The organism is Bartonella tribocorum, from assembly GCF_002777915.1.
GTDB classification, from domain to species: Bacteria; Pseudomonadota; Alphaproteobacteria; order Rhizobiales; family Rhizobiaceae; genus Bartonella; species Bartonella tribocorum_A.
In genome coordinates, this window is sequence record NZ_NJGE01000007.1 from 1 (window position 1) to 56,451 (window position 56,451).

Genomic DNA, 56,451 nt, shown 5'->3' on the forward strand with positions numbered 1-56,451 from the left:
CATTGCCTTGGACATTGACCTTTTCTTGATCGACGTGCCTTGCAAGCGGCTGCTTTAAAAGCATGGGCTGGCAAAGATGAGAATATTGCTGTTGCACAAAAGGCATTTCATCACCGTGCTCGGATGAACCATCTTGCGGCTTTAGGACAATGGACTAAAGAGCAGGAACAGGTGAGTGCTTGAATTGCCATAGACTTGGGTTTCCATAAGGGAGTACGGTGATTGTCCTTGATGCAAACGTTTTGCTTTAGAAGGAAGAGCAATCAAATGCATAAGTTTTCGCATGAGCCATGCTCCTTTATAAAGAATACAGATTTTTGGATTTAACAATTTCAAGATTGGATTGTACTCATTGTGGAGCCGGAAGTGCTGATGGATGGGCCGTCGTGTCAGCATTCCATTGCGCGTTGCTTCGAGGTGACACATGCTGTTTTACAGACTGTCTTTAAAGAATTGTTTGAAGCTCGTGTTGTTTTAGAGGGGATGATTTTAAAGCCCAATATGGTGATTGATGGAAAAGATGCGCGCAAGGCTGGTATTGAAGAAGTCGCTGAAAAGACTGTCCGTGTGCTTAAACAAACTGTACCTTCTGCTGTTCYAGGAATTGCTTTTCTTGTCTTCCGGTCAATCAGATCAGGAAGCAACGGCGCATTTATCGGCCATGAATTCTTTGGGCRCATTGCCTTGGACATTGACCTTTTCTTGATCGACGTGCCTTGCAAGCGGCTGCTTTAAAAGCATGGGCTGGCAAAGATGAGAATATTGCTGTTGCACAAAAGGCATTTCATCACCGTGCTCGGATGAACCATCTTGCGGCTTTAGGACAATGGACTAAAGAGCAGGAACAGGTGAGCGCTTGAAGCACAAGCTCTATACCTAAATGCAGGAGATTTTGCCTGTTTCTGCGTAATTTTGGATGTCTTCATCGTGATAAAAATAGCGAGGACCCTTTAGGTTTTAAAGCTTTCTCAGAGCGTTTTTTCTTTGGATATTTTAAAAGTCTTTATGAATTGCATCGAGAGATAAGATTGCGAGAGAGGTGCGATTGTAGGAAGGGGAGAAGGTACTTTAAAGGAAATTTATGAATGCGCAGTATCTTCGTTGTTATGGTTTGTGAGGTGGACTCTTGTTTTTTGAAGTGAAAATCATAAAGTTGGTACTATCTTAAGAAGAGTTTGATATTGTGATATTCCTTCTTTTTCATGTTATTATTGCTTGTCATCAGCACAATCCATTTGAGTGCAATCTCAAAAGTTGGGTAAGCGGGTCGATTGAAGAGCTGTGATTTCTGATGGGATTAGACATACAGCTTATGAAGCTTTTTTGCATCAGGATAGCTTTCTCTATCAATGGGGGTGTCTTTTTATTAATGAGCGGATTTAGTTGCTTTTGCTAACAAAAATGGATTTGCATCTCAATAAAATGCATGTTTTTTTGTTAAAATGAATAAATTTTTCTTGTATTTGTGATGCTATAATGGAAAATGACGCATTCTTATAAGACTTACAGTAGCGCGGCTGAAGAATAGAGGGGGGAGTCGTGAACAGCATATCTGCTAACAAGAGCAATATCCAAGAAAAAAATCCAGATGCAAAAAAGGGTATTCCTTCAATTATAATACGTAAAGTATTCAATATAATACGTATAATATTAGCTGGGATATTTAGACTGTTTATTTTTACAATTTTTCTTATCATGTTCCAAATGCGTGGACTGGTTCATACCGCACTAAGCTTCATTGCGGGTGCGAGTGGATTAGCGTGCTTTTTCTTTTTTTTCGGATACCTCTTACAACGCCACGAAGCAACAGCCGATGAAGCTGGGATATCGCTCACATTACTCTTAGCAATTGGTGAAGGGGTTTTTTCTGTTTGCTCTCTGTATGCTATGTGGGGGTACGACGCTCTCTTATACCGTTTAGCACCTGAAGGGTATGAACTTATTCTCTTTGAATAAATAGAGCGCACTTTGTTTGTACACAAATCAAAATGGGAGGCGGATAGCTTCTCAAATTCTTAATAATCGCTCTCCAAAACATGACATCAGATTTGCATTTAATGAAGGAATTAATAAGCTTTTATTCTTAAGATCAAGACAATCCTTACGGGACGCCTAACGGTGTCTTTACCCTAAGATACAAAAACGGCTTGTTTTGTCTTTTTCACGTGGCTTTGAAATCATGATATAAGGGGAAAGCTTTGTGCTTTTCTTAAAATCGCCCATGCAATACCAATGCGCTGCTTTTGCCTCCCAGAAAGCATAGGCCCACGTTCTTTTCCTCGTGTCTCCAAACCACTCAGGTAAAGCTTGAATCAATTCAAGTGCATTTGTTGCTTTGCCTGCGGTAAGAATTTCTTCTTCCATAGCATTGTCAGTTCAAAAAAGATGAGCTGTTTGCAATCATTTTATTTGAAATCTTTATCTCTCACGAGAAGGGGGCTTATGCTGATTTTTCAAAATGATCTTTGAATTTAAAAAACGCAGCCATCACAATTTATAGGTGTTTCAGACCTATCTATTTTTGTTGGATGCGTTTTTGAATCACTCTTTAGAATGTACTCTCTACAGCACAAAAAAGCCTCATCGCTTCACGAGGCAAAAAATCCTTGTGCCTCACGAGGATGAGGTTTTTACATACCAATATTGCCAAAACGATTTTTGAACTTAGAAAGGCGACCGCCACGGTCTACGAGTGTCTGGGACCCACCTGTCCATGCTGGATGCGTTCTTGGATCAATATCTAGATTAAGGGTATCCCCTTCTTTTCCCCAAGTGGAGCGCGTTGTATATTGAGTTCCATCCGTCATAACAACGGTAATTTTGTGATAGTTAGGATGAATATTCGCTTTCATGCGTCAAACCTTTTGCGTTTATAGAATGAAAGAACACTTACTCGATTTTTTAAGTGCGCTTCCTTTGTCTTTTTGATACATTGATTAAAGTATTTATTCCTATAGCTGAGCACGCATTAAAAAACAAGTGTTCAAGATGCATCATTGTGCCACGTGTTATAAATCATTCAATATAGTGAGCGAAGTTTTATGAAATTATATCGTCATTCAGAACAATCTGCAAAGTCTTCCCTTAAAAAATCTTCCTTCTCTTCGCTTGCCATTTTTGTTCCTTATCTTTTGCGCTATCGTTGGCTGTTTATCTTTGCCTTTGTTGCTTTGTCTGTTGCGGCTCTTGTCACATTGGCTTTGCCCATCGCGATCCGTCAAATGTTTGATCATGGATTTTCTTCTTCAAGCCATGGGCATATCAATTTTTACTTCGGAATTTTGTTTGCATTAGCCTTGGTTCTCGCCTTTTCTTCAGCGTGCCGTTATTATTGTGTCATCACCTTGGGAGAACGAATTGTTGCTGATTTACGGCGGGATGTGTTTGTCCATATTATGAAACTTTCTCCTGCTTTTTTTGATCGGTCGCATTCAGGTGAGATTGTTTCAAGACTTCTAACAGATACGACACAAATAAAATTGGCTGTTGGCTCGACTGCCTCTACCGCTTTGCGTCAGTTGATTATCGTGATTGGGGCTGTCGTGATGATGGTGATCACCAATGCTAAATTGTCTTTGCTGGTTCTGGCTGCTATTCCTGTTGTGGCAATTCCTTTGGTGGCTTTTGGGCGTAAAGTTCGTTCACGTACGCGGGCGGCACAAGATCGCCTCGCCGATGCTAATGCTGTTGCAACAGAACAGGTTAGCGCTATTCGCACGGTGCAAGCTTTTACTGCTGAAAAACTTGTTGCGACACGTTTTTCACAGTTGGTAGAACGCGCCTTTCAAACAGCACGGGCTTCTGTCATTTTGCGTTCCTTTTTTACTGGTTTTGCAATTTTTTTGGTTTTTAGCAGTGTGGTTGCTGTTTTGTGGATTGGATCGCGGGATGTTTTGAATGGAACGATGACAGGGGGGACATTAGGGCAATTTGTCCTTTATGCCGTTTTTGGAGCCTCAACCTTTGCGCAATTATCAGAACTTGGGGCAGAACTCATTCAAGCTGCAGGTGCGGCTGAACGATTGGCCGAATTGTTGCAAGAACAGCCTATGATTTTAGCGCCAAAAAATCCTGTTTCTTTGGCAAAACCTGTTCGAGGCGAACTTGTTTTTGATCATGTTGATTTTACCTATCCTTCTCGACCACAAGAGAAAATTTTACACTCGCTTTCCTTTTCTATCAAAGCCGGTGAAACAGTTGCTTTTGTTGGTGCTTCAGGGGCAGGAAAAAGCACACTTTTTTCTTTAATCCTGCGTTTTTATGATCCAACAAGTGGAAAAATTCGGCTGGATGGCATGGAAATTGATCGTCTTTCTTTGCAAGATTTACGTGGTGCAATCTCTTATGTTCCGCAAGATGTTGCTATTTTTGATGGTACATTGCGTGATAATATTGTTTTTGGGACTGAAAATGCTGTGGAAGAGGAAATTCTTGCGGCCGCTAAAGCAGCCAATGCACTTGAATTTATTGAAACTTTGCCAAACGGTTTGGATACGCAAGTTGGAGAACGTGGAACCATGCTTTCTGGGGGGCAAAAACAGCGTATCGGTATTGCTCGGGCGATTTTAAGAAATGCACCGCTCTTGCTGCTGGATGAAGCAACATCTGCTTTAGATGCAAACAGTGAAAAACTCGTGCAAAAAGCTTTAGAAGGCTTGATGCAAAACCGTACAACATTGGTGATCGCGCACCGTTTGGCAACAATTTTAAAAGCGGATCGTATTCTTGTGATGGATAAAGGCGCCCTTGTGGAAGAAGGAACCCATGCCGAACTTGTGGCAAAAAATGGTGTTTATGCTTATCTGGCAAAATTGCAATTTTCACCCGAATAAGGGCTCTTGAGATAAGAGCAGTAATTTTAAGGGCATAAATACCCCTCTTTACAGCCATGCTTATCAGTTTTAAGGGCTGGCTTTTCTTTAAAGTGCATCAATCTCCAGAGCTGTTTAATTAAATACAAATTGTTGTATTGCAGCAATAAAAAATATCTATATTTTGTATATTATATCCATTAAAATGTAATATATAGATAATTGCGAATCGTATATACACATAATGATACAATATCGAGGTGTTGATGAGAAGGTTGCATAAACGATTAGCTAAAAAAGAGGGAAATAATGGATGAAGAAATACAACAGGTAATTGATAATCCTGTAAAAGAAGAAACTAATAATTCCCGAATAATAGTTAACATTAAGTTCATTTTGAAGTGGGTGAGGAAATTTGGGTATCTAGGATTTAGCGTGATGGGTTTAACCCTCTTGAAAGAGTTTTTGGTTTCTTTGGGATACTCAACGAACGTGTTGTTAGGCTTTGCAATGGGAATAGTGTTTTGTGTGGTAGGCATAATGCTGGTAGCCAAAATTTATCATAACAAACAATTGACTGAACAACTTAAGCAAAAAGATCGAGAATATCAGATATATAAAAAGATTGTTGAAGAAGGAGAACAAAGGCTTTTTGAAAAAACGCAAAAAATATCAAAGGAGTGGGTTGAGAAATGGGATGAGGGAATAAGGCAATGGGAAAGGGATATACTAGGGATAAAAAATCCTAGAGCAGGCATGAAAGTTCACGGGAACAGACCTTCATTGGTAAAGAATATTTGTGCGCAAGGGGAGAGAGAATTGCCTTTATTGTATAAAGAGGCACTCGCAACAGAACTGACTGATGAGCAGATTGCAAAAATATATCATCTTTTGAATGAAACACTTTTTGAGGAACATTATGTAAAAGCAGGGAAATTCATGGAAGAGAATGGAATTTCTCTGCAAGGATTTGTTAATACTCATACGAATAAAGAACATTATAAACCTACAACGTTATTGCTTCATTGGTTGTTGTATGTTCTTGATGATGTGATTATAGCTGAATGCAAAAAGCAAAAAGAAAAACTATCTAAAAAGAAGAATGAAAAGCAAAAATTTGCAGATACTTTGTGGGACAACATATCTATACCTACTACAGAATATGAAGAGATAGAGAAAATGTTCAATGACAGGAATTCTTTGTCTAATCAATGTGCACTGTTACTATATTGTAAAAAGGATGTGCTGTCGTTATTGTATGATATTTCCAGTGATTATAAAACGGCGAGAGAGACTTTTATTTACTATAAGAAGCTCATTAAAACAGTCAAAAAGGGCTATATGGCTTTTGATAAGGGGTGCTCTTATACCATAGTTAAAGATACAATCAATACGTGTAAAAATAATGATGCAAGTATGGAACAAGATTCTTCCATTGTTGAAGGGACTCTAACATTAAAAAAAGCTTACGCATCAGGTGCTAGAGGATGGTTGAGATCCTCAAATGAGAAATGTGATGATCGGTTGATTTTTTGGGAGAAGCTTGTTGGAATAAGCAATTCACAAAAAAAATTAAAAATTATTTTCGGTGAAAAGCAGCTAAAGAAACTGGAAGAGGCTGTTGAAAAGGAGCGAGAACAGGTTAAGAGAGAAATGCGGGAAGCGATTTTTGAAAAAAAGGATTTTTGTTACTACAGATCTCGTGCACATTTCATAGGCTGTTTACAAGACGATTAAATGAAGGGGGAGGGTGGAGTGCAGTGGATTTGCTGAAATCTTTGTCACTGTGAGGGGTGAAAACTCTTGAGAGGCATATGTGACGGTTCTTAACAGAGAAGAGAGGCGGTTGGAGGCAAGCTTTTKGCGACACGTGTAGGGGKTATTTTTAAGAGAAGAAGGAGGCTTGTTTCTGGTGTGCTTGTTGCTTCTTGAAGCGTTTTGTTGTGATGGTGTTTTGTGTTTTCTAGTTTGTTTGTAGAGGAATTGAGGGGGACAACAGTGTCAATAATATTGGCTAGGCTGTCATTGTATTTTTAGGTTTTTTGGGGTGCTTGATCGTTGGTGATGGTTTTGTGAACTATTTGTATGCGGGGTGTTCTATTGCAAATTTGCAGGTTTTCTTTCCAAAAGCTCTCGGCTCGACTAGCGGATAAGCTAAATCAAGAGCAGCAGTGTCAAGACAAGCGAAGTTCTGTAGGCTTTCTCATCACAATTTTCCGAATTTTTTCATCATTTTCATCATATTGTGTGATTTGTTGAGATAGGTTGCGTGATGAGGAGTATTCAGAGGGGGCGTGTTCGTATTGCCTTTTAAAAAGACGTCCTTTTGAGCGCTTAATGTGAGGGCTAAATGCCTTTTTTGAGGGTTTTTTCTAACTTGGTGCGAATGTGTTCATTGCCGGCGATGATGTTCTTTTTGCGGAAGATATCATCACCACCTTCTTTATCGGTGACAAAACCTCCAGCTTCGCGAACCATCAATATTCCAGCAGCCATATCCCAAATTTGCAGGTTGTCTTCCCAATAGCCATCAGTTCGACCAGCAGCAACATAGGCTAAATCAAGAGAAGCAGCGCCAAAACGGCGAAGTCCAGCAACTTCCATCATCACATTGCGCAATTCAATAAGATAGGTTCCATGACCAGGGCGACCAAAATGAGGCATGCCGGTGGCAATGACACAATCTTCTAGTCTTTTCCGTGCAGAAACGCGACAGCGCCGGTCGTTGAAAAAAGCACCACTGCCGCGTTCTGCGGTAAAGAGCTCATCATTTACGGGGTTGTAAATGACACCCGCAACAATTTTACCTTGGCTTTCTAAAGCAATGGAAACAGCAAAAAAAGGAATGCCATGGAGAAAATTTGTGGTACCATCTAAAGGGTCAACAATAAAACGATGTTGTGAATCTTCTCCAACGATTTCTTCAGACTCTTCCATCAGAAAACCAAATTTGGGGCGTGCTTTGCTTAATTCGTTGAAAATAATTTTTTCCGCTTTGCGATCGGCTTGGCTGACGTAATCGGCTGGCCCTTTTAAAGACACTTGCAAATTTTGTACTTCACCATAATCACGCACCAACGAGCGTCCTGCTTTCATGGCAGCTTGCACCATGACATTCATGATTGCAGAATGGGCCATTTTTTATTCCTTTATTTATCTTTTTCATTTGCACGACGCAAATAAATCAATTCGTTGGTGTCGACAATGATACGCTCACCAGCATTCATAAAAGGAGGTACAAGAATACGAATCCCGTTTTCAAGAATGGCAGGTTTATAAGAAGCGGTGACCGTTTGTCCTTTGAGAGCCGGATCGGCTTCCACAATCGTGACAGCAACTTGATCAGGAAGTGAGATGCCGATAGGCTTTTCTTGATAAAGTTCAACTGTGACAGTCATTCCATCTTGCAAGAAAGCAGCACGTTCACCCACAAAATCCTTTTGAAGTTCAAGTTGTTCATACGACTCTGAATCCATAAAGACCAAAGCATCTCCTTGTTGATAAAGAAAGGTAAAATCCTTTTGTTCAAGGCGAACGCGCTCAACCGTCTCAGCAGCACGAAAGCGTTCATTGAGTTTTGTCCCATCCAGTAAATTTTTTAGTTCAACTTGATTAAATGCACCACCTTTTCCAGGTTTAACGGCATTACATTTCACTGCAACCCACAAGCTTCCTTGATGCTCGATCACATTACCAGGACGAATTTCATTGCCATTAATTTTCATCGTTTCTATCCAATTCTATTTTTGCAAAAAGAGCTCTCGTGTTGCCTTTATGGCGCTTTTCTTTGCTGCCTTTAACAGTGAGCGCTTTTGTTATTTTGGGGCTCAAATTCCTTTGTTCGTCTTGCGACTTTCTCATGGTCCTCTGTGTGCTCTTTATTGTTCTTGCTCAAACTCCCTTTGCGTATGGTTTTTGCAAAGAGAAAAGCTTAAGGACAAAAGGACCTTGATGTATTTTTGCTTTTCAACTCTTTGCAAGACCATAAAAAGTGCCAAGACGCAAGCTTTTTAAAAATTTGTGCAAAATTTTTTGAGACTTTTGGGAAACTTTTTTGGGGTTTTGGGGAAATTTTATTCCATCATATCGTAAAATATTATTGAGATTAATGATAGAGGTTCTGTAAAACCATGAGGCATTTTTTATGAGAATGCGTGGTGAGAATGCATGGTGAATATGAGAAGGGGGAACTTGTCTGGATAATCTTGTGGAATAAACCCCATAAAATGGGAAGCTGAGTTTTGTTCTGAGAAGCCGGATTGCTGAGAAATTGGGTCGGGAAGGGGCTTTTGTCCTTTAAGGTGTATGAGGTCTGTTAAGAACAGAGCGTGTAGCACCTTATAGCGCGTATCGCGTTATAGAGAATGTGGTGCACTATCACATAAGGTTAGCTTGCGTTCTCATCAGCGATAAGCTGTAGAATGGCTCTTTGTTTTATCGAAGTGAGTGTTCTAAATCTTTTGAGCAACAGGTATTCTTCTGTGCTGAAGATGACTTCATCGTGAGAGGAGAGGGCATGTTGTTTTGTGATGACATCTGCATAAAAAAAGGAAACTGGAACATTAAGAATATCGGAAATTTCCTTTAACCGCCCTGCGCCGACACGGTTTAAGCCTTTTTCATATTTTTGAATTTGCTGAAAGCTTATTCCTAAAGCATGCCCTAAAGTTGTTTGAGACATCTTTAGCATTTGTCGTCTCAAGCGAATTTTCTTGCCAACAAAAAGATCAATATTAAGATTTTGAGATTGCATTGTTCCCCGCCAAGTGCGAGCGCCCTCGCATAAGTATTCCGGGAGTCAAAAATACTGAACTCAAATCAGCTTTTTTGCTTTTAGTGCTGGTAAGCACCTGGACATAGCAAAAACTCCCGGAATTCCGGGATACCCACAGAGTAGGGTAAATTCATGTTTGAGTTTTCGGGTTTTTGAATCCCTATTGGTCGTTGCGTATGCGACCAAAACACCTTTTAACTCATAAAGGAATTTCAGCAAATTGGCAATAAAAAACAGCTTTTTAATGAGAAGTGGTGTTTTTCTCATGAAAGAAATAAAATACTCCTAAATGGGGAGACTTTGAATAGAGCGTGTCGTTTAGCGTCTTATGAAGTGAATTGTATGAAATGGCGGCTCAAGAGGCGTTTTCAAAGGTTGGATTGTTTACAGATGACTGTTTAGTGGTGTGGATTAAGATCTTTGTTTTTTTGCAGTGTGGGAAAATCAGAACAGATATATTGATAGCAACGCGTGCACATCATTTCAAATCAAAAAGCATCGAGGAGGCTATTTTGTAAAATACGCGTGAATGTTTATGAACAGAGTGCGTTATCATATAATATTAGCTTGCGTTTTCATCCATGATAAGCTGTAGAATGGCTCTTTGTTTTATCGACGTGAGCGTTCTAAATCTTTTGAGCAACAGATATTCCTCTGTGTTGGAGATGACTTCATCGTGAGAGGAGAGGGCATGTTGTTTTGTGATGACATCTGCATAAAAAAAGGAAACTGGTACATTAAGAATATCGGAAATTTCCTTTAACCGCCCCGCGCTGACACGGTTTAAGCCTTTTTCATATTTTTGAACTTGTTGGAAGCTTATCCCTAAAGCGTGCCCTAAGGCTTTTTGAGACATCTTTAGCATTTGTCGTCTCAAGCGAATTTTCTTGCCAACAAAAAGATCAATATTAAGATTTTGAGAGTTGTATAAAATAGAAGAGCTTGTGTGAGGTTTTGAGCTTTTTGCGTTTTTTAAATTTCACACATTGTATGCCGTTTCAGCACCCTAAGGGCGGGGCGTTCCGATAGAGTAGGGAAGGTATGAGCATACGGTAGGATAAGAGTATTCTTAAGCTGTTTACGTTTTAAAGTTTACGATAAATCATAATTTTGGCAATATTTAGCTAAATATATGGAGTGCACTTACAACAGCTCGTTTAAGCCGAATAAGTGAGGGCCCTCATAGCAGATTTCCCATTTAAAATATTAGAAAATGCTCTACGAGACAGAGCAAGTTATTCAGTTGCTTCAATCACAGGTCAGTCAAGTTTTGCGATTACATCTTCGCGTAATCATTCGCTAGGGTGTGGAGCATTTTCCATTGTTTTTAAAGTCATCATTCTCGTGTCGTTATGAAATACAGAAAAAAATTATTTTTATGGTTAAAAACGAGGGTTTTTATAGAAGTGAAAATTTCTGCGTTTTTTGCAAGAACTTTTAAGTCTTTACGTTTAAAATATCAGAGAGTGTTCACATTCAATCGTGGATTCATTTAGGACGAGTACTGAGATAAGCACGTGGTTCTCCATCCACATTATATTGAAGTAAAGACACTATAACTCTATTATTTAATTGTATTCTATAACTCAAACTCACACCCATGTTTTGCTGTTTTTTGGGTTGATCTGTATAAATCACATTATATCGATTTTGTCGCAACATATTGATAAATAAAGGCGTAAAGTTGTCTGCTGTGTCATTTTTCTTTATAAGAAGTGTGGTTGTAGTTGGTGGTAAAGACCTTTTGATATTGCTAATAAAACTGTTAGCGACCAGTTTAGCCTGACGCTTCGTAAGATTTTGATCAACATAATTTGATGTATAACTGCTCACGGATACGCAACCAGCCACAAACACAACCGGTGACAAAAATAAATATTTTAACATCTTACTCCCCCCTGCTTTAATTCTATACTTTATTGTGAGTAATTTTACACCTTATAGGCTCTCTTGCGAAGCTTCTATTCCAGAAATAAGAGCAATTTCGCTTATAGCTATACTACAACATATTGGTTTCAAATCAAGTGGTAATTCATCAATGAATAATGACTCCGGCTTTAAGGTTGCTTCATGTGCTTCTTGCGGTGTCTATTTTAAATAAACGGTTGCTTTTGGTGACTGTGATAAAAAAGTAATCTTTTGCACTTGCATGTTCAGATCATGTTCTCTATCGTCATTATAAAATGATGTGTTAGGTACCGTTTTAGATTGACCAAATCAATTTTCAAACATTGCTTTTTGAGGGCTACCTTTTAAAAATATACATGAATGCTTATCCTGTTTGCTGTACAGTGCTATCGGTTGAGGTGTCACTGTAAGGCATAAAACTTTGCACATGTGATGTTTTTACGAGAATGCGTGGTGAATATGAGAAGGGGAAACTTGTCCGGATAATCTTGTGGAATAAACACCATAAAATGGGAAGCGCAATGAGTTGCGTTCTGGAGAGGCCAGCTTGTTTGCTAACAAGATCGGGAAGAGATTTCTTTCCAGTGAAGATGTGTAAGGCAAGTCAAGAACAGAACATGGTGCGTCCTATAGTATGATATTAGCTTGCGTTTTCATCCATGATGAGCTGTAGAATGGCTCTTTGTTTTATCGAAGTGAGCGTTCTAAATCTTTTGAGCAACAGGTATTCTTCTGTGCTGAAGATGACTTCATCATGAGGAGAGAGGGCGTGTTGTTTTGTGATGACATCTGCATAAAAAAAGGAAACTGGAACACTGAGGATATCGGAAATTTCCTTTAACCGCCCTGCGCTGACACGGTTTAAGCCTTTTTCATATTTTTGAATTTGTTGAAAGCTTACACCTAAAGCGTGCCCTAAGGCTTTTTGAGACATTTTTAGCATTTGTCGTCTCAAGCGAATTTTTTTGCCAACAAAAAGATCAATATTAAGATTTTGAGATTGCATTTTCCCCACCGGTTGCGAGCGCCCTCGCATAAGTATTCCGGGAGCTTGAAAATACTGAAACCTAATCAGCCTTTTTGCTTTTAGTGCTTAAAGCACCTGGACATAGCAAAAACTCCCGGAATTCCGAGATACCCACAAAGTGGGGTAAATTCATGCTTAGGTTTCGGGTTTTCAAGGCCCTATTGGTCGTTGCGTATGCGACCAAGACACTTTTCAAGTCATAAAGGAATTTCAGAAAATTTACAATAAAAAATAGTTTTTAGTGAGAAGTGGTGTTTTTCTCATGAAAGAAATAAAGCCTCTATATCGAGGGAGTATGGCTTTGAACAACGCGTATCGCTTTGTAGAGAGCATGGAGTGCACTATCATATAATATTAGCTTGCGTTCTCATCAGCGATGAGCTGTAGAATGGCTCTTTGCTTTATCGAAGTGAGTGTTCTAAATCTTTTGAGCAACATGTATTCCTCTATGCTGGAGATGACTTCATCATGAGGAGAGAGGGTATGTTGTTTTGTGATGACATCTGCATAAAAAAAGGAAACTGGAACACTGAGGATATCGGAAATTTCCTTTAACCGCCCTGCGCTGACACGATTGGCGCCTTTTTCGTATTTTTGAATTTGTTGAAAGCTTATTCCTAAAGCGTGCCCTAAAGTTGTTTGAGACATCTTTAGCATTTGTCGTCTCAAGCGAATTTTTTTGCCGACAAAAAGATCAATATTAAGATTTTGAGATTGCATTTTCCCCACCGGTTGCGAGCGCCCTCGCATAAGTATTCCGGGAGTCTGAAAACACTGAACCCTAGTCAGCATCTTGCTTTTAGTGCGGACAAGCACCTGGACATAGCAAAATCTCCCGGAATTCCGGGATACCCACAGAGTGGGTTTATTTTTACGCTAGGGTTTTAGGATTTTCAGTTCCCTCTTGGTCGTTGCGTATGCGACCAAGACACTTTTTAACTCATAAAGGAATTTCAGAAAATTTACAATAAAAAACAGCTTTTTTAATGAGGAGTGGTGTTTTTCTCATGAAAGAAACAAAGTACCCCCAAAATGGGGAGACTTTAAATAGAGAGGGTAGCTTAGTGTCTCATGAAGTGAATTGTATGAAATGGTTGCCTAAAAGGGCATTTTCAGAAGTTGGATTATTTACAGATGACTGTTTAGCGGTGTGAGGTTAAGGTCTTTTTTTTCGAAGTGTGGGGAGGCAAGCAAAATATTTAAAATTGATCATCGCTCTTTAAAATTCTTTCTTTTATTTAAGAGCGTGTGGAGGCAATTCTTTTACCATTGTGTTCTTTTTTCTCTTGAAATGTCTCATGGCAAAAAAGCATACACTGTTGAAAAAAATATTGTTAGCTGTGTGAAACAACATTTTTGTTATATTTTTCTCTGCGATTAACATGGCGTGGGAATATCACATGTTCTCCAATAAAAACAAAATTTGGATTGATAAAATACCAACCTTTGCGGATATGTTTGGCTATTATCTTAGCTTCTTCTAGCTCTGCCAAGCCACGTGAAAATGTTGATGATGATAGAGACGATGTATGTTTTTGAAGGGCGTGTTTTGGGGGTGCGTATTTTTTTTGATTGAGAAAATCACGCAAAACAAAAACATCTAAAGGTATGGGATCTTTACAGATCGTCTTATTTTTAAATATCCACGCTAATATTTCAAAAGCCTTTATACCCGATGAACCAAGCTTGTAAAATAACCCAATCTGAGAAACGTGTTGTTTTGTAAACTGTCTACACTCAAGATCTTCCTGAATCGTAGGAATGGTTTTTTCATCTGTTGAATAAGGGGATTTTTCTCTCAGTATGGATTCTCTTTTAATGGCAGGGTGCGCATCTCCAAATGGTTTTTGTCGTTCAAATGGATTTTTTACACACCTGATGGTTTGCTTTCTCTGTTTAGCTAATGTATGAATTGTCATTTAAATAATAATACAATTGTCAGTTTGGTAGCGAGTTTTAATGAGATGTAACATTTAACGAAATTTATGTCAATAATTTTCTTCTTTAGAAAGTAGAAAAAATATAGAAATTATTTCTTTTTGTATTTGATAGCTTGTTACAAGAGTGAAATTGCTGCCTAAAAATTCTTGGTGGACAGTTATAATGAACGATATTAATTTGCGAAAGTTAGAGTACTCGCCTATAAAAAATCCATTTCTGAATAAACATCAAATACGCATTTGTGGTAAAACTATTACAACAAATGTTGAATACCAAGAATTTAATAATCCCAATACACATGAAGCTGTGAGCATAATTTTGTCTCATATTGCTGAGGAAGAAGTTGAAGAAATTGTAAAAACAGATGAAAAATATTTTGTGGAAACATTTATTGAAAATGTTCGAAAAACTTTTAATCTAACCCGTACGGGATATCGTATTTTCATAGAGGTTTTTCAAATATATCAATCCACTCAATTAACAGATAGTATTACTTTAGCTTGGCTGAATGGTGGTTTAAATGGTGAAAAGTCTGATATGACTGACAGGACATTTCACAATGGCTTAAAAGAACTCATAGCTAAAGGTTTTTTAAAACCAAAATTGCGTAATCAGTATTGGGTTAATCCTGCGCTTTTCTTCAAAGGTGATCAATCTGTTGCATTCATACGAAAATACGAACTAAAATTATCTGCTTCTCATGAAAATCTTTCCAACAAAGGATAGCAAGTTAATCTCGTGGATTTTACAAAATAGGAAAGCTTAAGTGCAAAAGGACCTTTATGTATTTTTTGCTTTTCAGTTCTTTGCAAGACGATGAAAAGCGTTTAGACGCAAGCTTTTTAAAAAATTGCACAAAATTTTTTGGGATTTTTGGGAAATTTATTCCGTTGTGTCGTAAAATACCATCATTTAGAGCGATGATAGAAGCTCCCTAAAACCATGAGGTATTTTTATGAGAATGCATGGTGAATATTTGAGAGTGTAGCTTAGTGCCTCATGAAGTGAACCGTATGAAATGGTTGCCTAAAAGGGCATTTTCAGAAGTTGGATTATTTACAGATTATGGTTTAGCGGTGTGAGGTTAAGGTCTTTTTTTTTCGAAGTGTGGGGAGGCAAGCCAAATGTTTAGAATTGATCATCGCTCTTTAAAATTCTTTCTTTTCTTTAAGAGCGTGTAGAGGTAATTTCCTTGCCATTGTGCCCTTTTCGTCTCAGTATGGATTCTCTTTTAATAGAAGGGTGCGTATCTCCAAATGGTTTTCGTCGTTCAAATGGATTTTTTGCACACCTGATGGTTTGCTTTCTCTGTTTAGCTAATGTATGAATTGTCATTTAAATAATAATACAATTGCTAGTTTGGTAGTAATAATAAGATGCAACAGTTTAGAGAAAATATGTCAATAAATTTTTCTTATAAAAGAAGAAAAATTTCAAAAATATTCTTTTGTTGCTGTGATTACAATCTGAAAGCTGCCTATAAGCTTATGATGGGCAGTTAAATGAATGACCTTAATTTGAGAAAATTAGAATATTCACCTCTCGAAAATCCTTTTCTCAATAAATCCACAATATGCATTCGGGATAAAACTGTTACGACTTGTATTGGGTATCAAAAGTTAGTCGATTATAAGACGAATAAAATTTTAACTGTTCCTATTATTCATGTTAGAGATGAGAAAAATAATGAGGAACAGCTTTTACAAGCATTTGCAGACGGCATTCGAGAGGTTTTTAATTTATCCCTTACAGGGTATCGTGTTTTTGTCGAAGTTTTAAAAATATATCAATCTGTTCCGATAACAGATAGCATTACTTTAGCTTGGCTTAATGGTGGTTTAAATGGTGTGAAAGTGGATATGACAAATAGAACATTTCACAATGGCTTAAAAGAACTCATAGCCAAAGATTTTTTAAAACCAAAATTGCGTAATCAGTATTGGGTTAATCCTGCGCTTTTCTTCAAAGGTGATCAATCTGTTGCATTCATACGAAAACACGAACTAAAATTATCTGCTTCGCATGAAAATCTTCCAAACGATGAATAAAAAATGATTTTGAAAATTGTATAAAATAGAAAGGGATTCTGTGAGGTTTTGAGCTTTTTGCCTGCTTTAGCAGGTATAGAGCATGGTGTTGTTCTTGTGTCTGCTGCCTTCTGGGTCTTGAAGCATCTTTTGTTTATTCTTTTGATAAAGCCTTTCTAAGAGAAATTTGTGTCACGCAAAATTTAAGTTTGTTAAGGTGTTTTTAAAAAATAGGAAGGAGCTTTATGGCTTCTTTCTGCGCCTTTTCTCGTTGTGTGTTGTCCATCCCTTGGAGCATTATTTCAAGATCAGGGGCTTGCATTTTTGCTTCCTTTGCAAGCAGATACCATGCGGCTGCTGTTATTATATCGCCTTTTGTTCCGATGCCGTCTCGATAAAGCCTTGCAAGAGCAATTTGTGCTGGGGGTACCATTTTGGTGGCATTGTGAAGCAGCAAATGAAAAGCACGGTCAAAATCTTTCTCTCCGCCACGGCCTTGTATAAGCCATTGTGCTAAATGAAGCTGGGATTTTAAGTGGTTGTTTTGAGCTGCAACTTCCAGCAGTCTGCGGGCATTACGCTCATCCTTTGGTCGGTGTAAAGTGCCTAAGGAGAGAATTTTTGCCGCTGCAAAAGCAGCTTCTGCATCGCCAAGAGCAGCTCCTTTTAAGTGCCATTTTAAAGCTTGTTCGATGGCTTCATTTTCACTGCTTTGGGACGAGACGCCAGGGAGATTTTGTTTTTCCTGTGAGGCTTTATAAAGAAGAAGTTGTGCATAATAAAAATAGGCTTCCTTGACGCCTGCCTTGACAGACTGTCGAATAAACTGTTCACCAAGTTCTTGATTTTGTTTTACAAAATGTCCATCAAACAACATAAGTCCATAACGCAGTTGGGCTTGGGGTTCCCCTTGTCTTGCGGCGCGTTCAAACCATAACGCAGCCCGCGCCCCGTCAACAGGAACAGCGCATCCCTCCATATAAATTCGGGCAAGAAGCGTTTGGGCAAAAGGATCATTTTTTTCAGCACGCCGGAGAGCTTCACGAAAAGCTTTTAAATAATAGCCTTGGATGTAATAGTCATAAGCTTTGTCGTAGTCTCCAGCTTTTAAGGGCTGAAAATGTTCTTCTGGGTTTGAAGATTCTTGAGTCGTCTTGAAAGAGCGTTCAAAATCTGAGAGTTCTTCAATGTTTCCAGAAGAATTTACAACAGAACTTGCAAATCCCATTATACCTAGGATAAGCAGTTTAACGCTTTTCTTGATCATCGATGTTTCCTCCTCATTACCAATCAGAGTTTTCACATTTTTCTTTTATCATTACAAGCCATATAAGAATCCCATTGCTCTCTTATTTTTCCTTTTCGTTAAGGGAGGTTTGGGCACGTTTATAAAAATAGCATAAACGTTTATAAGAACCAGACTGTTTTAAACAGTGCTATTTTAAACAATTCAAACAACAAGGCTGAATGATCCAGAGAGACTATCTTTTCTTATAAACGCTTGTCATCCTTAAAATAAAAAGCGTCTACCATGAGGCAAAATACGCAATGAATTTTTAATGAAGAGTGGAGGAATTTTTAATGAAGAGCGGGGGAATTGCTGATGAAAAGTGTAAAATGCTGATGAAGAGAGGTCTGTAGACTCTAGAGGCGCGTGTCACATTATAGAGCGTGTTCGCATTCTATCGCATGATTTTAGCTTGCCTTCTCATCAGAAAGTAACTGCAAAATGGCTTTCTTTTTTACAGTTGTTAGAACTCTAAATTTTTTGAGCAGTTGGTATTCTTCTGTGCTGGAAATGATTTCATCATGATGATAAGGAGGCTGTTGTTTTGTGATGATATCCGCATAAAAAAAGGAAACTGGAACATTAAGAATATCGGAAATTTCCTTTAACCGCCCCGCGCTAACACGGTTGGCGCCTTTTTCATATTTTTGAACTTGTTGGAAGCTTATCCCTAAAGCATGCCCTAAAGTTGTTTGAGACATCTTTAGCATTTGTCGTCTCAAGCGAATTTTCTTGCCGACAAAAAGATCAATATTAAGAGTGTTGGTTTGCATTGTCCCCACCGGTTGCGAGCGCCCTCGCATGAGTATTCCGGGAGTTAAAAGTACTGAACCTAAATCAGCATTTTGCTTTTAGTGCTGGTAAGCACCTGGACATAGCAAAATCTCCCGGAATTCCGGGATACCCGCAAAGCGGGGTAAATTCATGTTTAGGTTTCAGGCTTTTAATCCCTATTGGTCGTTGCGTATGCGACCAAGACACCTTTTAACTCATAAAGGAATTTCATGAGGTTGGCAATAAAAAATAGTTTTTAATGAGAGTCCGTGTGGTTTTGATGCAAGTAATAAAGCATAACTATTTTTCTTATTGGAGATTGTTTGCTCGGGCAGATGATATAGTGTGTTTTCTTTGCCAATGAAAATGTCGTTAATTAAGCTTGTTGGTTTGCATTTTTCCCCGCCAAGTGCGCGCGCGCCCTTATGCGTATTCCGAGAGCCAAAAATACTGAATCTCAATCAGCTTTTTTGCTTTTAGTGCTGGTAAGCATCTGGACAGAGCAAAAACTCCCAGAATTTCAGGAAATCCGCAAAGCGGGATCAATTCATGTTTGTGTTTTCAGGATTTAGAGCCCTCTTTATTGTTGTGTATGCAATCAAAACATCCCTCAATGACATAAAGTAATTTTTAGGTAAATGATAATAAAAAAGAATGTTTCTTAATGTATAGGTTTGTAAAGCGAAAAGCAGCGTGTTTTTTGATGCAAGCAATATAAAGCGTTCACAAAAGGGGAGACTTTGAATAGAGCGTGGTATGCGCCGCTATCGCATGATTTTAGTTTGTATTCTCATCAGAAATGAGCTGTAAAATGGCTTTCTTTTTTACAGTTGTCAAAACTCTAAATTTTTTGAGTAGTTGGTATTCTTCTGTGTTGGAGATGATTTCATCATGATGATAAGGGGGCTGTTGTTTCGTGACAATATCTGCATAGAAAAAGGAAACTGGAACATTAAGAATATCGGAAATTTCCTTTAACCGCCCCGCGCTTACGCGATTTAAGCCGTTTTCATATTTTTGAACTTGTTGGAAGCTTATCCCTAAAGCGTGCCCTAAAGTTGTTTGAGACATTCTTAGCATTTGTCGTCTCAAGCGAATTTTTTTGCCAACAAAAAGATCAATATTAAGATTTTGATTTTGCATTTTCCCCACCGGTTTGCGAGCGCCCTCGCATAAGTATTCCGGGAGTCAAAAATACTGACCTCGAATCAGCTTTTTTGCTTTTAGTGCTGGTAAGCACCTGGACATAGCAAAAACTCCCGGAATTCCGGGATACCCGCAAAGCGGGGTAAATTGATGTACGAGGTTTCGGGTTTTTGAATCCCTATTGGTCGTTGCGTATGCGACCAAAACACCTTTTAACTCATAAAGGAATTTCATGAGGTTGGCAATAAAAAATAGTTTTTAATGAGAGTCCGTGTGGTTTTGATGCAAGTAATTTTGATGCAAGTAATAAAGCATAACTATTTTTCTTACTGGAGATTGTTTGCGCGGGTAAATGATATAGTGTGTTTTCTTTGCCAATGAAAATGTCGTTAATTAAGCTTGTTGGTTTGCATTTTACCCTCCCGCCGGTTGCGAGCGCCCTCGCATGCGTATTCCGGGAGCTTGAAAATACTGAGTTCTAGTCAGCTTTTTTTGCTTTTAGTGCGGACAAGCACCTGGACAGAGCAAAAACTCCCGGAATTTCAGGACACCCGCAAAGCCGGATCAATTCATGTTTGCGTTTTCAGGCTTTAGAGCCCTCTTGATCGTTGCATATACGACCAAAATAGCCTTTAACTCATAAAGGAATTTGAGACAATTTACAATAAAAGATAGTTTTTTAATGAGAGCCTATCCGCCTTTTAACCTCTCTGGAACGATAACCAAAATCATGATATCAGCCCCGTGCTTATCAAAAGGTCTAAAATGATTTTTTCCACGGTAATGAATTCACAAGCGGTTTCTTTATTAAAATTTGCACCACCGCTTGGCTATTGAAGAAGAGCAGGGGGCGACTGTTTCTTTGTCTTTAAAGAACGTGGGGGGTCTATGAGATGCGGTGGAGTGCCATGGTTTTTTTGGGGGGGCGTGCGTTTTATTCTGGAGGCTTTTTCTTTAGATTTAAGAGCCGATTTTAAAAAGGAAGGGCTTTATAAGGGGGTGTTTTCACATTTTTCTTGCATTGTTTTTAGGAGCGGTAAGGGATTGTCGTTCCCCAAAATAACTTCTTCTACAGCAACAAATTCACATCCAGTTTTTAAGGCTTCATCAAAGGTTGCGAAATCGCTTCCTGCTTGAATAATGGCAGGGGTTTCCATAATTTCTGCCCACCATGCTGCTAATTGGAGATTACGAGGGTGCGCTTGGGGTTTTTTATCAGCCCCTAATTTGCCAAACAGAAGATAGTCAACATCTGTTTCTGCTGCAAGCATGGCGCTATGACGATTGCGTAGATTGCCAAAGCCTAAGATTTTTTGTTCCTTTTGCTGATTTTTAAAGCTTTCAAGCGCGTTAAAATCATCTTCTATATGCAAACCATCAGCTTTTATACGTCCAGCAATGCGGCTGTCATCAGCGATGAGAAGAGCGGCGTCATTGTTTTGAATATCTTCTGCGTAAATTTGCGCTTGTTGCTGTAGAAAAGAGCCATCATCTTTTTGCTTTTCAGAATCATAAAGAATGACGCATGCAAAAGACTTTGTTTGCAAAATAGGACGCAAAAAGTCGTGCGGGGTGTTGCGTCGAACATCGAAGGTTAAAACCAATTGAGGAAAAAGAGGGGATTCAATCGGTTTATTTTTTTGTTGTGTCATGCCATATCCCTGATTTTTATAAAAAATGATGCTCAAAAATTAAACTTTCATCCTCTTCATGTTTGTTTGCGATGAGCGTAACCACTATTTTCCCATGATTTCAAGGGGAGATGTGGGGGAGTCCATTGACGAAATAGCAAGATGTTTGAAATACCAAGCTGTTGTTAAGTATACGATATAACCTTTTCGTCGTGATACATGCATGGGTGTTTTTTATCCTTTTGCCTTTAAAAAATAACACTTAAAAAGAAACTTGACTCTTAAAAGTTAAAGTTTCATCTTACCTTATTGTGATGAGCGTGACGACTTTTTTATGTGACTTAGGGGCTTTGTGACGTGTGGGAGTCCATTGATGAAATACCAAGCTGTTGTTGATCATAATCCGCAGCCTTTTCGTCGTGATACACGCATTGATGTGTTTCGTTCTTTAGCCTTGTTGACGATTTTCATCAACCATATCCCCGGTACTCTCTATGAGCATATAACCCATAAAAATTTTGGCTTTTCTGATTCTGCAGAGATTTTTGTTTTACTTTCAGGGATTTCGCTGGGATTAAGTTTTCATGGGCGGTTAGAACAAAAGCCCTTTGCTTTTATTATCCGAAAATATTGGCAGAGAGCTTTTCAACTCTATGGCGCGTATCTTTTGACTACTTTTGTCACGTTAAGCCTATTTTTAGGAGCATTTTTCTTATGGCAAACAGAAAAGCTGTTAGCGATAAATAATGTAGGGCTCTTTTTTACAGAGCCTGTTATCGCATTTTTAAGCACCTTAAGCTTGGGGCATCAGTTAGGCTATAATAATATTCTGCCGCTTTATGTCGTTTTGATGTTTTTTGCACCTTTTATCCTATATTTGAGTTGTAAACAGACAAAGTGCCTGTTGTGGGGTTCATTTATACTCTATCTTGTTTGCGGACTTTATCAAATTGCGCCCCCTTCTTATCCTATAGAAGGAAAATGGTTTTTGAATCCTTTTTCTTGGCAATTCTTATTTGTTATCGGTTTGACCAGTACTTTAGCGCTTAAACAAGGAAAAACAATCGCTTTTCAATCTTTTTGGCTGGTTTGTGCGGTAGGATATCTCTTGTTGGCACTGTTATGGGTTCGCTTAAATTGGTGGAGCATTTTGGGATGGTTGGGCTGGTCTTCGCCGTTGATCAACTTTAATAAAACCTTTTTAAGCTTGCCACGTTTGCTCCATGTTCTTGCATTATCCTTTCTCATTGTGTGCTTACCGCGCGTCAATAAATGGTTTTATGTTTCAGAGCAACATCCTTTAGCAATTTTGGGAAAACATCCTTTACCAGTCTTTGTAACAGGAACTATTTTTGCGATGTTTGGACAAATTGTAAAAATAGTGATGACAGGAACGTTTTTTTCCGATAGCCTCTTAATAATAACAGGTATTGTCCTGCAATTTGGAGTGGCCTATTATTATGAAAAACGGCAGTCTTTACAGAGAGCCTTTTCAAGGAAACTGATCCGTTTATAAGAAAAACGCTCCCAAGGTGCTTGTTCGGCCGCGTTAACCTTAGTATAAAAAGTCCATTGCGCAAAAAATTTAAAAGAGGTAGTCATTTCAAAAAAAAAGCATTCTATACAGCAACAAAAGAAACTTTTTAAGACTCTGTTCGTTGAGTGGTGTGGTTTTGTGCTGATACTTGGAGTATAAAAGCGTGAGCGTACATAAACGTCCCTATGATGAACCTATTATCATGATTGAGCATAATGCTTTTGAAAATGCTTTTAATCGTCTTTATGAAGAGACAATGGCGCTGATTGAAAAAACCGCAGCGTACATTGACTCAGAAGGCAAATTAGTGGCACGTTCCCTTTCAGCAGAGATTTCTGCAGTCTATGCAAAAGAGGCAATGTATTTAAGTACACGACTTATGCAAATTGCCTCTCAACTCCTTCTTCTTCGGGCAGAGCGAGAAGGGGAAATGTCACCAGAACAAATAAAAAAAGAAATCGTCAAAGTCTCTCTTCATACCCCGACCTTAGAATTTGAGACTCCTTATTGGAACGAACTTCCAGAAATTTTCCGCCAATTTGTTGCGCATTCATTGCGTTTAGAGGCACGCATCAAGTATATGCGCGCGGGGTGGGAAACGGCTGCTTCCTGTGACTTGAGTGATGAAAATCCAGTAGGCAAACAAATCGAATTGCTGAAAACCGCCTTTGGGGGATCTTAGAGGATATTTCCTTACTTTGCGCAAAGGGGAAATGTCACCAGAACAGATAAAAAAAGAAATCGTCAAAGTCTTTCTTCATACCCCGACCTTAGAATTTGAAACTCCTTATTGGAACGAACTTTCAGAAATTTTCTGCCAATTTGTTGCGCATTCATTGCGTTTGAGAGGCACGCATCAAGTATATGCGCGCGGGGTGGGAAACGGCTGCTTCCTGTGACTTGAGTGATGAAAATCCAGTAGGCAAACAAATCGAATTGCTGAAAACCGCTTTTGGGGGATCTTAGAGGATATTCCCTTGGTTTGCGTGAAGGGGAAATGTCACCAGAACAGATAAAACTGGAAAGCGTGTGTTATACTGAATGCCTCAACCGGATATACTGGTGTTGCTAATCTGCCCTGCACGCTTCTTTCTTTAAAGAAATATCTCTTACAAGCGCGTCATATTTCCTTTTTGTGGCGCTCATCCGTGAATGGTATAAGGGTAAATTATCTCTCTATGAAGTGTATAACTTTCCCCATAAAATGTCTAAAAGCCATTGAACCCTCCATTTTTACGCTTTATTGCTATATTGCTATCAAATTCAGCTCTATCATACATTTTGCTAGCCTCTCATGTTATGACTAGTTCTTAATATTTGAAGATGATTGATAAGAAGCATGTCTTTTCTCGTACAGTGTCACATGGCTCTTTCGCTTATGACGTAGAAGGGAATGGTTTTGATTAATACACCATAAAGCAGGTTTACAATGAGAGAATCTTTTGATGTTTAGAACTTTCATTCAACATGAAAAATGCTGGGATATTATTCTTTTCAATTAATGCGTTTTCTCATGATCATGATGCATTGTTCTTGTTTTTTGGGTTTTCGTTTTTGGGTTCTCTCAGTTTTAAGGGGGAGGGGTATAGGAGGGGCTCTCTTCACGGAAAATAAAACATCCAAAATCACAAAATAAAGTGTTGTAAAAGCTCTATGGGGGATCATGGGGGGCTTTATAGGCTCCACCGTGTCTCATGCTCTTCCTACAATGTTATTGTGCTGTGAGGGGTTATTGTGCTGTGAGGGACCTGTAAAAAAATACTTCGCAATGTTTGTTCATGTCCATATCCATGGGTGGTATAACATAAAAAGACCCCGTGAATTCTATACCGTCCATTGAAAGCATTTAAGAAGCATTTTTGCCATTTATAAATCACAAGCTTCTTTCTTTGTTTGCTTGTGGTGGTGTAATTGTTATGACATTGAAGATCAGATAGAAGGGGGCGATGAGATAAAAGGGAATTTTTATGCATTTCTTTTGTTTGCTTGTGAGGTGGTTTTATTGGATTGCATTTGTGCCTCATAAGCCTGCTGTTTATTCGTGTGTTATACTGTATAATTCATAACATATGTCCTTCTTTTTACTGGTTTTATGTTTTGCGGCTGTTTTCTTTGCGGCTTAAGCCTTTATTCAAAAGGGGGAAAAGTGTATAAACTAGCGTTTATGGCAGAGACGATTCGTATTATAGGTATTGATCCAGGACTACGGTATACGGGGTGGGGCGTTATCGATCTTGCGGGCAATCGTCTTCAGTTTGTTGCAGCAGGGACGGTTTCTTCTGATGTACAGTGTGATCTGGCTTCTAGACTCTGTCAAATCCATAAAGGTCTTTCAGAGGTTGTGCATCAATTTATGCCCCATGAAGCTGCGGTGGAACATGTGTTTGTCAACAAAGATGCTACAGCAACACTAAAACTTGGGCAGGCGCGTGCCATTGCACTGCTGGTTCCTGCGCAAGCAAATTGTCCTGTTTTTGAATATGCGCCCAACAAAGTAAAAAAATCGGTTATTGGTGTTGGGCATGGTGCTAAAGAACAAATTCATATGATGGTAAAAGTTCTTCTTCCACGGGCTGAATTTAATAGCAATGATGCGGCAGATGCCCTTGCTCTTGCTCTTTGCCATAGCATGCATCGTAAGAGAATTGATCAATCTTATCAGGCAAGGATGGCGATATGATTGGGATGACACCATGATTGGCAAGTTAAAGGGCACGCTTGAACATATCTTTGAGGATTATATCGTTCTTGATGTTCATGGTGTGGGGTATGTTGTTTTTATCTCAAATCGCTTGCGTCCTTCTTTGCCTTCTGTTGGGGAGGCATTAAGTCTGTTTATTGAAACCCATGTTCGCGAAGAGGCAATCCGCCTTTTTGGTTTTGCAACAAGAGCTGAACAGGAGTGGTTTTGTATGCTCCAAAATGTTCCAGGTGTAGGGGCAAAGGTTGCTCTAGCAATCTTGGGGACTTTATCGCCCGATGAACTTGCACAAGCCATTGCCTTAAACGATGTGGCGATGATTAGTCGCGCACCAGGCGTTGGTAAAAAAGTTAGTGAAAGAATTGTGGGGGAATTAAAAAGTAAAACGCTTCCCTTTGAACAGACGGTCAAGACTGTTTCAATTCCTCAGCAGGAGATGACCAATCAACCTACCCATGATGCGCTTTCCGCGCTGATGAAGCTAGGCTTTGAACGGGAGCAAGCAGCCCGCGCTCTTGCTCTTGCGATGAATGCTCTTGAGGGGGAAACCGTGTCTTCTGCTTTGCTGATCCGCCATAGTCTCAAATTGCTTTCTTCTCCTACTTGAATAAAAGGTAACAATGCATAAAGATGAAGATCAACGCCTTTTGGGGCCCGCTTCCCTTCCTAACGATCCGGATCGTTCCTTAAGACCACAAGTTCTTGATGACTTTATTGGGCAAGAGGCGGCGCGGGCAAATTTAAAAATATTTATTGAAGCTGCAAAAACGCGGCAAGAAGCGTTGGATCATGTTTTGTTTGTAGGACCACCGGGATTGGGAAAAACAACGCTTTCACAGATTATGGCAAAAGAATTAGGCGTTAATTTTCGCTCTACTTCAGGACCAGTTATTGCTAAAGCAGGAGATTTGGCTGCTCTCTTGACCAATCTTGAAGAACGCGATGTCTTGTTTATTGATGAAATTCATCGCTTAAATCCAGCGATTGAAGAAATTCTTTATCCAGCCATGGAAGATTATCAACTTGATTTGATCATTGGAGAAGGACCGGCAGCACGCTCAGTTAAAATTGATCTGGCTAAATTTACTTTGGTGGCGGCAACCACACGGTTGGGGCTTTTGACCACACCGCTGAGAGACCGTTTTGGCATCCCCATTCGTCTTAATTTTTATACGATAGAAGAATTGGAATATATTGTACAGCGTAATGCGCGGCTTTTTGCTGTCAAGATCAGTGATGATGGTGCGCATGAAATTGCACGCCGAGCACGAGGAACCCCGCGTATTGCTGGACGGCTTTTACGGCGCGTTTGTGATTTTGCTTTGGTAAAACAAGCAAAACAAATTGATCGAGAAATCGCTGATGAAGCCCTTTCGCGCCTTGAGGTCGATCATCTGGGGCTTGATCCGCTTGACCGGCGTTATTTGCTCCTGATTGCGCAAACTTTTTTAGGGGGACCGGTGGGCATTGAAACCATTGCTGCTGCTTTATCAGAACCACGCGATGCTATTGAAGATATCGTTGAGCCGTATCTTCTCCAACAAGGCTTTATTCAGCGAACCGCTCGTGGGCGCATTTTAACTGAAAAGGCGTGGAGCCATTTAGGGCTTTCTGCGCCTGCTTCAACATCTATACAAAAGCGTACTCAACTTTCTGATGCTCAAGACAATGCTTCACTTCAGGCAACTTTATGGGATGGGGAAGATGACTGAGGTATCTTTTAAAAAAAACTGTGCCGATGGTTTATCGCAAACGCTTATAAAGATAAGAAGCGTTCTGCCTGTCCTTGTGTTTTGACTGAAAAGGTTTGGAACGATGGAGGATTTTGTTCTTTGGCTTTTCATAACTTCAACACAAAAATGTGTTGAATCTCTTGATTAATAAACAATTTGCTATCTAAATGATTTTATGGGACATGAAGTCAATGACAGAAATAACGCCTTTCAAGAGCAATCATAAAAATGCTTTTCATAATTTTCAGGTGCGCGTTTATGTGGCTGATACAGATTTTTCCGGTGTGGTTTATCATGCTCGTTATCTGGAATTTTTTGAACGGGGACGTTCAGAGTTTTTACGGGATGCCGGTTTTAATAATAAGATGTTAGCTGCAGGAACTGAGGGGGAAAAACTGTTTTTTGTTGTGCGCCATATGGAAATTAGTTTTTCACGACCAGCCAAAATTGATAATCTTTTAGTCGTTAAAACGCGTGTTGATCATATCCAAGGGGCACGCTTTTTTATGGAACAATCTATTGTACATGAGGCAACCACTTTGGTAACAGCGAAAGTTGAAATTGCTCTGATTAATGAGGAGGCAAAACCACGACGTTTACCCAAAGAGCTTTTTGCAAAAATGCTGGGTTAAAACTGTTGTGCGTTGAATATACAACATTTTGATTTATAAAGAGAATATAGCATTCTTCAGCTTTAATAAAAATTTTGGGTGTCGTAAAATTGTCTTGTTTCAAATCTTTTCTCTATTGAAACAATGAAAACCATTTCCTTACTCTCTGCATAAAAGAGTAATATAAATCATTGAAAAAGCGGTAAAAATTTAAAATAGATTCTCTTCAATCTCATCAAAGACCAATATCGCAAGTGAGCCAAAAGAATGAAGGGGTTGGTTTTCATGGAGTAAGAGAGTGAAAAGGCTTTTTTCTTGTCACAGGCGGGGTTAGTGTGTGGAGGACAAATAAGGATTGAGAAAAGCATAAAATTATCTTTTATAAAGCTTTTCAAGAGCCAAGACTTATCGCAACATTTTGAGTTGGGAACACCGTATGATCGTTTAGCGTTCTTAACCTAAAGATGGGGATACATAATAGATTGAATATTATGCTTTATATTATTTTATGGAAGGGGCAGGGTTTTATGCCGTTGTGAAATGGGAGTGAGGTGTATTGAGGGATGTTCTCGTACTCACTTTTTAAAGAAATTTAAGAAACAGGTCTTGTTTTAGCGCATGGATTTATGTGAAACTAAGGTTTTTTACTTAAATTTAGAAACTATAAAACAATCTGTTTTATAGAATTTTAGGAAATGAACCTTTCATTTAGAGGGACAAAAATTATGCCGCATGTAGAACTAACGAATCCGGAAACAATGGGAATGTTGCATTTATTTATGCAAGCGAGTCTCGTTGTTAAAGTTGTTATGGTTGGGTTGCTGCTTGCTTCCATTTGGAGTTGGGCTATTATTTTTGATAAAATTTTTACCTATCGGAGAATACGGCGTGAAATAAAGCAATTTGAACGGACATTTTGGTCAGGCAAAGCGCTAGAAGATCTGTATGCATCATGTAAAATTCAACGGACCAATAGCATATCTGCTGTTTTTATGGCGGCAATGGTTGAATGGAAAAAATCTCTTGAAAAAGGGACCCATACTTCAACAAGTTTGCAGAGCAGAATTGATAAGGCGATGGATTTAACGCTGGGGCGTGAAAGTGAAAAAATAGAATCAAAGTTAAGTTTTCTTGCAACACTGGGATCTGCGGGACCTTTTATCGGTCTTTTTGGAACAGTGATTGGGATTATGGAGTCTTTTCTTTCGATTTCAGCTTCTCAAAATACGTCTCTTGCCATTGTCGCTCCAGGGATTGCAGAAGCACTTTTGGCAACGGCTATTGGTTTGTTTGCAGCAATTCCAGCTGTTATTGCCTACAATAAGTTGACCCATGAAAGTGCGCGCATCATTACACAAATAGAAAATTTTGCTGATGAATTTTCAACCATTGTCTCGCGGCGTATTGATGAAACACGCACAACACCTTCCCCTTTATAAACAAGGAGCTTAGCCATGGGAATTTCTGTTGCTTCTTCTTCTCGAAAAAAGATCCGTAGGCGGCATCATTCACGAAGCCAATTGATGAGTGAGATCAATGTTACCCCTTTTGTGGATGTGATGCTGGTGTTGCTCATTATTTTTATGGTTTCTGCCCCCCTCTTGGTGAACGGTGTTCCTTTGGATTTGCCACGCAGTCAAGCAGGACCCGTCCGCGCGCAAAAAGCGCCCCTTACGGTTTCACTTGACGCGCAGGGGCGCTTTGCCATTCATCAAGAGTATTATGAAACATCACAGGCGTTGATTGCACAGCTTAAAGCGCTTCTGGAAGCAGATGCAACACAAAAAGACCAACGGATTTTTGTGCGGGTGGCGAAAACTGTTGAATATCAACAAGTCTTAAAACTGCTTGCAGATATTCAAAAGGCAGGGTTTTCTCAAGTGGCACTAGCAAGTCTCGCACAATAAATAACAAACAATAAAATTGTCTATAACGAATTGTTTTTAAATGTTTTAAAAGAGAAAAGCGTGGTTAAAAGTGAAAAAATACAAGGTATCAATGAAGGCATAAAAAATGAACAAAGACTCCTATCATAGCATGAAACGAGGCTTGGTTTTATCCCTTGTGGTCCATGTTATTTTTCTCAGTTGGGGCGCCGTTCAGTTCATGAACTCTGTTTCTTTACCACAACCATTGGAAGAAATTCCCATTACTCTTGCTCCTTTGATGGAAGAGTTTTCCTCTCAACAAGGCTCCGTGGAAGCCCCTATCCATGCAGTCCCTGCCGTTAAACCAACCACTAAACCCCAAGAAAAAGAAGATGCCCGTCATATTGGAGAAGGACAACGGGATAGTCTTGCGCCTCTTCAGCCAAAAGAAAAGCCGCATTCCGTTGAGACAACACCCCCGCCGACAAGCGATCCATTAGAAACATCTAAGCTTACAGAACCAGTAGAGGAAAAAACAGAGGATGCGTCTAAGCTTGCGTCTGAGATGCCTTCGCAGGTACCAGAGGATGCGTCTAAGCTTGCGTCTGAGATGCCTTCGCAGGTACCAGAGGATGCGTCCAAGCTTGCATCTGAGATGCCTTCGCAGGTACCAGAGGATGTGTCCAAGCTTATTCTTAAGCCTGCGTACAAAAGTGAAGAGATAATATCGCCGAAAGAATTGGCTCCAGCGGTACAAAAGGCACCAGCAGAGCAGGTTGTTCAGCAAGCCCCTAAAATTGCACTTCCAGACAAACCTCTTCTTCCACAGTTTAAACCAAAATTTGACGAAGGAGTTCCGATAAAGAAAGAGAGTGCATTGAAGCAAAAGATGCCAAAGCTTAACAAGAAAAATCAAGAGAAACAAACTATTGAAGATATTTTAGCTATAGAAGACAATAATTTGCTCAATCGTGCGCGCTCACAAGGAGGGGGAGCAAAACGGTCTCATACACCAGAAGCTTTGGGTGCAAGAAAAAATATTAATGATACCACAAAAATGGCACAAACATTGGTCAATATTGCGGGGGGATGCATTCAACAGAAGCTTAAACTTGTGGCACTTGGTGGCGATTTAAAAAACCGTCCCATTGTGCGGTTGCGATTTTACTTAGACCGTGAAGGGATGGTTATGGGCGACCCTATCATTGAGCCCGTAAGCGGTCTTGAGAGTCAACAAGCGATTATGATAAGGCAGGTGTATGCGGCTGTCTTTTCATGTCAACCTTATGCAGATCTTCCCCGTGATCAATATGACCTGTGGGGGCAGGGTTTTGACTTTAATGTTGATCCCCTCCACGAAATAAGATGATAAATGAGAAAAAATAAATTCGTTTAACGAAAGGACACATTCCATGATGACTATAACAAGACATAAAGTTTTTACGTGGTTTATAGTCACTGGTGGTTTGTGGCTTTCAAGTGTTTCATCAGTTTATGCGCAATTGAAAGGAACGATTTCAAGCGCTGATTTTAATCCCATTCCCATTGCAATTACAGACTTTATTTCCAATGATTCGATTGGATCTAAAATAACGGCTGTGGTAACAGCGGATCTTGAACGGTCGGGGCTTTTTTTGCCGCTTGATAAGGAAAATTTTTTTGAAAAAATTTCTAATCCGAATAAACAACCGCATTTTGCTTCGTGGCAGAAAATAAAAGCGCAAGGTTTGGTGACGGGGCAAGTCATGAGAGAAATCGATGGGCGTTTAAGGGTTGATTTTCGTTTATGGGATGTTTTTGGACAGCGACAATTGAAAGGACGGCGTTTTTATACCGCAACAGAACGTTGGCGGCGTGTGGCCCATATGATCGCAGATGAGATCTACAGTGAGATGACAGGAGAAAGTGGTTATTTTGATACAAGAATTGTTTTTATCGATGAAACAGGCCCCCAAAATGCACGCATTAAACGTTTAGCAATGATGGATCAAGATGGTGCCAATTTGATTTATATGTCTGATGGAAGTGAATTGGTGCTTACACCGCGTTTTTCACCTAAAAGACAAGAAATGACCTACATGGCTTATGAGGACAATCAAGTGCCTCATGTTTATCTCCAACAACTTGAAATGGGACAAAGAGAGTTGATTGGAACGTTTCATAACATGACAATTGCTCCGCGTTTTTCTTCTGATGGACAAAAGGTCATCATGAGTTTGTTGCAAAATGATGGCAGTGCAAATCTTTACACCATGGATTTACGCACCCGCACAATGACGCGATTGACAACAACTTCTGCCATTGATACCTCTGCTTCTTATTCACCAGATGGAAAACAAATCGTTTTTTCTTCAGATCGTAGTGGAAAGCCACAAATCTATAAAATGAATGCGGATGGCAGTGATATTCAGCGTATTTCTTCGGGTGAGGGAAGCTATTCTACACCCATTTGGTCTCCACGGGGGGATTATATCGCCTTTACAAAACAATTAGGTGGACAATTCTCTATCGGTGTGATGCATCCTGATGGACAAGGAGAACGCATTTTAACCACAGGGTTTCATAATGAAGGCCCCACTTGGGCTCCTAACGGACGTGTCTTGATGTTTTTTCGCAAAAATCTAGGCATGGGACCCAAAATCTATACCATTGACATTACGGGACGCAATGAACGTCAACTCCCCACACCCAATGATGCTTCCGATCCAGCATGGTCGCCATTGCTCAATATACAATAAAAAATATGCTCTTAAAAAACAAATCATAAAGAGGGAGCTGTAGGGGGCATTCTTAGAATATAGAAGAAAAGTGTCAGACTATAGAGTTTTGTATGCTTTGTTCATCAGAACTATTTGAGCATTCAAGGGTATTTGCTTTATGCTTTTATTTTCTCCAATCCGCTTTTATCGGCAATTGGTTATATTTTTTGCGATTGATTGTGGTTTTCTTATTGCACAAATAGTTGACCCCGCTCTTGATGCGGGGCTTTTATATTTGTGACTAAAGAGGAGAGGTGACAGACTTTTTCAGTCTCTCATAGGTGAAGAGAGAGCCCAATGATGTGCATCATAGGGACAGTTTTGCTAAAATCTCATCACTGACATCAAAATTAGCATAAACATTTTGTACATCATCATCTTCTTCTAATGTTGAAATCAGTCGTAAAACGGATAAAGCTTTTTCTTCGTCGATTGGTGCAAGGGTGGTGGCTTTCCAAATTGTTTTAATCGATTCTGCTTCTCCAAGTTTTGCTTCAAGTGTTTTTGAAACTTCACCAATATCTTCAAATGCGCAGGTAATATGATGGCCGCTTTCTTCTGATTGTACGTCTTCAGCACCGGCTTCAATGGCTGCATCCATGATATGATCTGCTGTTCCTGTTTCTGGTTTATAAATGATTTCTCCAATCCGATTAAACATGAAACTGACAGAGCCTGTTTCCCCTAGGGCGCCTCCTGATTTGGTGAAGGCGGCGCGTATGTTCGAAGCAGTGCGGTTACGGTTGTCTGTTAAAGCTTCAACAATGACGGCAACACCACCTGGTCCATAACCCTCATAGCGTACTTCATCATAATTTTCGACATCGGTTCCTGAAGCTTTTTTAATCGCGCGTTCAATATTATCTTTTGGCATTGACTGTGCTTTGGCATTTTGGACAGCCAGCCTTAAACGTGGATTCATGGCTGGATCAGGAGCACCTTGTTTTGCTGCTACGGTAATTTCGCGTGCAAGCTTAGAAAATATTTTCGAGCGCACTGCATCTTGACGCCCTTTACGATGCATAATATTTTTAAATTGTGAATGGCCTGCCATAGTTTTCCTTCCTGTTTGAGGGTTGTTCTTCCAGTTGGATGCTTTATTCGAATTTAAGGCGATAAAACACGCATCCCACTAAAACAAATGTGCCACAGCATGAGGTGAAATAATCGAATAAATCCTTTATAAGAAAATTCATCTTAAAGGTAAAGATACCTTCGTTGAGGATCATTCCAAGAGAGGTCTCTTGTCGTTGAGAAAAAATCACGCTATAACAGAATATAATCTCATGGCAAAATGGTTTATTCCATGTCTCGCTTTATTGATAAAAGTGGGTGGAAAAAACAAATATATAATTAAGAAGTTCCAGTGCTCTTGAGTGGGCGGTAACCTGCCTCGTCATAGAAGAGGCGCAGAAGAGGATTTATAAAAATGGCAACGCAACTTTTGATGCCCAAAGCAACAGCTGTTTGGTTGGTTGATAATACAGCTCTTTCTTTTGAGCAGATTGCAGAATTTTGTAAATTGCATGTCTTGGAAGTAAAAGCTATTGCCGATGGAGAGGCAGCTTATGGGATTAAAGGTCTTGATCCGATTAGTTCTGGGCAGTTGACGCGCAGTGAAATTGCACGGGTGGAGGCAGATCAAAACGCACGCTTGAAAATCTCTCAATCAAGGGTGCATATTCCTGAAAAAAAACGTAAAGGAGCGCGCTATATCCCTCTTTCTCGACGTCAAGATCGTCCTAATGGCATCTTATGGTTGGTCACCAATCATCCCGAGTTGAAAGATGCACAAATTGCACGGTTAATCGGGACAACAAAAGCAACGATTGAACAAATCCGCTTCAGAACTCATTGGAATAGTGCGAATTTGTCTCCTCTTGATCCTGTAGGTCTTGGCTTGTGTTCGCAAATCGATCTGGATTTTGAACTCCAGCGCGCGGCGAAAAATCGCCCTGTTGCGGCAGAGGAAGATAGGTCATTGCTTCCTGCTTCTGTGACGGAAAACGCTGTTCTAGAGGAAAATGAAAGTGAAGAAAATTCACCTGAGACTTTTGATGCTGATAAAGTTTTTGCAAAATTAAACGCGTTGCAAAAAGAGCGTCAAGAGCAAGAGGATGCCTAAACATCATGATGTATAAGGACAATATTCTCAATTTCTCATAAAAATGTTAGAGAAAAAGCTGGGAAATGTTAGAAAAAGAGCTGGAGGGAAGAAAAATTGGCAGAGACTGAAAAATGATGACAAAAAAACAGAAAAATTTCGTCTTCATTAGGAATTAATGGTTATTCTTAAAAAATATTTTTAAGAATTCACCCTTCTTTACGAAATTCGAGGAGAAACAAACTATGCGCTCTACCAAAAATACTCTCTCTCATTCCTTAGCTATGCTCTTTTTTTTCTCACTGTGCTTGGTTGGGTGTGGCAAAAAAAATATTGGTGCATTTAATGGTATGAATGGCGCTTATATGAATGATGCTGCTTTGAATCAGGGCGCAGGTTCAGGACAAGAATTTACGGTTAATGTGGGGGACCGTGTGTTTTTTAGTCTCGACTCTTCTTCATTGGATGCGGATGCTGAACGTATTTTAACGCGCCAAGCAGAATGGTTGCTTCATTATCCTTATTATTCTATTATGATCGAAGGTCATGCTGATGAAAGGGGAACACGTGAATATAACTTGGCACTTGGACAGCGCCGTGCTGTTGCTGTGCGAAATTATTTGGTGTCTCTTGGTGTGTCTGAACAACGGATTCAAACAATTTCTTACGGAAAAGAAAGACCTGTAGCAGTGTGTGATGATATTTCCTGTTGGAATCAAAATCGACGTGCTGTGACAACGTTGAGTGATATGAACAGTCGTTAAATGAGCTCTTAAGGGGAGAAAAGGATGTATCGTAAAATCAATTGGAAAACACTCTTTTATATGGCGCTTTTCATAGCTTGTTCTACTTCATTTGTTGAAAGTGCGGCACGAAAAGCTTCTGAATATCCAGCACATGATACGGATAAAGCTGGTGCTACCGATAAAGCTTCCGATGCAGTGGAAAAAGCTTCTGATGCCGCTGATAAGGCATCAGATGCAGTGAAGAAAGCCACCGATGCTGATAAGGCTGCTTCTGATGCAGTGGAAAAAGCTTCTGATGCCGCTGATAAGGCATCAGATGCAGTGGAAAAAGCTTCTGACGCTGTCGATAAGGCAGCTTCTGATGCAGTGGAAAAAGCTTCTGATGCCGCTGATAAGGCATCAGATGCAGTGAAGAAAGCTTCTGATGCCGCTGATAAGGCAGCTTCTGATGCAGTGGAAAAAGCTTCTGATGCCGCTGATAAGGCAGCTTCTGATGCAGTGAAGAAAGCTTCTGATGCCGCTGATAAGGCAGCTTCTGATGCAGTGAAGAAAGCCTCTGACGCTGTCGATAAGGCTGCTTCCGATACAGTGGAAAAAGCTTCTGATGCCGCTGATAAGGCATCAGATGCAGTGAAGAAAGCCTCTGACGCTGCTGATAAGGCTGCTTCTGATGCAGTGGAAAAAGCTTCTGATGCTGCTGATAAAGCAGCCTCCGATGTGGTGGAAAAAGCTTCTGATGTCGTTGATAAGGCAGCATCTGATGCAGTGGAAAAAGCCTCTGATGCCGCTGATAAGGCATCAGATGCAGTGAAGAAAGCTTCTGATGCTGCTGATAAGGCTGCTTCCGATACAGTGGAAAAAGCCTCTGACGCTGTCGATAAGGCAGCTTCCGATACAGTGGAAAAAGCTTCTGATGCCGCTGATAAGGCATCAGATGCAGTGAAGAAAGCCTCTGATGCTGTCGATAAAGCAGCTTCTGATGCCGCTGATAAGGCATCAGATGCAGTGAAGAAAGCTTCTGATGCTGCTGATAAGGCTGCTTCCGAGAGGGTAGAAAAAGCCTCTGGTGTTTTGACGCATCAAGGAATTATTTTAGAGAATCAACAAGTTTTATTTAAAGATTATGATTTAGATAAGCTTTTGCATAAGATACGGATGGTGCTTGAGCATAACAATTTGAAAAATGTTAACAAGCAATTTCACCGGCTTTTTGATAAAAAAGACACTTCTGTTTATTCTTGTTCCGTTGAAAGTGCTACTTTGGATGAAAAATCTCAGACTGTAAAAGAAGAGAGAGTTCAAGAGCTGAGCGCGGATGATCAGACAAAGGTTGCTGATGTAAAAGACCATGATGCAGCGGCAACAGGGAAGATTTTAAAAAAAGTGCATGACGTAAGTGCTCATATTGCAGCCCATCAGAGTGATACTCTTTCTTCTTCCAAAGCTTTGTATAAGGAAGGGTATGATTTTATTCGTTCTGCCAACTATGTTGCTGCTGAAAAAAGCTTTTGCGCTTTTCAAAATCGTTACAAAAAAGATCCTTTGAGTGATGATGCTTTGTTTTGGTTGGCTGAATCTTTGTTGGGACAGAAACGCTATCATGAAGCAGCACAAGTTTATCTAACCGCATGGTATGCCGATAAAAAGAAGCTCTATACTTCCGAAATTTTGCTGAAATTGGCAAGAAGTATGATCACCCTTGAGACGAATGAAGAAGATTGTGCTCTTTTTGCAAAAAACAAAAAACGTCATCAAATGTTAGAGTCTGTGTTTTGTAAATCCGCAAGATAAGTAGCGAGGTCGTTTTTGGTGTGCGTTAGACTGGCAAGAAATCTCTTTAAAACATCGGATTTTATTCAGTGTCAAAAGGTGATTCTTGCTGTCTCAGGGGGAAGTGATTCTTTGGCTTTGATGTTTTTGCTCAAAGAGTATTTTGAAATGCTCTCAGTTCCTCCGGAAATGATTGCTGTTACTATTGATCACCAATTGCGTAGAGAATCAGCGCGTGAAGCAGAAACTGTTGCGGAGATTTGTCGGGCCCATCACATTAAACATATCACTGTGCGGTGGGAAGGCAAAAAACCAAAGACACATATTGCTTTCAGCGCTCGTGTTGCACGCTATAATCTTTTGGTTCAGGAAGCGCAAGAACAAGGTGCATCCCTTATTATGACGGGGCATACACTCAATGATCAGGTGGAAACCTATCAAATGCGGTATCAACGTCTTCAAAAGAGTAGAGGTGCACTGCATGGTGAAGTTGATACTAGACGTGATGGTATTCTTGCGAGTGGTTTTGCCGGAGCGTTGCGCGATGAAACTGGTTCGATGTGTGGTGAAGATTATGCCAGAGAAACGAGAAGCGATCTTGCTGAAAAAAGCTATGGGGTTCTCTATGAGCGTGGTTTATCCTGTATTCCGCGTGAGGCATTGTTACACAGAAAAGTGCGTTTGATTCGACCGCTTCTTGGCATAAAACGCCAAACATTGCGGAATTATTTACGCTTACAAGGAAAAACATGGATTGATGATCCAACCAATGAAGATCGCAATTTTGAACGTGTGCGTGTGCGCCAATCTCTTTCTTCGCAAAAGCTTGCTGATATTGCTCAAAAAATAAATGAAGCCGCGTTGCAACGTCGTCAACAAGCGCAAAATATGGCCGATTTAATCTTCGCTCTAGATATTACGGTTCAATATGGGCGTTGTTTTATCAAAAAGCCTGCGCCATTTTTACAGGAAAATGCCGGTTTTTCTTTCGTTATTGGGCTTTTTGCAGTGTTGATGGGTGGGGGATGTTATTTGCTCCCCAATCAAAAATTGAGCATGCTGGTTCAAAAACTCTGTCTCCATTCTCCAGAAAAGCGGCGTTTTACTTATGCGGGCTGTGTTATTGAATATAACAAAGCAGGCATTGCTTTGTGGCGTGAAGGGCGAAATATGAAAGAAGCTCTTGTAGCGCCCAATGAAGCTGTTTTATGGGATGGGCGCTATCAGATTGCCAATCATGGATCTGAAGCTATAAAGGTTGGAGCAGCAAATTTAGAACAGCTCAAAATTTTATTGCAAAAGAGCGATTTTGATCTTGAAAAGCCTCATTTCCCCTCTTTACAATCGTTGCTGATGATTTCAAACGATAAAGGGTGTGATATTCCCGAGTTGATTTCTCAAGCGATTATTCATAAAAATGTTATCATCAAGCGGATTATGGCGCCTTTCGATTGGCTTTCTTCACGTGAAGATGCTGCGCTGGTAAATGTTGTGGAACCTTTTTTTAATCTTGAGGTGAAAAGATAAAGAAAAATGACTTTAAAAGAGAATAAACCGTCTCTCATCCCTTGGCAAGGGGCTTACAAGGTTATATGTTAAAGGGAACTGTTTGAAATCTATTTTTGATTAAGTGGGCTGAATATGAATTCCAATTACCGCTCTCTCCTCATTTGGGGAGTTATTGCCTTGATTTTGATTGTATCGTTTTCTTTCTTTAATGGAGAGAGCCAACGTTCTGGTGGTGGAGAAGTCTCCTATTCTGAATTTTTGCAAAAAGTTGAGAATAACGAACTAAAATCGGTGACTATTCAAGGTCAAAAGTTAACAGGAAAAACTATCGAACATAGAACTGTTTCAACTTTTGCGCCACGTGATCCGGGGCTGATACAAAAATTGGAAAGCAAAAACGTCAATGTTAAAGCTATTCCTGAAAGTTCTGGAAATAGTATTTTCCTCAATCTCCTTTTTTCTTTGTTGCCTGTCATTATTATCGTTGGGGCGTGGGTCTTTTTTATGCGACAAATGCAAAATGGATCACGTGGCGCAATGGGATTTGGGAAATCAAAGGCAAGATTGCTTAATGAAGCGCAAGGACGTGTTACCTTTAAGGATGTTGCTGGCGTTGAAGAAGCCAAACAAGATCTCCAAGAAATTGTTGAATTTTTACGCGAACCACAAAAATTTCAACGCTTAGGGGGGCGTATTCCACGCGGTGTTTTGCTTGTTGGTCCTCCAGGAACCGGTAAAACTCTATTAGCGCGCTCTGTAGCGGGTGAAGCCAATGTGCCATTCTTTACCATTTCAGGGTCTGATTTTGTTGAAATGTTTGTTGGTGTTGGGGCGAGCCGTGTACGTGATATGTTCGAACAGGCTAAAAAAAATGCGCCTTGTATTATCTTTATCGATGAAATCGATGCGGTGGGACGCCATCGGGGTGCTGGACTGGGGGGTGGAAACGATGAACGTGAGCAGACCTTAAATCAGTTGCTGGTCGAAATGGATGGGTTTGAGCCCAATGAAAGTATTATCCTTATTGCTGCAACAAACCGCCCCGATGTGCTTGATCCTGCGTTATTGAGACCAGGACGTTTTGACCGACAAGTTGTTGTGCCAAACCCTGATGTTTCTGGTCGTGAGCAAATCTTGAAAGTTCATGTGCGTAATGTACCTTTAGCGCCGAATGTTGATTTGAAAGTTTTGGCAAGGGGAACACCAGGGTTTTCCGGCGCCGACTTGATGAATCTTGTCAATGAAGCTGCTCTTATGGCTGCAAGCCGTAATAAAAGAGTCGTGACGATGCAAGAATTCGAAGATGCAAAAGATAAGGTGATGATGGGGGCTGAACGTCGTTCAACCGCTATGACACAAGAGGAAAAAGAACTCACTGCTTATCATGAAGCAGGACATGCTATTGTGGCTCTCAATGTGCCGGTTGCTGATCCTGTCCACAAAGCAACAATCGTTCCAAGGGGAAGGGCATTGGGAATGGTGATGCAATTGCCTGAAGGTGATCGCTATTCCATGAGTTATCGGTGGATGATTTCGCGTTTGGCTATCATGATGGGCGGGCGTGTGGCTGAAGAATTGAAGTTTGGAAAGGAAAATATCACATCGGGGGCTTCTTCTGATATTGAGCAAGCAACTAAATTAGCACGGGCCATGATCACACGGTGGGGATTTTCTGATCTGCTTGGAAATGTCGCTTATGGCGATAACCAAGATGAGGTCTTTTTAGGCCATTCTGTTGCGCGAACACAAAATGTCTCTGAAGAAACAGCACGCATGATTGATATGGAAGTGCGTAAGCTTATTGATGATGCTTATAAAAATGCGACCAATATTTTGAAAACAAAAAGAAAAGAATGGTTTGCTTTAGCTCAAGGCTTATTGGAATATGAAACTTTAACGGGTGCTGAAATTAACGAGGTCATTGCAGGAAAACCTCCTTCACGGACGCTAAAAGATGAGAGTGCACCACCACGGACTTCTTCTGTTCCAAAAACTGGAACAGTCAAGGCAGAGGGCTCTGTGGTTGATGAAAAAGACGCCAAAACAGCCCCTAAAACAGCTGCCCATAAAGCAGAGACCGTTAAAGGTGAGGTAGGCAAGGCAGAGGGCGCTGTTGGAAAGAAAACGACAAAGTCCAGCGGTACTCAATCAAAGGATACTGAGTCTAAAAAAGCGCAATCGGATGAAGCTGAGAAAAAAGCACAAAGTGCAAAAGGTTCCACCAAATCAGTCAATCACTCTCAAAATAAAGGCAATGCTGAAAAAAAGTCAAAACCCGTGGGGTCTAATAAAGAAAAATAAGAACCTTAACGCTTGATTGACTATGTTTTGGAAAAAAATTTAAATTCTTTGAGAAGGGCGCGAGCATTGCTTGCGCCTTTGATGTAATCTTTACCAAAATATGGAAGAAAAAATTAAGCAAAGCTGTTGTATTATGACGGTTTAGCAGGGGATAAGGTGGTTTGTTGCCTTGCGGGTTGGGTTGAGGGTGTGAGATGTGATGATGGATTGCTGTGTGATTTGGATCAAGGGTGTAAGATTATTCTTTGGTTGTGTTTAAGGGACAGCCAAGGGATGTTGTAAAGCTTTTTTAGAAGAGAATGTTGCTTTAGGGGTGGGATGTAGAAACATCATTGGTTGCGCGTGGTTTAGATGTGTCGATGGTGAAGAGGATTTTTGATGATCTAAAAAGATGAGAGGCACGTTAGTTTTATTTATAAGGTGAGGGGTATAAGGTGATGGAGCCTATTGTACCAAGGGGCTGTTGTTAGAGTTTAAAAAAAAGCCCAAGGGAAGACGTATAAAGGAAAGAGGCATGGTACAAAAATATTTTGGTACAGATGGGATTCGCGGAAAAGCCAATTCATTTCCTATGACACCTGATTTTGCCATGAAGGTGGGGATGGCTGTAGGGTTTTTATTCCGTTCACAACATCAATCGTGTCGTGTGGTGATTGGCAAGGATACGAGGTTATCTGGCTATATGTTGGAAAATGCTTTGGTTTCAGGATTGACTGCGGCGGGGATGGACGTTTTTTTATTGGGGCCCGTACCAACACCTGCTGTTGCAATGCTTTGTCGTTCTTTGCGCGCGGATCTTGGGGTGATGATTTCTGCTTCTCATAATCCTTTCTATGATAATGGAATTAAACTTTTTGGCCCTGATGGTTTTAAACTTTCAGATGAGATGGAAGCAAAAATTGAACAATTGATCGATACAGATCTTTCAAAATCTTTAGCAAGTTCTGCCGAAATTGGTTCCGCAAAACGGGTTGAGGGGGATATTTATCGTTATATTGAATATGCCAAACGAACTCTACCCCGTGATGTTCGCTTAGATGCTGTGCGTATTGTTGTGGATTGTGCTAATGGGGCTACCTATAAAGCGGCACCCCGTGCTTTATGGGAATTAGGGGCTGAGGTTTTTGCGATTCATGATGAACCTAATGGAACCAATATTAATCAAAAATGTGGCTCAACCGATTTAAGCTCTTTAAAACGCAAAGTGCATGAAGTGCGTGCGGATGTAGGGATTGCTCTTGATGGAGATGGTGATCGTGTTCTCATTGTTGATGAAAAGGCACAAACGGTTGATGGAGATCAGTTGATTGCTGTGATTGCTGAAAATTGGCATAAAATGGGACGGTTACGGAGCAATGGGGTTGTCACAACGATTATGTCAAATCTGGGACTGGAGCGGTTTTTGAATGGCAAAGGGTTGGATCTTATCAGGACAAAAGTTGGAGATCGTTATGTTGTCGATGCCATGCGCAAAAAGGGATATAATGTTGGAGGTGAGGTTTCGGGGCATATTGTGCTGAGTGATTTTGGGACAACGGGTGATGGGTTGGTGGCAGCTTTGCAGATTTTAGCTTGTATGAAAGAAAGTCAAAGCCCTATGAGCCAATTGTGTCAACGGTTTGAACCTGTACCGCAAATTTTAAAAAATGTAACAATTAAAAATAAAAATGTCCTGAAAAAAAATCCTGTCAAAACGGCTATTGATCAAGCAGAGAAGCGGTTGGGAAAAGAGGCAAGGTTGGTAATCCGTGCTTCTGGAACTGAGCCGGTTATCCGCCTTATGGCTGAAGGCGATGCACGAGAAGTGTTGAATACGGTCGTGACAGAGTTGATGGATGTTATTATTCATCATGATACTTGCTTGGGTGATGCACTTGAAAAATAAAGAGATGAGAAAGCCATGTGATATAAAAATAATAAATTTTTTGTATTTTTGTCGTGTTACACACTATAGGATTTTAGGATTTAAACATAAAAGGATTGAAGCCTTCTATAATACTGGCACGACTAAAGGGATTAGAATTGCCTATGCTGTTCTAGGTGTTTTTGAAAGAGATGTATCCCCAAAAGATTTAAAGTTATGAGTCCTTTTGATTGTATTTGCTAAAAAGTGTTTTCAAGGATTATTGGTCGGTTATTGTTAATGGAAATTGTCGTGTAATATTTCGCTTTGATGGCGTAGATGTTTAAATGGTTGATTATCTAGATTATCATCAAAAAGGAAATTGAAACAATGACGAAGAATCCTTCACATCTTGGTGAATTATTATGTGAAGATGTGATCAAAGAGCTTGGTTTATTGGTTAATGAAGCAGCAGAGCGGTTTGGTATATCTCGTGTAGCACTTTCTAGAGTTTTATAAATGGGAAAACCGCTATGAGTGCTAATCTTGCTATTAGGCTTGAAATATCTAACGTAAGCACAGCACCTGCTTGGCTCGCACTGCAAACAAATCATGATTTATTAAAAGAAATTTCTCAATAACAGTTTCATGATAAATATTGCATAAAAGAGTTTCAAATGGCGGTTAAATTTTTGCAACAGAGAGATATACAAGAGCAAAGCAACGCATATGAGCGTATAAAATCAAAAGATGTGAGACGGTAAAGATAAGGAATAAAATCTTGTGTCTGTGGCCTATTCGAGCCATAATGAAGATAAGCCAAAGGAGGATTTTATATGTTGAGTGAAGACGAAATTAAGCGGCGTCGCTTTGCTGCTAAAAATGCATTAGCAAGCCAACGTTTAGAGGGATTGGAACCAGATCCACAGGTCGTTGCTCAAGTAGAGCGTTATATTATAGGTGAACTTGAAATAAGTGATATCATAAAAGATTATATAGAACGGATAAAACGTGGGGAAGTATAAAGGGAGCGATGATCCTTATACTGATCCTAAAACCGGAGTGTTGTATAATCGGTTTGGTATTAAAGACAAAGCCACACTGCAGCGTGTAGAGTCTACTCTTACTTATACCAGATCTCTTGAACTTAAGCGTAATCCTATTAGGGGTAAGTTTGATCTGGGGCACATGAAAGAGATCCATAGAAAATTGTTTGGTGACATCTATGAGTGGGCGGGACAAATTCGTTCAGTGGATATTGCCAAAGGCAATAGTATGTTTGCTAGTTATCATCAGATTGAAAGTTATGCCCCGAAGATTACACAAAAGCTTGCAAAAGAACAGTATCTGCGTGATCTTGATATGGATAAATTTAGCCAAAGGGCTGGATATTATATGGGTGAGTTGAATGCGTTGCATCCGTTTCGAGAGGGAAATGGGCGTACTCAACGTGAATTTATGGAGCAACTTGCTCATGAAGCTGGTTATAATATCAACTGGGACGGTATCACGCGAGAGGAAATGATAGAGGCATCAATTGCGGCACATTTTGGTAATTCTGAATTACTGTCTGAGCTTATTCGTAAGAACCTTACTGAATTTACAAAAAATAAAAGTGTTGGTGTTTCTCAAGGTCTAGGGGAAAAATAGCCTTTGATGTTCAGAACAATAAGGAATTATCCGAAAAACAAAAGGAAAAAATTACAACTATTTTTAATAAAGTTAAGACAGGTTTTTCGAAATCACAAAAAGAAGAACTTAAACTTCAACAATCACAAAAAGATTTGAATGTTGCTTCAAGAGCAACAGAAAAAGCCCCATGCCTTGCGACTTATATAGATAACTCTAATCTAGAACAAAAAGTGCACAGTGCTCTTAGAAATGAAAAATCTTATATTGATACGTTTAAAGAATTGAACAATCGTTTAGCATCTATCTATAAAAACCCCCAAGCGGCTGCACTCAAAATTGAGCAAACAATTTTAGCAGGGAAAGGCGATAAACTCCCTGATATTTTTAGCTAAGTCTCTAGAGAAAGCCGGTGAATTGCGTGGGTCAGATCGTTTGATAGATCGGTTTAAAACAGCAGGAAAAGAGCGTGAAGCAGCGCTTCATAATGTTCCTCTTGCTGTTTCTACTATAAGAGAGCTTCAATCCTTTTATAAAAATTCCTATGAGATCCATATGGATAGGGTTACACGTGATCGTGAGAGATTGAAAATTGAAGTTCCGTCACTTTCATAAGAAGCAGTGACTTATATGAAAAATGTAGAGGCTGGCCAGACTACTTATTCTAAAATACCAGAGCAGGTTCATCAAGAATTTTCAGAGCTTCAAAGTGCTTTGGACAAACGTTTTGGACATGATGCCATTCATAAACAAGATTTTGATTTATCAAAAGTGCTCCCTCAACAACAGTCTCATGACAAAGACCGTATAAAAGAGTTTCAGACAGCGATTAAATTTTTACAACAGAGACATATAAAAGAGAAAAACAATGCTAAGACGCGTACAAAGTCAAAAGATGTGACACGGTAAGGCAAGGAATAAAATCTTATTTTTATAGCCAGATTAAGCCATATGACAAAAGAGAGATAATCAAAGGAGGTTTAATATGAGTGTAGAAAAAGATGTTGTACGTGCACGCATAGATAAGACGTTAAAAAAACAAGCCCATGAAATATTGGAAAATCTAGGACTTACGGTGTCTGATTTTATGCGGATTGCTTTAACAAAAGTTGTTAATGAAAAAGGATTGCCGTTTGATATGTATGTTCCTAATGCAAAAACACTTGAGACTTTTGAAAAAAGTGAAAGAAGAGAAGATATATATGTAGCTAAAGATATGGATGATTTGTTTCGTGATTTGGATATTTGATATTTTTGATCATTTACTTAAAGCAAATTAGCTTTTAATTTATATCATTATAGTTACGGGTATCACGGATTTTTATTGACAATTTGCGGGTATTCCGTATATTAAATAATGTACGCAAACAGTGATCGAAACGCCAGCTTATTTAACTTCTGCGAAAGAAGAGGGTGTATCAAGCGAAGAATTATTTGATATTGTTTCTTTTATTGCTGCGAATCCAGATGCTGGTGATCTGATGCAAGGAACCGGTGGAGCAAGGAAAGTCAGATTTCCAACAAAGCATAAGGGTAAAAGTGGGGGATGTAGGGTTATCACCTTTTTCGGTGGTCAAAATATTCCGGTGTTTCTCTTAGATATTTACAGTAAATCATCTCAAGGAAATTTGACAAAATCAGAGAAGAATGAGTTGAAGAAAATTTTAACTGCACTTCTTGATGGATATCGAAAGGAAAAATAATGGATAAAACAAGTAAAGCAGGATCTCGTATATTACAAGGTGCTCGTGAAGCTCTTGCCTATGCCAAAGGTGAAGCGGATGTTACAAAATTTGGTATCCATATTCCTGCAAATGTTGATGTCAAAAAATCAGAAAAAATATTGGGCTGACACAGATCCAATTTCAGGGACGTTTTGGTTTTTTTGTGGGACGTATTCGTGATTGGGAACAGGGGTGATGTTCTATAGATACTTCTTCTCGTTTGTTATTTTCATGTTATTTTCAATCATTGAAAATGAATCTGAAGCGATCAATCGTGTTCTTAAAAAATCTCTATTGGCATAAGAGAGGGATGGGTATATTTTTTAAAAAGCATCACGGCGTTTGAAGGGGTCGTAATAGATTTCTGTTACACGAAATTTGCCTTCTAAACGTTTGCATTGGATGATGACATCGATCATCGAGATTAATAAGCCGCGGATGTCATCGCGTGCTAAATTACCCCCGCCGTCACTTTCTTTGACAAGGAGGGTCATTTGTTCGAAAGCTGCAAGTGCTGTAGAGGCATGGACGGTGGTGATAGAGCCGGGGTGACCAGAGTTGACATTACGGATATAGTAAAAGGCTGTGCCATCACGCAGCTCTTGTAGGAGGATTCTATCGGGGCGCATGCGGAGTCCCGATTCAAGCAGTTCTTTTGCGCCAGCTTTTGCTAAACCTTGGTTATCTTTTGAATAAAAAAGTTGGACTTTGTTGGCGTGTGGAACGACGAGTTCTGGGGTGTCTTCAATGGTGAGAATTCGTTCATAGTCAGGGATTTTGGCAATTAAAGCTTTGGAGAGGGTTGTTTTACCAGAACCAGTTTTTCCAGAGATTAAGATATTTTGTTGTGTAATGACGGCGCGTTCTAAAAATTTACAAAAGTCTTTGGCGATAAAAAGATCTGTTAGTTCTTTTTCTGTATCAGAGAGTTCATTTTCTCGTTTTTTCATTTGTTCAAGGGGGGTGAAACTGACGTTTCTTGCTACAGAGAACAATTGGTTTTCGTGTAAACTTTCAAGGGAAAAAGTGCGTGATGAGGGTTTGCGAATGGTCATGCTAATGGTATTGGGCGCAACAGCAGGGGGCATAACAATTTGTATGCGTTCATTATTGGGAAGTGTTGCGGAGAGAACAGGATTTTCTACACTGATTTTTTGTGTTGTGTAGGCAGCAACAACTTTTGCAATGCCTTCTAGCTCGCTGTAGGTCAATTCTTGTATGGTGTGGGTTTGCCAACCATTTGGTCCTTCAACAATCACTTCACCGGGGCGGTTGACGACAATTTCAAATAAATTATCATTATTGAGGAAGTCATCTAAGATTTTTAATTTTGTTAAAACGATGGAAGCGCGTTCTATATTTTTTGCTGCTGGCATAATATACTTTTATTTACTGTATGGGGTTTATATTTACTTTATGGGGTTTACTGAACGTGAGAGTTAAAAAAAGGAATAGCTTGGCGTAGAACGCGAGAAAGTGTTTCTCTTTTTTCTTGTGATTGTTAATTTATAAACGGAGGAAAAATCGAGATCTTTTGCGACGAAAATGTTGACCAGTTCGCCTTGAAATTTTTCTAAAGTAGGAGGAATATTGATTTGATTTTCAAGGGCAATACTGGCAGCTTCTTTTCCGGTGTTGTTTGCGCCTTCAAAACCGTTGTTGCCAGAGTTGTTTGAACCGCTTTTATTGGAATTGCCTACTATTTTATTTGTTAAGACTGTTGTGGCACCATCAATCACGGTTAACAAAAGGGAAGAGCCAAAGCGTTCCCACCAATGGGTGTTGATGTTGCCATCAAAACCGGCTCTTCCTAAACTGTCGGTTGCGGGTGAGGCAAGGTCGATGATAACACCGGTTGGGGTTTTTGCTCTGGTCCAGAGGACGAAGAGGCGGGATTGACCTTGTTTTATTCCTCCGCGGTATTCGCCAATCACTTGGGTTCCTTTATCAAGTAACACAACGCGACCATTGTCAGAGAGGATATCACGGTTAATAATGCAGCTTGCAAAGCCTGGTTGGTCACTGTTTAAGGCGGTTTCTAAGATACAGGGGATAGAGGTTCCCATGGCGATGATAAAGTTTCTATTGCCGATGAGTTTTGCTTTGGCTTCTTCTGTTTTGGTCGGTTGTAAAAGGGTGGCAAAATTTTGTGTATTTTGAAGGGCAGAAGAATTTTGCATATTCATATTGGCGAGATTTTCAAGGGCATTAAATTTATCAAGGGGGTTGAGAGTCGTGTTGACGATGTCTTTTAATTGAGACTTAGAGCCTTTGGCAAAAGCAAGAACGGGGGCGCGTCTTGCGGCATCAAGTAAGGGATCATCTTTTTTGGGTTCTGGTGCGAGTGGTTGTGGGGGTGGCAAGGTTATGGGTGCCATTTTTGCGTGCGGGTCAGCGGGGGCTAACTCTAAAGGCGTGAGGGAATTGTGAAAGCTTTGTGCTTGTTTTTTATGTGCTTTTGCGGTGTCTTTTTGCTCTGTGGGGCTGGATAAGATGTTCCAGAGTACATAGCCACAGAGTCCTATACACGCTATTGCAACAGCTATTTTTTTGCCAACGGTTTTGGATGCGCTGTTTTTGCCATCTCCAATTGATCCTCGATCTTCTATGGTGGTTGTATCACTCATATGTTCTCCCCTTTAATTCCCGCTTTATTTAAAATTTAAAGATCTGATGCAATTTTACGTTCAACAGATGGTGAGGTTGTTCCGGTATCCGGATTGATGCCTTTTGGTTGATAGGCTTCGTTAAAGACGCATAGGACATTTTTTCCCTGTCTTAGGGTGAATCTGGCACTAATGGCATGGACAATAACCATGTTGCCTCTTGTGGTTTTGGGAACAAGCGATTCTGTCCCGTCGTTGCCTACAATATAAATGGCAGGGATTTCTTGGTTGTCAGGAAAAGAAAATGTTGTGGTTTTTCCATTGTCATAAACGGCAGATGGTTCAAGAATGCTTGATCCTTGCGCAGTGTAAGCCCAATTGCGTGGTCCGTAGGTTTCATAAGCGTTGAAGGCACCATCAATCTGCTGGGCTTGTTTTTTTTCTTGGCGCAGAAGGGCGGCGAGTCTTCTTTGTTCTGCTTCTTCTTGTGGGTAGCGAAATTTCACAAGGAAATAGGTTTCTTGTCCAGAGGAAATTTCTCCATCTTTGACCATGAGTTCAAATTGATAGGAGCGTTTTGAGCCATCAAGCTTTGTGGTGACGACTTGGAGATTGGTAATGGGTTGGACTTCGCGTGCTTTAAGGAACAGAATATTACCCGCTGGTGCTACTTCCCATGCAACGCTGTTGCCAATGGCGACATGAGCAATTTCTTCATTGGCAGAAAATTCTATTTGTACCGATGAGCGTATGGAGCCAATAATTTTTGTGACATTATAAGCATCATAATTGATAAAGCGAATGCGGCTGTCGCTAGGCGCGCGGGTGGGAAAAACACTGGCATGGCCCAAATGAGCAGAAGAAAGAGCAATGGCGCTTAGAATGAGAAAAAGAATTTTTTTTGTCATGATCAGTTGACCACTTCCGGATCAGTTCTATATTCACTAACAATAAATCCAAGAGGATTTATCAAACGGTTTTCGACAGAGATAGGGGCATTGATATATTCAAAGGTGAGCGTTGCAACCCAGTGGGTGATGAATTCTTTTTTGGTTTGATTGTCACGCACAGTTTTGTAGTAGCGCACTTGGGCGACGTCTTGGTTGATAAAGGAGATTGATTTTATCGTGACGGTGACACTGGCGTTTTTATAGAGAATTTGAGGACTTTGTGGATTTCTTGCTCCATACCAGCTGGCAAATCTTTCTTGCTCTTCAGGAGAGGAGAGGAGAGAGACGGTTTGGAAATTGTGTTGGATCTCTTCGGTTGCAAAGCCTTCACGGCAGCGAACATATTTTGCGGCAAAATAGCGTGTGATGGCTTCATCCACATTGGTGGGACCTTCTTTTAAAGTGTCGACGACTTCAACGATGCCAGTTGAATTGTCCACACGGATGACAAAAGGTTCTACGGTTTTAAGCGGTGTGAGGGTGATGACCGCCAGCGAAGAGATGAGCGCGACGACGACAGCTATGCCAGCGATAGCGAGAGAAGCGCGGGTGGTGCGGCGTGAGGCGAGCATGCGGTCTTGGTCAAAAGAGCGTGCCTCAGCAATATATTGTTCGATATCTTGTTGTTTCATGCTTTTTGCCCGCAATTTTTGTAAGATTTTATTTCTTCATCGGTTAATTTTTGTGTGAGAAGCGTTTCCAACTTGCCCTCTTTTAGGGGGGAGGGGGTGTTGTTACTGATGATAATGGGCGTGGGCGTGGGTTTTTTCCCTTCCCAATTCCACATGGATCGGTTGAGTGGACGCTTAGAATATCCATCACATTTTGGCAGTGACTTCAGCGTGTTTGGTGAAGACATACAGCCACTGAGAAAAAGAAATGGCAAGATTACCCCAATTTTTTTTAACATTCTTCCATTTCCTTTCATTTTATTAGGCCTAATACTGCCATTGCTTTCTGTTCCATCTTATCCATACGCTTCTTCATAGCTTTGAAAGGAGCTTTTACTGCGTCGACACCTGCTTTCGTTGATCCTGTAAGAGCAGCTCCACCAGAAGCTAAAGCCGATGCGATTTCTGGCAATTTGTAAAAGATAAGAATACCACAACTGCTGATACCTAAAAATTGCACTAAAGCAATGATCATATCCAGAACGCTTCTTGAAAGGATGGTCGTTGCAAGATCGACATATAAATCACCGATTATGACTATTAATACCTGAAGTATGATGAAATTTACTGTTTGATTTAACCATGCTTCTGTAAACCTTCGTGTTGCTGAAAACATATAAAGGCTTATAAAAAGTGGACCTACTGATAGGACAAGAAACAAACCAATTTTAGCATATACTGAGACGAAAAAACCGACACCACAAAAGAGAGCAGAAACTCCTAAGCAGAAAAGACCAGCAAGCCAATAGACAGCAAATGTAAATGTATGTTCTCTGTTGGCAGCATCAAAAACGTGTCCAGCAGCAGTTTGTATCATATTATCCCATACATTTTTATCTGAATGTGCTCCTTGAGTGACATTTGCAATGGCATTCGGCAGATCGTTGAAGAATATATTCCTAACCCAAGTATTATAATGGGTGGCGTTTGTGGCAAGTGCAACAATAATGCCAAGTTTGAAAACTGTTGCTATAAAGTCCCATAAAGGCATGGAAGAACGCCCATAGATGATATTGTACCCTATAAATATAATATAGATTGTACAAGACGCTTTAAGCGGAGTAGATAAAGACGATGAGAGATTTCTAATGGTGTCATCCATTACCTTTGTGAGGGGCTCCATCAACCCGTTGTCTATCATGGTAAATATATCATACGCTGCCATTGTTTTCCTCCGTTCCTTATCGTACGGGTTTCGCGTTCCATACTAAGTTGAATTTTTATGCTTTAATTACTGTCCTCTTTCTTTTCAGATTGTTCTTTCGTTTTTTGTTTATCGTCATTTGTACGATATTTATTTAGATATTTTTGAAAGGATTCTTTACCAAGTTCGTCTATTGCTTTTCCTAAGTTTTCACAATTTTGAGGAGATTCTGTTTCAGAAGGTTTTTTCCACATACATTTAGGTGTCCACTCATTGCGTAATTTTTCATCTTTTTTAAATTCTGCGACGCTATGGGTTTTTTCGCATCCAGCTGTGATGAGCCCTGTGCAAAGTAGCAATGTTGTTATGAGAACTTTATTCATCAATATTTCCCCTTCATTTTTTCAGTTTTACAAGGTTGGAGCACAATCTTTAAATTATGCTTGTGTTATCGGTTGTTTCACAACCAGTGATGATAAATCTAGGGCACAGACATATTGTTGCCATAAATCTATTACAAAATGAGTGAAACTTTTTAAGTTGAGCAGCTAAAACGCAATAGCGAGAGGCAATGGTTTTATCCATTGTCTTTGTAAGTGGCTGCATCAACATATTGTCTATATCAGTAAATACACCTTTGGTTATTATTGCCATTTAGATGCTCCGCTATTCAGTGTGTGTTTTTATAATTTAATCGTTATTCTGTGCGCGTTCTTTTGCTCTTCGTTCTTCTTCAGCGCGTGTTTCCGCTCTTTGTTTTTCGAGTATTTTTTGAGTCTCAGCGTCCATTTTTTTAAGTCTGGCTTCCATTTCAGCTTTAGCCTTTTCCATTACTTTACGATACCTTTCATCATCTTCACGCGCTCTTTCTTCCGCTTTTGCTTCATATTCCTTTTCAAGTTCAAGTTGTGCTAATCTTAGGTTTTCACAATTTTTTGAAGTTCCTGCTAATCCACATTTAGCAATCCACTCTTCCATCAACTTTGGATTTTTTTTCAATTCTGCAACACTATAGGTTTTTTCACAACCAGCAGTGATGAGGCCTGTGCAAAGCAGCAATGTTGTTATGAGAACTTTATTCATGGTTAATGATTATCCTGTTGTTGTTTAGCACGCTCTTCTGCTTCTCTTTCAGCTTTTTCTTTCGCTTCTTGTTCGGCTTGAGCTCGTTTCTTAGCTTCAAATTCAACTTTCCATTTTTCATATTCAGCTTTTTGTTCGGCTATAAGTTTATCCATACGTTTCTTATTCTCTTCTGCTGCTCTACGCGCTCTTTCTTCGGCTTTTGCTTTATATTCTTTTTGAAGTTCTAAAGCTGCTAATCTTAGGTTTTCACAATTTTTTGAAGTTCCTGCAAATCCACATTTAGCATCCCACTCTAAGCGTAAATTTTTATCTTTTTTAAATTCTGCGACGCTATAGGTTTTTTCACAACCAGCAGCGATAATTCCAGCGCAAAGTAGTAATGCTGGTATGATGATTTTATTCATGATTAATGACTGTCCCCTTGTTTTTCAGATTTTTGCTGCTTATCATTTGTAGAGCCAAAACCTCTCCATTTCTTACGGGTTTCAAATTCAGCTTGCTCTGCGTTTTTACAATTTTTCGATTTAAGATCCCCTGATGTCAAACATTTCACGAGTACTTCTTCCATCAGTTTTTTGTCTTTTTTTAATTCTTCTACGCTGTAGGTTTTTTCGCATCCAGCAGCGATAAGTCCTGTGCAAAGTAGCAATGTTGTTATGATGATCTTGTTCATATTCAAGCCCCTTTTTTTACCCTTTATTGACCACGGAGTTTTTTGGCATAATCTGCATATCGCGCTGCAAATTCTTCGTAAGCACGTTGTTCGGCTGCTTTTTCTTCAGCTTGTTGAATCATGGCGGCGGCTTGCATTTGGAGAACTTTTGTTTGGAGGTCTGCTTGTATTGCGGATAATTGTGCTTGAATGCCTTGAATTTCACCAGCGTCTTTCGTATTTCCAAGTTTGTCGAGCAGCTTGTTAATGTTTTTTTGGGTTTCACTGGCTTCTTCGTAGACGTCTTGGCCTTTTGCCGCTTGTCCTACTACGCGCTGTTCAGCTTTTTTGACTTCCTCTGCGTAAAAAGCATCCACGGCCTCTTTTGAGCCAGCACCCCCTGAGGGCTCTTTGTATTTAAGCTCTTCTTGCCATTTTTGCGTGTTTTTACTGCCGCCGCCGCTACCTCCGCCGCCGCCCCCGCTGCCCATTGAGTGTTGAAAGTTATTAAAATCAGAAGGAAGGGCGCCACTGCTCCCTTGCTTGTTGAACATTTCTTTCAATCCCGAGATATCAGGCTTGACATTCAAAGAGTTATAAAGATTCTTCATTTGGTCAAGCTGACCTTTTAATTGATTGAGTTGGTCTGCACCTTGCTGGAATTGTTTTAATGCTTGTTGATATTGCTGAGCCAATTTTGCCGCAGCTGTAGGATCAAATACCACCATGGCAAAGGCATTTGTTTTTAAGCCAAAAGAAATTGCGCAAAGAGCTGTTGCCCATAAAAGCTTCTTCATTGTTTTGACCTTTCTTGGAAAATGGGGAGCCATTTTTCTGGAGATTGTCCAACTTCATCCATAATGGTCTCTAAAAGTTCAATGTTTTTGGTGGTGCCACTTAAAATGGCTATTTCATCATCAAAACCGCGTAAATTCAGTTCTGCTACAACAGAGCTTTGTCCTTGTTTGATGAGAAAACGCCGCGATTCACGGCTTAATTCTGCTTGTATTAGGTTAAACTCTCTGTCAGATAATTTAAAACCTTCTACATAATCCCCATGGTTGCCCTTTTGATTGGGAAAATAAATCTGAGTGGGACATTGTTCTATAATGGTGTGCGCAATGGTTGAATTGATCGCATCTTTGGGAGATTGCGTGGCAAACAACATCAAACCATTCTGCTTACGAATGGTCTTCAGTCGGTCTTGCGCAAAAGCTTTAAAGGAATCATCCTCTAAGGCTTTCCAAAATTCATCAATGACAATGATAATACGACGCCCGTCAATCAAAGAGAGAATTCTATGAAAAAGATACATCATCAAGGGTGGACGAATTTCATCATTGTCCAAAAAATCCGTCATATCATAACCAATAAATTTGGCATCAATGCCAATGTCGTCATCCGGATTGTCAAAAACCCATCCCAAGGCATTGCCTTTACACCATCTCTCTAATCGTCCCGCTATCCCCTCCCTGTGGGTGGTGTCAAAAAACATTTGTAAGGCGGATATGGTCCGTTGTTCTTTTGGCAACAGTGCAAGCTGGTCAACAGCAGCAGAAATATCTTGTCTTTCCGCTTCACTGATCTTTTGATCTTCAGAAGAAACAAGCTTGATAATCCATTGGCGTAAAAAGACCCTATCTGCTGGATTGTTATAGTCTAAACCTTTGAGCGGCGCTATGCCTGTGGGCTTCCCATTCTTCAAAGGCATATAGGTGCCGCCACCGGCTCTGACAAAAAGTTCTGCACCGCGATCTTTATCAAAAAAGACCATATTGGGATCATGCTTTTGAAGTTGTGCTAAAAGAAAATTAACAATAACCGTTTTCCCAGAACCAGAGGGTCCACAAACAAACGTATTGCCTAAATCACCAAAGTGAAAGTTAAAATAAAATGGTGAACCAGCAGAGGTCTTCATCAAGGCTACCGCGGGTCCCCATACATTGCCATCTATTTTGCCAACCGGAAAAGAATGAAATGGAGAAAGTGCTGCATAGTTGCGGCTGGTTATCGCACCAGAACGCGTGCGATACGCATAATTCCCTGGCAATTGTGCCCACCAAGCCGCTGCTAACCCTAAATCTTCCCGTGCAATCACAGCGCCACCATCTGTAAGACGAGAACGCGCTTTGGCAAGATTGTCCGCTAACTCTTGCGGAGCATCCGCAAAAACTGCCAATGATAAATGATGCTCCCCTAAAACAAAACGATTCGATTCAAGATCATCAAGCGCATCATCCAGTTCCACAATTTGTGAACCCGCGCGGTCGCCCGCATTGACCATTTGATTCTGTTTGCGCCCCATAATCTGCTTGGCAACATTTTTGCTCTTGAAAACAAATGATTGGGTGAAAATAAACTCAAAGGGAAGCGTTAAAAGACCATCCGCCATGCCTACTCTGGTTTTGGCTGGATATTCTTTCCAACCAAACATGCCCGCAAATCGCTGTCCCGCTTCAGTGCGTATTTCGATGATCTCTTTCCCAAAAATAAGACGATCTGAGTAAACCGTCGAAGCTATCGTCCCCCATGTAAGAGGAATACGCTCACGACGCCCTCCCACCAATTGGTGGATAAACTCACTTTGCTGCGAATAAATATTGCCTTCATGTTCATAAAGACTCAACCTTCTTGCACCATAGCGCTCTAAATTTTGAATAAGATCTGTTGTAATATCTTCAAGCTTACGAATGGATTCTTCATCAACTTCTGTCTTTTCTTGCTTGGCTTTTCCTAAACGTTTGAAAAATTCTACTAATTTATCCGTTTTATCAACGTGAGGATTCCACAAAATTGAAAGATAGAGTTCATTGCGATAAAGATCTTGAGAGATCATCCGTTCGCGATATTTATCATCCAATTGCTTCGCAAATGCCGATCTAAAAGTGCCATCCGGATAAACCGTTTCACGCTTTCTGATAATATGGCTATAAAGCGCTATCCGTTCATCCGCAATGTTTTTAAACAGATTATTCAGCTGTTCGTGAAGCACATTCAGATCAATAATATCCGCTGTCTCAAAGTTAATCCCTTCAAGTTTAATAACGGACATGAGTGCCCGTGAATCCAGCGCAATGATATGCTTGTTAACATGGCGCACGTAAGGAATGATCGCCTCTGGCTGCTTTTCACGTTTGCGCTCTGTTGTTTTCATTATAATTCCTCATAATTACGAATTAA

At 40.0% G+C, this 56,451-nt stretch carries 59 protein-coding genes and 4 pseudogenes (1 of these 63 only partly in view); 34 read left to right on the plus strand and 29 right to left on the minus strand.

What is annotated here, in order from left to right; genetic code table 11:
• The 3 genes and pseudogenes from CER18_RS03935 to CER18_RS03945 all read left to right on the plus strand — a co-directional run.
• Nucleotides 1–183: pseudogene (locus CER18_RS03935) on the plus strand (class I fructose-bisphosphate aldolase); the annotation flags it as partial.
• A gap of 159 nt (nucleotides 184–342) precedes the next feature.
• A pseudogene (locus CER18_RS03940) lies at nucleotides 343–860 on the plus strand (class I fructose-bisphosphate aldolase); the annotation flags it as partial.
• A 679-nt stretch (nucleotides 861–1,539) separates the two neighbouring features.
• On the plus strand, nucleotides 1,540–1,956 hold the full coding sequence (locus tag CER18_RS03945) for a hypothetical protein (RefSeq protein ID WP_245410043.1): 417 nt from the start codon (nucleotides 1,540–1,542) through the stop codon (nucleotides 1,954–1,956).
• Nucleotides 1,957–2,124: 168 nt separating this feature from the next.
• On the opposite strand, the gene CER18_RS03950 is transcribed toward CER18_RS03945, so the two are convergent.
• Nucleotides 2,125–2,364: a hypothetical protein gene (locus CER18_RS03950; RefSeq protein ID WP_100128794.1), complete on the minus strand. Its 240-nt coding sequence runs from the start codon at nucleotides 2,362–2,364 to the stop codon at nucleotides 2,125–2,127.
• Nucleotides 2,365–2,630: 266 nt separating this feature from the next.
• A complete protein-coding gene (rpmE, locus tag CER18_RS03955; RefSeq protein WP_005774581.1) occupies nucleotides 2,631–2,852 on the minus strand; it encodes a 50S ribosomal protein L31 in 222 nt (73 codons plus the stop codon).
• 189 nt (nucleotides 2,853–3,041) lie between these two features.
• On the opposite strand from rpmE, the gene CER18_RS03960 reads away from it, so the two are divergent.
• Entirely contained in the window at nucleotides 3,042–4,832 is a 1,791-nt protein-coding gene (locus CER18_RS03960) for an ABC transporter transmembrane domain-containing protein (protein ID WP_100128795.1), read from the plus strand.
• 288 nt (nucleotides 4,833–5,120) lie between these two features.
• Entirely contained in the window at nucleotides 5,121–6,548 is a 1,428-nt protein-coding gene (locus CER18_RS03965) for a hypothetical protein (RefSeq protein ID WP_100128796.1), read from the plus strand.
• 609 nt (nucleotides 6,549–7,157) lie between these two features.
• Here the strand turns inward: CER18_RS03965 and CER18_RS03970 are convergent.
• From CER18_RS03970 to CER18_RS04015, 9 genes are all read right to left on the minus strand, one after another.
• Complete coding sequence (locus CER18_RS03970; RefSeq protein WP_100128797.1) at nucleotides 7,158–7,949, minus strand: inositol monophosphatase family protein; 792 nt, start codon at nucleotides 7,947–7,949, stop codon at nucleotides 7,158–7,160.
• Between the two features lie 11 nt (nucleotides 7,950–7,960).
• Entirely contained in the window at nucleotides 7,961–8,536 is a 576-nt protein-coding gene (gene efp / locus CER18_RS03975) for an elongation factor P (protein ID WP_100128798.1), read from the minus strand.
• On the minus strand, nucleotides 8,526–8,672 hold the full coding sequence (locus CER18_RS10250; RefSeq protein WP_210199632.1) for a hypothetical protein: 147 nt from the start codon (nucleotides 8,670–8,672) through the stop codon (nucleotides 8,526–8,528). The genes efp and CER18_RS10250 overlap by 11 nt, the downstream gene beginning before the upstream one ends.
• Before the next feature lie 526 nt (nucleotides 8,673–9,198).
• Nucleotides 9,199–9,564 carry a helix-turn-helix domain-containing protein gene (locus CER18_RS03980; RefSeq protein WP_100128799.1) on the minus strand — a complete coding sequence of 122 codons (366 nt, stop codon included), beginning with the start codon at nucleotides 9,562–9,564 and terminating at the stop codon, nucleotides 9,199–9,201.
• A 583-nt stretch (nucleotides 9,565–10,147) separates the two neighbouring features.
• Nucleotides 10,148–10,519 carry a helix-turn-helix domain-containing protein gene (locus CER18_RS03990; RefSeq protein WP_100128801.1) on the minus strand — a complete coding sequence of 124 codons (372 nt, stop codon included), beginning with the start codon at nucleotides 10,517–10,519 and terminating at the stop codon, nucleotides 10,148–10,150.
• A gap of 554 nt (nucleotides 10,520–11,073) precedes the next feature.
• A complete protein-coding gene (locus tag CER18_RS03995) occupies nucleotides 11,074–11,472 on the minus strand; it encodes a hypothetical protein (protein ID WP_100128802.1) in 399 nt (132 codons plus the stop codon).
• 661 nt (nucleotides 11,473–12,133) lie between these two features.
• A complete protein-coding gene (locus tag CER18_RS04005; RefSeq protein WP_180299382.1) occupies nucleotides 12,134–12,499 on the minus strand; it encodes a helix-turn-helix domain-containing protein in 366 nt (121 codons plus the stop codon).
• Nucleotides 12,500–12,874: 375 nt separating this feature from the next.
• Nucleotides 12,875–13,240, minus strand: coding sequence for a helix-turn-helix domain-containing protein (locus CER18_RS04010; RefSeq protein ID WP_100128868.1), 366 nt, complete (start codon nucleotides 13,238–13,240; stop codon nucleotides 12,875–12,877).
• A 614-nt stretch (nucleotides 13,241–13,854) separates the two neighbouring features.
• A complete protein-coding gene (locus CER18_RS04015; RefSeq protein WP_100128805.1) occupies nucleotides 13,855–14,439 on the minus strand; it encodes a hypothetical protein in 585 nt (194 codons plus the stop codon).
• A gap of 184 nt (nucleotides 14,440–14,623) precedes the next feature.
• Here CER18_RS04015 and CER18_RS04020 point away from each other — a divergent pair, with 184 nt between their 5' ends.
• Together CER18_RS04020 and CER18_RS04025 are read left to right on the plus strand one after the other, a co-directional pair.
• Nucleotides 14,624–15,187, plus strand: a complete 564-nt coding sequence (locus tag CER18_RS04020) for a hypothetical protein (RefSeq protein WP_100128806.1) — start codon at nucleotides 14,624–14,626, stop codon at nucleotides 15,185–15,187.
• A 776-nt stretch (nucleotides 15,188–15,963) separates the two neighbouring features.
• On the plus strand, nucleotides 15,964–16,509 hold the full coding sequence (locus CER18_RS04025; RefSeq protein WP_100128807.1) for a hypothetical protein: 546 nt from the start codon (nucleotides 15,964–15,966) through the stop codon (nucleotides 16,507–16,509).
• Between the two features lie 202 nt (nucleotides 16,510–16,711).
• On the opposite strand, the gene CER18_RS04030 is transcribed toward CER18_RS04025, so the two are convergent.
• The 4 genes from CER18_RS04030 to CER18_RS04050 form a co-directional block, all read right to left on the minus strand.
• Entirely contained in the window at nucleotides 16,712–17,755 is a 1,044-nt protein-coding gene (locus tag CER18_RS04030) for a tetratricopeptide repeat protein (protein ID WP_100128808.1), read from the minus strand.
• Between the two features lie 428 nt (nucleotides 17,756–18,183).
• Nucleotides 18,184–18,579, minus strand: coding sequence for a helix-turn-helix domain-containing protein (locus CER18_RS04035; RefSeq protein WP_100128809.1), 396 nt, complete (start codon nucleotides 18,577–18,579; stop codon nucleotides 18,184–18,186).
• 748 nt (nucleotides 18,580–19,327) lie between these two features.
• Entirely contained in the window at nucleotides 19,328–19,693 is a 366-nt protein-coding gene (locus CER18_RS04040; RefSeq protein ID WP_100128810.1) for a helix-turn-helix domain-containing protein, read from the minus strand.
• 992 nt (nucleotides 19,694–20,685) lie between these two features.
• Nucleotides 20,686–21,348 (minus strand): thiamine phosphate synthase, encoded by a 663-nt coding sequence (locus CER18_RS04050; protein ID WP_100128869.1) that lies wholly within the window; start codon nucleotides 21,346–21,348, stop codon nucleotides 20,686–20,688.
• 352 nt (nucleotides 21,349–21,700) lie between these two features.
• Here CER18_RS04050 and CER18_RS04055 point away from each other — a divergent pair, with 352 nt between their 5' ends.
• The 12 genes and pseudogenes from CER18_RS04055 (at nucleotide 21,701) to CER18_RS10695 (ending at nucleotide 32,777) form a co-directional block, all read left to right on the plus strand.
• Nucleotides 21,701–22,843 (plus strand): OpgC family protein, encoded by a 1,143-nt coding sequence (locus CER18_RS04055; RefSeq protein WP_100128811.1) that lies wholly within the window; start codon nucleotides 21,701–21,703, stop codon nucleotides 22,841–22,843.
• Between the two features lie 184 nt (nucleotides 22,844–23,027).
• Nucleotides 23,028–23,546 (plus strand): DUF1465 family protein, encoded by a 519-nt coding sequence (locus tag CER18_RS04060; RefSeq protein ID WP_100128812.1) that lies wholly within the window; start codon nucleotides 23,028–23,030, stop codon nucleotides 23,544–23,546.
• Between the two features lie 19 nt (nucleotides 23,547–23,565).
• Nucleotides 23,566–23,830 (plus strand): annotated as a pseudogene (locus CER18_RS04065) (DUF1465 family protein); the annotation flags it as partial.
• 1,198 nt (nucleotides 23,831–25,028) lie between these two features.
• Nucleotides 25,029–25,544 carry a crossover junction endodeoxyribonuclease RuvC gene (gene ruvC / locus CER18_RS04070; protein WP_100128813.1) on the plus strand — a complete coding sequence of 172 codons (516 nt, stop codon included), beginning with the start codon at nucleotides 25,029–25,031 and terminating at the stop codon, nucleotides 25,542–25,544.
• A gap of 13 nt (nucleotides 25,545–25,557) precedes the next feature.
• The gene (gene ruvA / locus CER18_RS04075; protein WP_100128814.1) at nucleotides 25,558–26,172 is read left to right on the plus strand and encodes a Holliday junction branch migration protein RuvA; all 615 of its coding nucleotides are present in this window, start codon (nucleotides 25,558–25,560) and stop codon (nucleotides 26,170–26,172) included.
• 13 nt (nucleotides 26,173–26,185) lie between these two features.
• Nucleotides 26,186–27,277 (plus strand): Holliday junction branch migration DNA helicase RuvB, encoded by a 1,092-nt coding sequence (gene ruvB / locus CER18_RS04080; protein ID WP_100128815.1) that lies wholly within the window; start codon nucleotides 26,186–26,188, stop codon nucleotides 27,275–27,277.
• A gap of 212 nt (nucleotides 27,278–27,489) precedes the next feature.
• A complete protein-coding gene (ybgC, locus tag CER18_RS04085; protein WP_100128816.1) occupies nucleotides 27,490–27,930 on the plus strand; it encodes a tol-pal system-associated acyl-CoA thioesterase in 441 nt (146 codons plus the stop codon).
• 704 nt (nucleotides 27,931–28,634) lie between these two features.
• Nucleotides 28,635–29,348: a protein TolQ gene (gene tolQ / locus CER18_RS04090; protein ID WP_100128817.1), complete on the plus strand. Its 714-nt coding sequence runs from the start codon at nucleotides 28,635–28,637 to the stop codon at nucleotides 29,346–29,348.
• 15 nt (nucleotides 29,349–29,363) lie between these two features.
• On the plus strand, nucleotides 29,364–29,816 hold the full coding sequence (tolR, locus tag CER18_RS04095; protein ID WP_100128818.1) for a protein TolR: 453 nt from the start codon (nucleotides 29,364–29,366) through the stop codon (nucleotides 29,814–29,816).
• A 106-nt stretch (nucleotides 29,817–29,922) separates the two neighbouring features.
• Nucleotides 29,923–31,146, plus strand: coding sequence for a cell envelope integrity protein TolA (locus CER18_RS04100; RefSeq protein ID WP_100128819.1), 1,224 nt, complete (start codon nucleotides 29,923–29,925; stop codon nucleotides 31,144–31,146).
• A gap of 43 nt (nucleotides 31,147–31,189) precedes the next feature.
• Nucleotides 31,190–32,515: a Tol-Pal system beta propeller repeat protein TolB gene (tolB, locus tag CER18_RS04105; protein WP_100128820.1), complete on the plus strand. Its 1,326-nt coding sequence runs from the start codon at nucleotides 31,190–31,192 to the stop codon at nucleotides 32,513–32,515.
• A gap of 139 nt (nucleotides 32,516–32,654) precedes the next feature.
• On the plus strand, nucleotides 32,655–32,777 hold the full coding sequence (locus CER18_RS10695) for a hypothetical protein (RefSeq protein ID WP_280951565.1): 123 nt from the start codon (nucleotides 32,655–32,657) through the stop codon (nucleotides 32,775–32,777).
• 66 nt (nucleotides 32,778–32,843) lie between these two features.
• Here CER18_RS10695 and CER18_RS04110 read toward each other — a convergent pair whose 3' ends face one another.
• Nucleotides 32,844–33,590, minus strand: coding sequence for a YebC/PmpR family DNA-binding transcriptional regulator (locus CER18_RS04110; protein ID WP_100128821.1), 747 nt, complete (start codon nucleotides 33,588–33,590; stop codon nucleotides 32,844–32,846).
• A gap of 375 nt (nucleotides 33,591–33,965) precedes the next feature.
• On the opposite strand from CER18_RS04110, the gene CER18_RS04115 reads away from it, so the two are divergent.
• The 15 genes and pseudogenes from CER18_RS04115 to CER18_RS10440 all read left to right on the plus strand — a co-directional run bounded on the left by CER18_RS04115 (nucleotide 33,966) and on the right by CER18_RS10440 (nucleotide 46,290).
• Nucleotides 33,966–34,661, plus strand: a complete 696-nt coding sequence (locus CER18_RS04115; protein ID WP_100128822.1) for a DUF1013 domain-containing protein — start codon at nucleotides 33,966–33,968, stop codon at nucleotides 34,659–34,661.
• 224 nt (nucleotides 34,662–34,885) lie between these two features.
• Nucleotides 34,886–35,404, plus strand: a complete 519-nt coding sequence (gene pal / locus CER18_RS04120) for a peptidoglycan-associated lipoprotein Pal (protein ID WP_100128823.1) — start codon at nucleotides 34,886–34,888, stop codon at nucleotides 35,402–35,404.
• 24 nt (nucleotides 35,405–35,428) lie between these two features.
• Nucleotides 35,429–37,177 (plus strand): tol-pal system protein, encoded by a 1,749-nt coding sequence (locus tag CER18_RS10005; protein ID WP_100128824.1) that lies wholly within the window; start codon nucleotides 35,429–35,431, stop codon nucleotides 37,175–37,177.
• 18 nt (nucleotides 37,178–37,195) lie between these two features.
• Complete coding sequence (tilS, locus tag CER18_RS04130) at nucleotides 37,196–38,683, plus strand: tRNA lysidine(34) synthetase TilS (protein WP_100128825.1); 1,488 nt, start codon at nucleotides 37,196–37,198, stop codon at nucleotides 38,681–38,683.
• 114 nt (nucleotides 38,684–38,797) lie between these two features.
• Nucleotides 38,798–40,966, plus strand: coding sequence for an ATP-dependent zinc metalloprotease FtsH (ftsH, locus tag CER18_RS04135; RefSeq protein WP_100128826.1), 2,169 nt, complete (start codon nucleotides 38,798–38,800; stop codon nucleotides 40,964–40,966).
• Between the two features lie 514 nt (nucleotides 40,967–41,480).
• Nucleotides 41,481–42,851, plus strand: a complete 1,371-nt coding sequence (gene glmM, locus CER18_RS04140) for a phosphoglucosamine mutase (protein WP_100128827.1) — start codon at nucleotides 41,481–41,483, stop codon at nucleotides 42,849–42,851.
• Nucleotides 42,852–43,199: 348 nt separating this feature from the next.
• Nucleotides 43,200–43,450 (plus strand): annotated as a pseudogene (locus CER18_RS04150) (HigA family addiction module antitoxin).
• Nucleotides 43,451–43,645: 195 nt separating this feature from the next.
• Nucleotides 43,646–43,834 carry an antitoxin VbhA family protein gene (locus CER18_RS04155; RefSeq protein ID WP_100128828.1) on the plus strand — a complete coding sequence of 63 codons (189 nt, stop codon included), beginning with the start codon at nucleotides 43,646–43,648 and terminating at the stop codon, nucleotides 43,832–43,834.
• Nucleotides 43,821–44,459, plus strand: coding sequence for a Fic/DOC family protein (locus CER18_RS04160; RefSeq protein ID WP_100128829.1), 639 nt, complete (start codon nucleotides 43,821–43,823; stop codon nucleotides 44,457–44,459). Before CER18_RS04155 ends, CER18_RS04160 begins: the two co-directional genes overlap by 14 nt.
• A 134-nt stretch (nucleotides 44,460–44,593) precedes the next feature.
• On the plus strand, nucleotides 44,594–44,833 hold the full coding sequence (locus tag CER18_RS10425; RefSeq protein ID WP_245410044.1) for a hypothetical protein: 240 nt from the start codon (nucleotides 44,594–44,596) through the stop codon (nucleotides 44,831–44,833).
• A gap of 22 nt (nucleotides 44,834–44,855) precedes the next feature.
• Entirely contained in the window at nucleotides 44,856–45,053 is a 198-nt protein-coding gene (locus CER18_RS10430) for a hypothetical protein (protein WP_245410045.1), read from the plus strand.
• Nucleotides 45,054–45,068: 15 nt separating this feature from the next.
• Nucleotides 45,069–45,347, plus strand: a complete 279-nt coding sequence (locus CER18_RS10435) for a hypothetical protein (RefSeq protein ID WP_245410046.1) — start codon at nucleotides 45,069–45,071, stop codon at nucleotides 45,345–45,347.
• Nucleotides 45,348–45,423: 76 nt separating this feature from the next.
• Nucleotides 45,424–45,687, plus strand: coding sequence for a type II toxin-antitoxin system RelB/DinJ family antitoxin (locus CER18_RS04170; RefSeq protein WP_100128830.1), 264 nt, complete (start codon nucleotides 45,424–45,426; stop codon nucleotides 45,685–45,687).
• Nucleotides 45,688–45,808: 121 nt separating this feature from the next.
• Nucleotides 45,809–46,141, plus strand: a complete 333-nt coding sequence (locus tag CER18_RS04175) for a type II toxin-antitoxin system RelE/ParE family toxin (protein WP_100128831.1) — start codon at nucleotides 45,809–45,811, stop codon at nucleotides 46,139–46,141.
• On the plus strand, nucleotides 46,141–46,290 hold the full coding sequence (locus CER18_RS10440; protein ID WP_245410047.1) for a hypothetical protein: 150 nt from the start codon (nucleotides 46,141–46,143) through the stop codon (nucleotides 46,288–46,290). Before CER18_RS04175 ends, CER18_RS10440 begins: the two co-directional genes overlap by 1 nt.
• A 195-nt stretch (nucleotides 46,291–46,485) precedes the next feature.
• Here the strand turns inward: CER18_RS10440 and virB11 are convergent, their stop codons facing one another.
• The 13 genes from virB11 to CER18_RS04250 form a co-directional block, all read right to left on the minus strand.
• On the minus strand, nucleotides 46,486–47,538 hold the full coding sequence (virB11, locus tag CER18_RS04185) for a P-type DNA transfer ATPase VirB11 (protein WP_100128832.1): 1,053 nt from the start codon (nucleotides 47,536–47,538) through the stop codon (nucleotides 46,486–46,488).
• A 63-nt stretch (nucleotides 47,539–47,601) separates the two neighbouring features.
• On the minus strand, nucleotides 47,602–48,789 hold the full coding sequence (gene virB10, locus CER18_RS04190; RefSeq protein ID WP_100128833.1) for a type IV secretion system protein VirB10: 1,188 nt from the start codon (nucleotides 48,787–48,789) through the stop codon (nucleotides 47,602–47,604).
• Between the two features lie 35 nt (nucleotides 48,790–48,824).
• The gene (virB9, locus tag CER18_RS04195) at nucleotides 48,825–49,676 is read right to left on the minus strand and encodes a P-type conjugative transfer protein VirB9 (RefSeq protein WP_100128834.1); all 852 of its coding nucleotides are present in this window, start codon (nucleotides 49,674–49,676) and stop codon (nucleotides 48,825–48,827) included.
• Nucleotides 49,677–49,678: 2 nt separating this feature from the next.
• The gene (locus tag CER18_RS04200) at nucleotides 49,679–50,350 is read right to left on the minus strand and encodes a virB8 family protein (RefSeq protein ID WP_100128835.1); all 672 of its coding nucleotides are present in this window, start codon (nucleotides 50,348–50,350) and stop codon (nucleotides 49,679–49,681) included.
• Entirely contained in the window at nucleotides 50,347–50,628 is a 282-nt protein-coding gene (locus tag CER18_RS04205) for a type IV secretion protein VblB7 (protein ID WP_100128870.1), read from the minus strand. Before CER18_RS04205 ends, CER18_RS04200 begins: the two co-directional genes overlap by 4 nt.
• Nucleotides 50,629–50,642: 14 nt before the next feature.
• Nucleotides 50,643–51,554, minus strand: a complete 912-nt coding sequence (locus CER18_RS04210; protein WP_100128836.1) for a type IV secretion system protein — start codon at nucleotides 51,552–51,554, stop codon at nucleotides 50,643–50,645.
• A 62-nt stretch (nucleotides 51,555–51,616) separates the two neighbouring features.
• Nucleotides 51,617–51,916 (minus strand): EexN family lipoprotein, encoded by a 300-nt coding sequence (locus CER18_RS04215; protein ID WP_100128837.1) that lies wholly within the window; start codon nucleotides 51,914–51,916, stop codon nucleotides 51,617–51,619.
• Between the two features lie 307 nt (nucleotides 51,917–52,223).
• A complete protein-coding gene (locus tag CER18_RS04225) occupies nucleotides 52,224–52,616 on the minus strand; it encodes an EexN family lipoprotein (RefSeq protein WP_100128839.1) in 393 nt (130 codons plus the stop codon).
• Between the two features lie 2 nt (nucleotides 52,617–52,618).
• The gene (locus tag CER18_RS04230) at nucleotides 52,619–53,023 is read right to left on the minus strand and encodes an EexN family lipoprotein (RefSeq protein ID WP_100128840.1); all 405 of its coding nucleotides are present in this window, start codon (nucleotides 53,021–53,023) and stop codon (nucleotides 52,619–52,621) included.
• A gap of 2 nt (nucleotides 53,024–53,025) precedes the next feature.
• Nucleotides 53,026–53,292 carry an EexN family lipoprotein gene (locus CER18_RS04235; RefSeq protein ID WP_100128841.1) on the minus strand — a complete coding sequence of 89 codons (267 nt, stop codon included), beginning with the start codon at nucleotides 53,290–53,292 and terminating at the stop codon, nucleotides 53,026–53,028.
• Nucleotides 53,293–53,315: 23 nt separating this feature from the next.
• Complete coding sequence (locus CER18_RS04240; RefSeq protein WP_100128842.1) at nucleotides 53,316–54,068, minus strand: type IV secretion system protein; 753 nt, start codon at nucleotides 54,066–54,068, stop codon at nucleotides 53,316–53,318.
• Nucleotides 54,065–56,425: a VirB4 family type IV secretion/conjugal transfer ATPase gene (locus CER18_RS04245; RefSeq protein WP_100128843.1), complete on the minus strand. Its 2,361-nt coding sequence runs from the start codon at nucleotides 56,423–56,425 to the stop codon at nucleotides 54,065–54,067. The genes CER18_RS04240 and CER18_RS04245 overlap by 4 nt, the downstream gene beginning before the upstream one ends.
• On the minus strand, nucleotides 56,425–56,451 hold the 3' end of the coding sequence (locus CER18_RS04250; RefSeq protein WP_100128844.1) for a type IV secretion system protein VirB3. Its footprint extends 297 nt past the window's final position; the window shows 27 of its 324 coding nt (coding positions 298–324); its start codon lies beyond the right edge, outside the window; it ends in the stop codon at nucleotides 56,425–56,427. The genes CER18_RS04245 and CER18_RS04250 overlap by 1 nt, the downstream gene beginning before the upstream one ends.

What these genes read in the sequence shown, in the direction of transcription:
- CER18_RS04005 (WP_180299382.1), bottom strand. Translation starts at nt 12,499, where the DNA reads ATGCAATCTCAAAATCTTAATATTGATCTTTTTGTTGGCAAAAAAATT.
- CER18_RS04110 (WP_100128821.1), bottom strand. Translation starts at nt 33,590, where the DNA reads ATGGCAGGCCATTCACAATTTAAAAATATTATGCATCGTAAAGGGCGT.
- CER18_RS03980 (WP_100128799.1), bottom strand. Translation starts at nt 9,564, where the DNA reads ATGCAATCTCAAAATCTTAATATTGATCTTTTTGTTGGCAAGAAAATT.
- glmM (WP_100128827.1), top strand. Translation starts at nt 41,481, where the DNA reads ATGGTACAAAAATATTTTGGTACAGATGGGATTCGCGGAAAAGCCAAT.
- CER18_RS04035 (WP_100128809.1), bottom strand. Translation starts at nt 18,579, where the DNA reads ATGCGAGGGCGCTCGCAACCGGTGGGGACAATGCAAACCAACACTCTT.
- CER18_RS04225 (WP_100128839.1), bottom strand. Translation starts at nt 52,616, where the DNA reads ATGAATAAAGTTCTCATAACAACATTGCTGCTTTGCACAGGCCTCATC.
- ruvC (WP_100128813.1), top strand. Translation starts at nt 25,029, where the DNA reads ATGGCAGAGACGATTCGTATTATAGGTATTGATCCAGGACTACGGTAT.
- ftsH (WP_100128826.1), top strand. Translation starts at nt 38,798, where the DNA reads ATGAATTCCAATTACCGCTCTCTCCTCATTTGGGGAGTTATTGCCTTG.
- tolQ (WP_100128817.1), top strand. Translation starts at nt 28,635, where the DNA reads ATGCCGCATGTAGAACTAACGAATCCGGAAACAATGGGAATGTTGCAT.
- CER18_RS04200 (WP_100128835.1), bottom strand. Translation starts at nt 50,350, where the DNA reads ATGAAACAACAAGATATCGAACAATATATTGCTGAGGCACGCTCTTTT.
- CER18_RS04170 (WP_100128830.1), top strand. Translation starts at nt 45,424, where the DNA reads ATGAGTGTAGAAAAAGATGTTGTACGTGCACGCATAGATAAGACGTTA.
- CER18_RS10440 (WP_245410047.1), top strand. Translation starts at nt 46,141, where the DNA reads ATGGATAAAACAAGTAAAGCAGGATCTCGTATATTACAAGGTGCTCGT.
- CER18_RS04030 (WP_100128808.1), bottom strand. Translation starts at nt 17,755, where the DNA reads ATGATCAAGAAAAGCGTTAAACTGCTTATCCTAGGTATAATGGGATTT.
- CER18_RS04155 (WP_100128828.1), top strand. Translation starts at nt 43,646, where the DNA reads ATGTTGAGTGAAGACGAAATTAAGCGGCGTCGCTTTGCTGCTAAAAAT.
- CER18_RS04010 (WP_100128868.1), bottom strand. Translation starts at nt 13,240, where the DNA reads ATGCAATCTCAAAATCTTAATATTGATCTTTTTGTCGGCAAAAAAATT.
- CER18_RS10435 (WP_245410046.1), top strand. Translation starts at nt 45,069, where the DNA reads ATGAAAAATGTAGAGGCTGGCCAGACTACTTATTCTAAAATACCAGAG.
- CER18_RS04210 (WP_100128836.1), bottom strand. Translation starts at nt 51,554, where the DNA reads ATGGCAGCGTATGATATATTTACCATGATAGACAACGGGTTGATGGAG.
- CER18_RS04115 (WP_100128822.1), top strand. Translation starts at nt 33,966, where the DNA reads ATGGCAACGCAACTTTTGATGCCCAAAGCAACAGCTGTTTGGTTGGTT.
- CER18_RS04100 (WP_100128819.1), top strand. Translation starts at nt 29,923, where the DNA reads ATGAACAAAGACTCCTATCATAGCATGAAACGAGGCTTGGTTTTATCC.
- CER18_RS10695 (WP_280951565.1), top strand. Translation starts at nt 32,655, where the DNA reads ATGCTTTTATTTTCTCCAATCCGCTTTTATCGGCAATTGGTTATATTT.
- CER18_RS04215 (WP_100128837.1), bottom strand. Translation starts at nt 51,916, where the DNA reads ATGAATAAAGTTCTCATAACAACATTGCTACTTTGCACAGGGCTCATC.
- CER18_RS04240 (WP_100128842.1), bottom strand. Translation starts at nt 54,068, where the DNA reads ATGAAGAAGCTTTTATGGGCAACAGCTCTTTGCGCAATTTCTTTTGGC.
- CER18_RS03970 (WP_100128797.1), bottom strand. Translation starts at nt 7,949, where the DNA reads ATGGCCCATTCTGCAATCATGAATGTCATGGTGCAAGCTGCCATGAAA.
- CER18_RS03960 (WP_100128795.1), top strand. Translation starts at nt 3,042, where the DNA reads ATGAAATTATATCGTCATTCAGAACAATCTGCAAAGTCTTCCCTTAAA.
- tolR (WP_100128818.1), top strand. Translation starts at nt 29,364, where the DNA reads ATGGGAATTTCTGTTGCTTCTTCTTCTCGAAAAAAGATCCGTAGGCGG.
- ruvB (WP_100128815.1), top strand. Translation starts at nt 26,186, where the DNA reads ATGCATAAAGATGAAGATCAACGCCTTTTGGGGCCCGCTTCCCTTCCT.
- CER18_RS04020 (WP_100128806.1), top strand. Translation starts at nt 14,624, where the DNA reads ATGAACGATATTAATTTGCGAAAGTTAGAGTACTCGCCTATAAAAAAT.
- virB11 (WP_100128832.1), bottom strand. Translation starts at nt 47,538, where the DNA reads ATGCCAGCAGCAAAAAATATAGAACGCGCTTCCATCGTTTTAACAAAA.
- CER18_RS10250 (WP_210199632.1), bottom strand. Translation starts at nt 8,672, where the DNA reads ATGAGAAAGTCGCAAGACGAACAAAGGAATTTGAGCCCCAAAATAACA.
- CER18_RS04205 (WP_100128870.1), bottom strand. Translation starts at nt 50,628, where the DNA reads ATGTTAAAAAAAATTGGGGTAATCTTGCCATTTCTTTTTCTCAGTGGC.
- ruvA (WP_100128814.1), top strand. Translation starts at nt 25,558, where the DNA reads ATGATTGGCAAGTTAAAGGGCACGCTTGAACATATCTTTGAGGATTAT.
- CER18_RS10005 (WP_100128824.1), top strand. Translation starts at nt 35,429, where the DNA reads ATGTATCGTAAAATCAATTGGAAAACACTCTTTTATATGGCGCTTTTC.
- CER18_RS04245 (WP_100128843.1), bottom strand. Translation starts at nt 56,425, where the DNA reads ATGAAAACAACAGAGCGCAAACGTGAAAAGCAGCCAGAGGCGATCATT.
- CER18_RS04055 (WP_100128811.1), top strand. Translation starts at nt 21,701, where the DNA reads ATGAAATACCAAGCTGTTGTTGATCATAATCCGCAGCCTTTTCGTCGT.
- CER18_RS04015 (WP_100128805.1), bottom strand. Translation starts at nt 14,439, where the DNA reads ATGACAATTCATACATTAGCTAAACAGAGAAAGCAAACCATCAGGTGT.
- CER18_RS04040 (WP_100128810.1), bottom strand. Translation starts at nt 19,693, where the DNA reads ATGCAAAATCAAAATCTTAATATTGATCTTTTTGTTGGCAAAAAAATT.
- CER18_RS04235 (WP_100128841.1), bottom strand. Translation starts at nt 53,292, where the DNA reads ATGAACAAGATCATCATAACAACATTGCTACTTTGCACAGGACTTATC.
- ybgC (WP_100128816.1), top strand. Translation starts at nt 27,490, where the DNA reads ATGACAGAAATAACGCCTTTCAAGAGCAATCATAAAAATGCTTTTCAT.
- virB10 (WP_100128833.1), bottom strand. Translation starts at nt 48,789, where the DNA reads ATGAGTGATACAACCACCATAGAAGATCGAGGATCAATTGGAGATGGC.
- CER18_RS03965 (WP_100128796.1), top strand. Translation starts at nt 5,121, where the DNA reads ATGGATGAAGAAATACAACAGGTAATTGATAATCCTGTAAAAGAAGAA.
- CER18_RS03950 (WP_100128794.1), bottom strand. Translation starts at nt 2,364, where the DNA reads ATGGAAGAAGAAATTCTTACCGCAGGCAAAGCAACAAATGCACTTGAA.
- CER18_RS04050 (WP_100128869.1), bottom strand. Translation starts at nt 21,348, where the DNA reads ATGACACAACAAAAAAATAAACCGATTGAATCCCCTCTTTTTCCTCAA.
- CER18_RS03995 (WP_100128802.1), bottom strand. Translation starts at nt 11,472, where the DNA reads ATGTTAAAATATTTATTTTTGTCACCGGTTGTGTTTGTGGCTGGTTGC.
- rpmE (WP_005774581.1), bottom strand. Translation starts at nt 2,852, where the DNA reads ATGAAAGCGAATATTCATCCTAACTATCACAAAATTACCGTTGTTATG.
- efp (WP_100128798.1), bottom strand. Translation starts at nt 8,536, where the DNA reads ATGAAAATTAATGGCAATGAAATTCGTCCTGGTAATGTGATCGAGCAT.
- CER18_RS04230 (WP_100128840.1), bottom strand. Translation starts at nt 53,023, where the DNA reads ATGAATAAAATCATCATACCAGCATTACTACTTTGCGCTGGAATTATC.
- CER18_RS04025 (WP_100128807.1), top strand. Translation starts at nt 15,964, where the DNA reads ATGAATGACCTTAATTTGAGAAAATTAGAATATTCACCTCTCGAAAAT.
- pal (WP_100128823.1), top strand. Translation starts at nt 34,886, where the DNA reads ATGCGCTCTACCAAAAATACTCTCTCTCATTCCTTAGCTATGCTCTTT.
- virB9 (WP_100128834.1), bottom strand. Translation starts at nt 49,676, where the DNA reads ATGACAAAAAAAATTCTTTTTCTCATTCTAAGCGCCATTGCTCTTTCT.
- tolB (WP_100128820.1), top strand. Translation starts at nt 31,190, where the DNA reads ATGATGACTATAACAAGACATAAAGTTTTTACGTGGTTTATAGTCACT.